We start from the raw sequence: 56,475 nt of genomic DNA on the forward strand, positions 1-56,475 counted from the left end.
CAGGCTGATGATGAAATAGGCCAGTGTGAGGGTTGCACCGCAGGTAATGCCAAGCGTGGGAGAGACCTTGATGGCGAGCAAAACCAGAAGTGATGTCACCATGGCGATGATGGTGATTACCATGCTCCAGGCCAGCAGTCGTAAACGCCCGATCCGGCCGCTGAACCCTGTTGGGTCTAGCACCGCGTACTGTTCTTGAGGTGTTTTGTTCAGGCTAAGCTCGGCCACAGTGGCTTCCTTGTCCGGAGAGGGTTAAAAAAACCCGCCGAGAATGGCGGGCTTGGTAATGTCAGTGTTGCGGCCAATGCTGGGCGAGCCTTGAAGTGAGGCTTTGCGCCTTGCGGTATTCCTCATCCAGGCGTGCGATCAATTGATCGGTTGTTGGCAGGTCGTGGATTTCTCCTACACCTTGGCCCGCAGACCAGACCGTTTTCCACGCTTTGGCTTCATCGGTCAGTGGTTTGAGTTTATTGCTTGCACCTGTTTCGTTTTTGCCTTGGAGTGCCGCGAGGTCGAAACCTGCATTTTCAAGACTCTGGCGCATAAAACTGGCGGGCACACCCGATACCGCCGGGGTGTGAATGATATCGGCGGCGCGGGATGCCAGCAGCATATCTTTGTAGGCGTCAGGTGCATGGCTTTCTTGGGTAGCGATAAAGCGTGTGCCAAGGTAGGCAAGGTCTGCCCCCAAAATCTGGGCTGCGAGAATCTCGTGCCCATGATTCATGCAACCTGCCAGCAGTACGGTCTTGTCGAAAAACTGTCGTATTTCGGCGAGCAATGCAAAAGGGCTCCAGGTACCAGCATGACCGCCAGCTCCTGCAGCGACGGCAATAAGGCCGTCGGCCCCGGCTTCAGCTGCTTTCTCAGCATGACGTCGGGTGGTGACATCGTGAAAAACCAAGCCACCGTAGCTGTGAACGGCATCAACGACCTCTTTGACTGCCCCCAAGCTCGTAATCACGATCGGCACTTTATGTTCGATGCAAATCGCCAGGTCCGCCTGCAGCCGTGGGTTGCTGTTATGCACAATCAGGTTCACGGCGTAGGGGGCAGGGTTATCCAATACGGCGAGTCCAGCTTCGATTTCTTCAAGCCAGGCCTTGAAACCACTGCTCTCGCGCTGGTTGAGTGCAGGAAAACTGCCTACCACTCCATTGCGGCAGCAGGCCAGGACAAGCTTGGGGTTGGAAATCAGAAACATGGGGGCTGCAACTACCGGCAGACGCAAGCGTTGTTCAAGCAGGGCGGGCAGTGACATGGATAACCTCGGATCGTTAAGAAGTGAGTTTAAAACGGTTTGACCACGGCCAGAATTACGATCGCCAGCAGAAACACGACCGGTACTTCGTTGAACCAGCGATAGAACACATGGCTGCGTTTGTTCTCGCCGCGGGCAAAGCGTTTTACCTGCGCACCACACATGTGGTGATAACCGATCAACAGGATTACCAGCGTCAGTTTGACGTGCATCCAGCCCTGGCTGAAATAGCCGCTTGGGTTGAGGCTGATCAACCAGCCGCCGAAAATCAGGGTCGCAATCATTGCCGGGCCCATGATGCCGCGATACAGCTTGCGTTCCATGATGCTGAATCGCTCTTTGCTAACGCAATCGTCGCTTTGTGCGTGGTAAACAAACAGGCGGGGCAGGTAAAAGAGGCCAGCAAACCAGCAGACGATGCTGATGATGTGAAAGGCTTTGAGCCATAGATAAAGCATTTTTAGTTATTCCCAGGTTCACGGTAGATCAAATAGTAGTAGTAGAGCGCCCGGGAGTCACCTTGGCGGTTGTCGCAGGGGCTCGGTATCCCTATTATCGAGGGCTTTCCAGTGGTTTCGTTGAGGGCAGGTTATGGTCAAGGTCGGTATTGTCGGCGGCACGGGTTACACCGGGGTCGAATTGCTGCGTTTGCTGGCACAGCACCCGCAGGCTGAAGTGGTTGTCATCACTTCTCGATCCGAGGCTGGCCTGCCAGTTGCCGATATGTATCCCAACCTGCGCGGTCATTACGACGGCTTGGCCTTCAGCGTGCCGGACACTCAAACACTGGCAGCGTGTGATGTTGTGTTTTTCGCAACGCCTCACGGTGTAGCCCATGCCTTGGCTGGCGAACTGCTGGCTGCAGGCACCAAGGTTATCGACCTCTCGGCGGACTTCCGCTTACAGGATGCTGATGAGTGGGCCAAGTGGTACGGCCAGCCTCACGGTGCTCCAGAACTGCTGGAAGAGGCGGTTTATGGTTTGCCGGAAGTGAATCGCGAACACATCAAGCAGGCACGACTGATTGCAGTGCCGGGATGCTATCCCACCGCAACTCAATTGGGGTTCATTCCTTTGCTGGAGGCGGGTCTGGCGGATACCGCGCAGTTGATCGCTGACTGCAAGTCGGGCGTGAGCGGCGCCGGTCGTGGCGCGAGTGTGGGTTCGCTGTACGCCGAAACGTCAGAAAGCATGAAAGCCTATGCAGTAAAAGGTCATCGTCATCTGCCGGAAATCCGCCAGGGTTTGCGTCGCGCAGCTGGGAAAGACGTAGGCCTTACCTTTGTACCGCACCTGACGCCGATGATTCGCGGTATCCACTCCACGCTGTACGCGACCGTAGTCGACCGCTCTGTTGATCTGCAGGCGCTGTTTGAAAAGCGTTACGCCAACGAACCGTTTGTTGATGTGATGCCTGCGGGAAGCCATCCGGAAACCCGGAGTGTGAGGGGCGCCAATGTATGCCGCATTGCCGTGCATCGGCCACAGGATGGCGATCTGGTCGTGGTGCTGTCTGTGATCGACAATCTGGTCAAGGGCGCTTCTGGTCAGGCCGTTCAGAACATGAACATTATGTTTGGCCTGGATGAGCGTCTGGGCTTGTCACACGCTGGCATGCTGCCTTAAGGCAGCAGGTTTTAAGCGTCAGGCAGTCATTAAGGGGGGGCGTTTTACGAGCCTCTTCCAGACAGCAGCCTGGCGTTGCTACTTATGAATAGTTGACCGCTTTTCTAGGAGAAGCGGATAATGCGCGTCATCACGCATTATGGCGGCATAGCGCCGGGAGATAGTCAGCATGAGCGTCGAATCCTTCACCCCCATGGCTTTGCAATTCACCGAAGGTGCTGCGCACAAGGTGAAGAGCCTGGTCGATGAAGAGGGTAATGATCGTTTGAAGTTGCGCGTTTTTGTTACGGGCGGCGGTTGTTCCGGTTTTCAATACGGTTTTACCTTCGATGAAGAAGTGGCCGATGACGACACCCTGGTTGAGCGCGAAGGCGTAAGCCTGGTGGTCGATCCAATGAGCTTCCAGTACCTGGCGGGTGCCGAGGTGGATTATCAGGAGGGTCTGGAAGGGTCGCGTTTTGTGATCAAGAACCCTAATGCCACCACAACCTGTGGTTGCGGATCATCGTTCTCGATTTAAATGTGTCGTACAGGCTTCACACTTAACGCCGCGTAGATTCGCGGCGTTTTGCTGTCTGCGCGTTGAGCTGAGTGTCAGGCGGGGTAGATGGCGCCCAATATACGCAGACCGCGTGCGCCAGTGACGCTGGGGCGGTTGGTAGGGATGCTTTCCAGGCAGCAGTGCGCCAGCCATGCAAAGGCCATTGCTTCGACCCAGTCGGGGTCTACCCCTTTGACCTGGGTGCTGTTCACTTGGGCGGGAGCCAGTAAGTCTGCCAGTCGGGCCATCAATGCAGCATTGTGTGCGCCGCCACCGCATACCAGCAGTTCGTCAGTGTTCGGCTGAGCGGCGCGCAGTGACTCTACGATGGTCTGTGCGGTGAGCTCCAGCAAGGTTGCCTGAACGTCTTCGGCCGGGAAGGTCGGAAGGTTGAACAGATGCTGTTTCAGCCATGCCAGGTTGAACACCTCGCGCCCGGTGCTTTTCGGGCCTTTGGTCTTGAAGAAGGGATCGCTGAGCAGGGCATTGAGCAACAGTGGCTCAACCTTGCCGCTGGCTGCCCATTGTCCGTTACGGTCATACAGTTCACCGCGCCGCTCTTGTATCCAGGCATCTAGCAGTACGTTTCCTGGGCCGCAGTCGAATCCTGCAACGGGAGCAGTAGGAGTTATCAGGCTTAGATTGCTGAATCCGCCTACGTTCAGTACTGCCCTGCTTCCGATGTCAGCCGTGAACAAGGCTTCGTGAAAGGCAGGCACCAAGGGTGCGCCCTGGCCTCCGGCCGCCACGTCACGACGACGAAAATCACCTACGACGCAGATGTTGGTCAATTCGGCCAGGAGTGCCGGATTGCCGATCTGTACGGTGAAGCCTTGGGCGGGCTCGTGCCGTATGGTCTGGCCATGACTGCCGATCGCCCGGATATCTGATGGGGAGAGTTGTTGCTGAGCAAGGAGCGCGTTGACACCCTGTGCGGCCAGTTCTACCCAGTGATTCTCGGCGATTGCGCAGCGGGCCACTTCGTCATGGCCGCTGGCGCACAACCCCAGGAGCTCGCTGCGCAGCGCTTCTGGCATCGGGATGTAATGGGTAGCGAGCAGAGTGATGCCAGGCTCGAGCTCTATAAGAGCGATGTCCATGCCGTCCAGGCTGGTACCGGACATCACACCTATATAGAGGGCCATTGCTTAGCGCTTGCTCGAGGCCAGGAGGGTGGCCTTTTCCTGGTTCATGCGGGCCATCAGTGGCTGGCTTTGCTGCAGGAAGCGGGTGCGTTCAGCTTTGGCAATCGGATCGGACATAGGCAGCTTCTGGCCCAGCGGATCAACGTGGACGCCATTGACCTGGAACTCGTAGTGCAGATGCGGACCGGTCGAAAGGCCGGTTGTGCCGATGTAACCAATCACTTGGCCCTGCTTGACCGAACCGCCGGTTTTGACGCCTTTGGCGAAGCCCTGCATGTGACCGTAAAGCGTGCGGTAGGTGTTGCCGTGTTGAATGATTACGGTGTTGCCGTAGCCGCCACGACGACCAGCCAGCAGTACTTTTCCATCGCCGGTAGCTTTGATTGGAGTGCCGCGGGGGGCTGCGTAATCCACGCCTTTGTGAGCACGGATCTTGTTCAGGATCGGATGCTTGCGACCTGAAGAAAAGCGCGAACTGATGCGGGCAAAGTCTACAGGGGTGCGGATGAATGCCTTGCGCATGCTGTTGCCGTCGGCGGTGTAGTAATTGCTGTTGCCTTGCTTGTTGGTGTAACGAACCGCGGTAAAGGTTTTGCCGCGATTGGTGAAGCGCGCAGAGAGAATGTTGCCAGTGCCTACGGTTTTGCCGTTGATCACTTTCTGCTCATAGATCACTTCGAACTGGTCGCCTGGTCGGATGTCCTGAGCGAAGTCGATGTCGTAGCCAAATACCTTGGCCATATCCATCGTGGTGCTGTGAGGCAAGCCTGCACGCTGGCCAGAGACCGAAAGCGAGCTGCTGATTACGCCATGGGCGTACGCAGTGCGCATGGTCGGTTGTGTGGTGACCCTGCGAAAGGTATAGCCCTTGGCGCTTTTATTGAGGGTAATGGTCTCAAGATCGCTGACCTGACTATGCAGTTTGTTCAGCTGCAAGCCGTCGGGACTCATCTCAAACTCGAGCTTTTGGCCATGCTTGAGCTGGCTGAATTGTTTGGCTTGCTTGTCGCTGGCCAGGACTTCATGCACAGAGGTAGGTGGCAGGCCAACCTTCTGGAACAAGGTTGAGAGCGTGTCGCCCTTGCTTACGATCACTTCGCGATGGGTAGGTGCGGCTGGTGCTTCAGGTTCGACTTTGGCAGTCGCAACCGGTGCGTTGTCCTGCTGTTCGATCTGTGCAAATGGCGATGGATTCGCTTCATTTGTGGCTTGAACGAGCTCGGCAGCGTCTTGATCTTGTGTCAGTTGTTCAGCAGGTGTTTCCAGCTCCAGATTTAGAGTTGTTCTTTTTGCTTCCACTTCGCTGGAGGGAAATACCAGCAAGGCCAAGCTTAAGAGAGCGGCGATACCACTTGCGGCGAGCAGGTGGGTCTTCGGATAAAGCGGTGGCGCTTTAGGCGGTTGACTGGTCATAGATGATTTTGACTTTGAGATAAAGGGTGAATTGGAAAAGATGACTGACACATTGAATATGAAATAACTGTATAAAATATAACCAAATCGCCCTTGAAGCAAGTCCGCGAGCTGTTCACGCGCGGATAGTCAGCCGTATGCCGGCCAGAACTTGTAATTAGTCCCTGATCTTGTATCGTTGGTTCCCTTTGAATTTGAGCCTTACGGGTCTGATATGAAGTCGGTTGAAGAGCAGCTAGCGCTAATAAAGCGGGGTGCCGAAGAGGTACTGGTCGAATCTGAATTGGTCGAGAAACTCAAGCGCGGTCAGCCGTTGCGTATCAAGGCCGGATTCGACCCGACCGCACCTGATCTGCACTTGGGTCATACCGTACTCATTAATAAGTTGCGCCAGTTCCAGGAGCTGGGTCATCAGGTGATCTTCCTTATAGGTGATTTCACTGGAATGATCGGTGACCCGAGTGGCAAGAGTGCTACGCGTCCACCGCTGACGCGTGAGCAGGTACTTGCGAACGCCGAGACCTACAAGACTCAGGTTTTCAAGATTCTTGATCCGGCTAAAACCGAGGTGGCATTCAACTCCACCTGGATGGATCAAATGGGGCCTGCAGACTTCATTCGTCTGACGTCTCAATACACCGTTGCTCGCATGCTTGAGCGCGATGATTTCGACAAGCGTTACACCACCAATCAACCCATCGCGATCCATGAGTTCCTTTACCCGCTAGTGCAAGGGTATGACTCGGTTGCATTGAAGGCGGACGTTGAGCTGGGCGGTACAGATCAGAAATTCAATTTGCTGATGGGGCGTGAGCTGCAGCGCGGCTATGGTCAGGAAGCGCAGTGTATTGTGACAATGCCTCTGCTTGAAGGCTTGGATGGCGTCAAGAAGATGTCCAAGTCCCTGGGTAACTATGTGGGTATCCAGGAAGCGCCGGGTGTGATGTATAGCAAGCTGGTGTCTATTCCTGATGCGTTGATGTGGCGCTACTTCGAATTGCTGAGCTTTCGCTCGATGGACGAAATCCATGCGTTCAAGGCTGATGTCGAGGCGGGGGCTAATCCGCGTGATATCAAGATCAAGCTGGCTGAAGAGATCGTGGCTCGATTCCATGGCGAAGAGGCTGCTGCCAATGCGCACCGTGGAGCGGGTAATCGAATGAAGGATGGTGAATTGCCAGATGATTTGCCTGAAGTGGAGTTGACCGCTGCTGAGGATATGCCGATTGCGGCTGTTCTTAATAAAGCTGGGCTTGTTAAGAACTCAGCGGTGGCCAGAGATCTGCTGGGTTCGGGTGGTGTGCGTATAGATGGTGAGGTGGTTGATCGCTCCTATATATATGCACTGGGTTCTACCCACGTTTGTCAGGCTGGGAAGAAGGCTTTTGCGCGAATTACGCTAAAAGCTGAATAAGTAGGAAATTAGTGCTGGACGGCGCATTTTATTAGCCTATAATGCGCCCACTTCCGGCGCAGTCGAAACGGAAAACTCCTTGAGTTTCAATGAGTTGGATTGGTTTTCGGCAGTGTCAGCTTCAAGTCATCGAAGCAGGAAATGAGGTGTTGACAGCAGCGTGTAACGCTGTAGAATTCGCCTCCCGCTAACGAGAGATCGAAAGCGCAAGTGGTTGATGTTACAGAGGAAACTTTGAAAGCATCTTAAAATAACCGCTTGACAGCAACAGAGGCTGCTGTAGAATGTGCGCCTCGGTTCAGCGAAAGCTAAACCAACCGCTCTTTAACAACTGAATCAAGCAATTCGTGTGGGTGCTTGTGGAGTCAGGCTGATAGTCAACAAGATTATCAGCATCACAAGTTACTCCGCGAGAAATCAAAGATGTAACCAACGATTGCTGAGCCAAGTTTAGGGTTTCTTAAAAACCCAAAGATGTTTGAACTGAAGAGTTTGATCATGGCTCAGATTGAACGCTGGCGGCAGGCCTAACACATGCAAGTCGAGCGGTAGAGAGAAGCTTGCTTCTCTTGAGAGCGGCGGACGGGTGAGTAATACCTAGGAATCTGCCTGATAGTGGGGGATAACGTTCGGAAACGGACGCTAATACCGCATACGTCCTACGGGAGAAAGCAGGGGACCTTCGGGCCTTGCGCTATCAGATGAGCCTAGGTCGGATTAGCTAGTTGGTGAGGTAATGGCTCACCAAGGCTACGATCCGTAACTGGTCTGAGAGGATGATCAGTCACACTGGAACTGAGACACGGTCCAGACTCCTACGGGAGGCAGCAGTGGGGAATATTGGACAATGGGCGAAAGCCTGATCCAGCCATGCCGCGTGTGTGAAGAAGGTCTTCGGATTGTAAAGCACTTTAAGTTGGGAGGAAGGGCATTAACCTAATACGTTAGTGTTTTGACGTTACCGACAGAATAAGCACCGGCTAACTCTGTGCCAGCAGCCGCGGTAATACAGAGGGTGCAAGCGTTAATCGGAATTACTGGGCGTAAAGCGCGCGTAGGTGGTTTGTTAAGTTGAATGTGAAATCCCCGGGCTCAACCTGGGAACTGCATCCAAAACTGGCAAGCTAGAGTATGGTAGAGGGTAGTGGAATTTCCTGTGTAGCGGTGAAATGCGTAGATATAGGAAGGAACACCAGTGGCGAAGGCGACTACCTGGACTGATACTGACACTGAGGTGCGAAAGCGTGGGGAGCAAACAGGATTAGATACCCTGGTAGTCCACGCCGTAAACGATGTCAACTAGCCGTTGGGAGTCTTGAACTCTTAGTGGCGCAGCTAACGCATTAAGTTGACCGCCTGGGGAGTACGGCCGCAAGGTTAAAACTCAAATGAATTGACGGGGGCCCGCACAAGCGGTGGAGCATGTGGTTTAATTCGAAGCAACGCGAAGAACCTTACCAGGCCTTGACATCCAATGAACTTTCTAGAGATAGATTGGTGCCTTCGGGAACATTGAGACAGGTGCTGCATGGCTGTCGTCAGCTCGTGTCGTGAGATGTTGGGTTAAGTCCCGTAACGAGCGCAACCCTTGTCCTTAGTTACCAGCACGTAATGGTGGGCACTCTAAGGAGACTGCCGGTGACAAACCGGAGGAAGGTGGGGATGACGTCAAGTCATCATGGCCCTTACGGCCTGGGCTACACACGTGCTACAATGGTCGGTACAAAGGGTTGCCAAGCCGCGAGGTGGAGCTAATCCCATAAAACCGATCGTAGTCCGGATCGCAGTCTGCAACTCGACTGCGTGAAGTCGGAATCGCTAGTAATCGTGAATCAGAATGTCACGGTGAATACGTTCCCGGGCCTTGTACACACCGCCCGTCACACCATGGGAGTGGGTTGCACCAGAAGTAGCTAGTCTAACCTTCGGGAGGACGGTTACCACGGTGTGATTCATGACTGGGGTGAAGTCGTAACAAGGTAGCCGTAGGGGAACCTGCGGCTGGATCACCTCCTTAATCGACGACATCAGCTGCTCCATAAGTTCCCACACGAATTGCTTGATTCATTGTAGAAGACGATAACTGCAGAGTCGCTCTGTGGTTTTTCTGTCGTAAAGCTTAGAAATGAGCATTCCATCAAATGATGGTGAATGTTGATTTCTGATCTTTTGATTAGATCGTTCTTTAAAAATTTGGGTATGTAATAGAAAGTTAGACTGGATAACACTTTCACTGGTGTTTATTCAGGCTAAGGTAAAATTTGTGAGTGTCTCTTAATTGAGCATGCGAATTTTCGGCGAATGTCGTCTTCATAGTATAACCAGATTGCTTGGGGTTATATGGTCAAGTGAAGAAGCGCATACGGTGGATGCCTTGGCAGTCAGAGGCGATGAAAGACGTGGTAGCCTGCGAAAAGCTTCGGGGAGTCGGCAAACAGACTTTGATCCGGAGATGTCTGAATGGGGGAACCCACCTAACATAAGTTAGGTATCTTAAGCTGAATACATAGGCTTAAGAAGCGAACCAGGGGAACTGAAACATCTAAGTACCCTGAGGAAAAGAAATCAACCGAGATTCCCTTAGTAGTGGCGAGCGAACGGGGACCAGCCCTTAAGCTGTATTGATGTTAGCGGAACGCTCTGGAAAGTGCGGCCATAGTGGGTGATAGCCCTGTACGCGAAAACATCTTTACAGTGAAATCGAGTAGGACGGAGCACGAGAAACTTTGTCTGAATATGGGGGGACCATCCTCCAAGGCTAAATACTACTGACTGACCGATAGTGAACTAGTACCGTGAGGGAAAGGCGAAAAGAACCCCGGAGAGGGGAGTGAAATAGATCCTGAAACCGTATGCGTACAAGCAGTGGGAGCCCACTTTGTTGGGTGACTGCGTACCTTTTGTATAATGGGTCAGCGACTTATTTTCAGTGGCAAGCTTAACCGAATAGGGGAGGCGTAGCGAAAGCGAGTCTTAATAGGGCGTCTAGTCGCTGGGAATAGACCCGAAACCGGGCGATCTATCCATGGGCAGGTTGAAGGTTGGGTAACACTAACTGGAGGACCGAACCGACTACCGTTGAAAAGTTAGCGGATGACCTGTGGATCGGAGTGAAAGGCTAATCAAGCTCGGAGATAGCTGGTTCTCCTCGAAAGCTATTTAGGTAGCGCCTCATGTATCACTGTAGGGGGTAGAGCACTGTTTCGGCTAGGGGGTCATCCCGACTTACCAAACCGATGCAAACTCCGAATACCTACAAGTGCCGAGCATGGGAGACACACGGCGGGTGCTAACGTCCGTCGTGAAAAGGGAAACAACCCAGACCGTCAGCTAAGGTCCCAAAGTTATGGTTAAGTGGGAAACGATGTGGGAAGGCTTAGACAGCTAGGAGGTTGGCTTAGAAGCAGCCACCCTTTAAAGAAAGCGTAATAGCTCACTAGTCGAGTCGGCCTGCGCGGAAGATTTAACGGGGCTCAAACCATACACCGAAGCTACGGGTATCACTTAGGTGATGCGGTAGAGGAGCGTTCTGTAAGCCTGTGAAGGTGAGTTGAGAAGCTTGCTGGAGGTATCAGAAGTGCGAATGCTGACATGAGTAACGATAATGGGTGTGAAAAACACCCACGCCGAAAGACCAAGGTTTCCTGCGCAACGTTAATCGACGCAGGGTTAGTCGGTCCCTAAGGCGAGGCTGAAAAGCGTAGTCGATGGAAAACAGGTTAATATTCCTGTACTTCTGGTTATTGCGATGGAGGGACGGAGAAGGCTAGGCCAGCTTGGCGTTGGTTGTCCAAGTTTAAGGTGGTAGGCTGGAATCTTAGGTAAATCCGGGATTCTAAGGCCGAGAGCTGATGACGAGTTGTCTTTTAGACAACGAAGTGGTTGATGCCATGCTTCCAAGAAAAGCTTCTAAGCTTCAGGTAACCAGGAACCGTACCCCAAACCGACACAGGTGGTTGGGTAGAGAATACCAAGGCGCTTGAGAGAACTCGGGTGAAGGAACTAGGCAAAATGGCACCGTAACTTCGGGAGAAGGTGCGCCGGTGAGGGTGAAGCATTTACTGCGTAAGCCCATGCCGGTCGAAGATACCAGGCCGCTGCGACTGTTTATTAAAAACACAGCACTCTGCAAACACGAAAGTGGACGTATAGGGTGTGACGCCTGCCCGGTGCCGGAAGGTTAATTGATGGGGTTAGCTAACGCGAAGCTCTTGATCGAAGCCCCGGTAAACGGCGGCCGTAACTATAACGGTCCTAAGGTAGCGAAATTCCTTGTCGGGTAAGTTCCGACCTGCACGAATGGCGTAACGATGGCGGCGCTGTCTCCACCCGAGACTCAGTGAAATTGAAATCGCTGTGAAGATGCAGTGTATCCGCGGCTAGACGGAAAGACCCCGTGAACCTTTACTATAGCTTTGCACTGGACTTTGAATTTGCTTGTGTAGGATAGGTGGGAGGCTTTGAAGTGTGGACGCCAGTCTGCATGGAGCCAATCTTGAAATACCACCCTGGCAACTTTGAGGTTCTAACTCAGGTCCGTTATCCGGATCGAGGACAGTGTATGGTGGGTAGTTTGACTGGGGCGGTCTCCTCCTAAAGAGTAACGGAGGAGTACGAAGGTGCGCTCAGACCGGTCGGAAATCGGTCGTAGAGTATAAAGGCAAAAGCGCGCTTGACTGCGAGACAGACACGTCGAGCAGGTACGAAAGTAGGTCTTAGTGATCCGGTGGTTCTGTATGGAAGGGCCATCGCTCAACGGATAAAAGGTACTCCGGGGATAACAGGCTGATACCGCCCAAGAGTTCATATCGACGGCGGTGTTTGGCACCTCGATGTCGGCTCATCACATCCTGGGGCTGAAGCCGGTCCCAAGGGTATGGCTGTTCGCCATTTAAAGTGGTACGCGAGCTGGGTTTAGAACGTCGTGAGACAGTTCGGTCCCTATCTGCCGTGGACGTTTGAGATTTGAGAGGGGCTGCTCCTAGTACGAGAGGACCGGAGTGGACGAACCTCTGGTGTTCCGGTTGTCACGCCAGTGGCATTGCCGGGTAGCTATGTTCGGGAAAGATAACCGCTGAAAGCATCTAAGCGGGAAACTTGCCTCAAGATGAGATCTCACTGGAACCTTGAGTTCCCTAAAGGGCCGTCGAAGACTACGACGTTGATAGGTTGGGTGTGTAAGCGCTGTGAGGCGTTGAGCTAACCAATACTAATTGCCCGTGAGGCTTGACCATATAACACCCAAGCAATTTGCGTCGAAGAGACCAGATTGCGGTGTGTGAAGACGATACAAACCGAAAGTTTGCGACTCACAAAACACCAACTATTACATACCCATTCGCTGGAGCGTAAACCGAAAGGTAAACGACCTGGCTACCGAATTTCTTGACGACCATAGAGCATTGGAACCACCTGATCCCATCCCGAACTCAGCAGTGAAACGATGCATCGCCGATGGTAGTGTGGGGTTTCCCCATGTGAGAGTAGGTCATCGTCAAGATTAAATTCCAAACCCCCTGTCTGCTAACGCAGACAGGGGGTTTGTTTTTGTGGCGAGAAAAGTTGTGCCTTACGGAGAGTTGCCCTTGTTAGCGCATCGCTTTGTATCTTCCCCCAGTTACTGTGCATCGCAGGGTTTCTATGCAATAGCTCTCCTCATGGCTATTATGCGTGCCTCATTGTGAGGCGATACTTGCATGCTGACGTTGTTGAAACTCCTTAAAGACGGTCGATTCCATTCTGGGCAAGCGCTCGGTGCAGCGCTCGGCGTTAGTCGCAGTGCTGTATGGAAACAGCTCCAGCATCTCGAGTCTGACTTGAATTTATCAATTCATAAGGTTCGTGGTCGTGGCTATCAGTTGGCTGCACCGTTAGAGCTCCTTGAGCAGGGTCAGTTGGACACCAGCCCTTGGCCTGTCTCGATTAATCATTCTTTAGATTCTACTAATGCTGAAGCACTTCGCGCGGTTGATCGTGGTGCAACGGCGCCATTTGTGGTGCTGGCTGAGCGACAGACCGCAGGGAGAGGGCGGCGGGGGCGACAGTGGGTCAGCCCTTTCGCCGAGAATATCTACTACAGCCTCGTGCTAAGGATGGACGGCGGGATGCGTCAGCTAGAAGGCCTTAGTCTTGTGGTTGGCCTTGCCGTGTTGAGTGCGCTCAGGGAAGTAGGTGTTTCGGACGTGGGGCTCAAATGGCCGAATGATGTGCTGGTGAACAACAAAAAAATCGCAGGTATTTTGCTTGAGTTGGTTGGAGATCCCGCCGATGTATGTCATGTAGTCCTTGGTATTGGCATCAACGTGAACATGAGAGTGGCGAGCGAGGTTGATCAGGCCTGGACTTCGGTATATCTGGAGTCTGGAGTGGCGATCAACCGAAATGTGTTGGTTTCAAAGCTCAACGATAGTTTACGCATTTATCTTAAGCGTCATGCCGAATCGGGTTTTTCGGCTATTCAGTCGGAGTGGGAACAAAATCATTTGTGGCAAGGACGTGAAGTCTCCTTGATTGCTGGGGTACACCAGGTGAACGGCACGGTCATGGGTATTGATCAGCAGGGTGCGCTACGCATGAATGTGAATGGTGAAGAGAAGGTGTTTAGTGGCGGCGAGCTAAGTTTGAGGTTGCGCCATGATTCTTGAGATGGACTGTGGAAACAGTTTCATAAAGTGGCGCGCTCTGGACGGTAAGGTCGTGGTGAGCGGCGGAGTCGTTGAGTCTGATGTTGGGCTTATGGCTGCGATTTTAGCTGTTCCAGCGCTATGTATTACGCATTGCAGGCTCGTGAGCGTGCGCAGTGATGATGAGACATCGAGTCTAGTGGCATCAATTGTGTCTACGTTTGATGTCGCAGTGGAGTGTGCGAAACCTGCGCGGGAAGTCGCAGGTGTTAGTAACGGATATGAGGATTTTGCCCGTTTGGGGCTGGACCGCTGGTTGGCCCTGGTTGGGGCGTTTGAGTTGGCAAAAAGTGCCTGCCTGGTTCTGGATTTCGGTACTGCGGTCACAGCGGACTTTGTTGCATCTGACGGCCAGCATCTGGGCGGGTTTATATGCCCTGGAATGCCCTTGATGCGGGACCAGCTGCGTACCCATACCCGGCGTATCAGATACGACAACTTTTCTGCAGAGCAGGCATTGCTCCGTCAAGCGCCGGGCCGTACAACGGCCGAAGCTGTAGAGCGTGGATGTTTGTTGATGTTGAGGGGCTTTGTTTTGACTCAACTCGAGTTGGCGCGTGAATATTGGGGGCAAGATTTTGAGGTGTTTCTCACAGGTGGCGACGCCAGCTTGGTGAAAGATATGGTGCCTGATGCGCGTGTGGTGCAAGACCTTGTATTTGTTGGCTTGGCGGTAGTTTGTCCCCTTCCTTGAGGTTCTTATGCGTTGGCTGTTTCTTTTGCTGGTTGTACTCAATATTTTTTATTACGTTTGGCATCAGCAAGAGGCGGCGCCCAGAGCGAAGGAGATCGTCTCCTTATCCTTGTACAAGGGGGATAAGCAGGATATACGCCTGCTCAGTGAGGCCCGACCCGGTGTTGTCTCTGCTGGAGTCCTGGGAGGTCGCGTAGAAAGCCAGGCGTGCCTGTATATAAGCGGCTTGTCCAGTGAGGATCAGTTACAAAGACTACAGCGCAGGCTTGCGGAAGTAGATATGCAGTCAATACCAGCGACTGTAAGTCGAGATGATTCGGGGGGATTCGTACTAAAAATCGTACCCCAAAACAGCACCGCAGCCAGCGAAATGGCGCTGACTAACCTTGCCAATGAATTCAATGGGTTAAAATACAAAAAAATGCGGTGTGAGGGCTTGCAGCCACCTGATAGTTTGAATAGAATGGCGCCCGCTCCACAGTGAACGCCAAACAGGTCGTTAGGTGTGAAGCGGGTCAAGTTGCTAACTTCCTGATTTAATTGAAGAAAGTGGTTGACACAAGGTTAGAATGATGTAGAATTCTGCCTAGCTCAGGAGGGGTTCCCGAGCGGCCAAAGGGATCAGACTGTAAATCTGACGTCTACGACTTCGAAGGTTCGAATCCTTCCCCCTCCACCATATTTAAGCTAGAGCAGCAAGATTTGCGGGTGTAGTTTAGTGGTAGAACCTCAGCCTTCCAAGCTGATGATGCGGGTTCGATTCCCGCCACCCGCTCCAGTCTCGCTGTTTTCGCAACATGTTTTGCTCTTGTAGCTCAGTTGGTAGAGCACACCCTTGGTAAGGGTGAGGTCAGCGGTTCAAATCCGCTCAAGAGCTCCATATAACAAGGCAGATATGAAAATATCTGCCTTTGTTTTAACAGGTGCATAGCCTGTCTGGGGTGTTTGCTGGTGGTGCCTTGTTGGTATTGCTGCCCTGGTTGGTTGTTACGGTTGTGGGTAGCTCGCATTCTGCTGCTCGCTGGCAATTTCCGCTTTGGTAGGGTTGATTGCAAAAGTAATTGCATAAGTTGTTGAAAAGTCTCTCTCGTGTCGGCATAATCGGCGGCTCGATAATGTTTTAGGTCAGTAGCTCAATTGGCAGAGCGACGGTCTCCAAAACCGTAGGTTGGGGGTTCGATTCCCTCCTGACCTGCCAGATTCGCTCATTGCGTCTGGCTTTCTTTTCACAGGATCCTCTTAGATGACTCCCAAGGCTGAAGTTCAAGGCTCTCGCTTCGATCTCCTCAAGTGGCTTGTAGTGGTTGCTCTTGTGGTGGTTGGCGTTGTTGGGAATCAGTATTATTCTGGTTCGCCGATCCTGTATCGCGTCATTGCACTTCTTGTTATTGCTGCTGTTGCTGCCTATGTAGGCTTGCAGACGGCGAAAGGCAAGTCGTTCTCTGTGTTGGTGAAGGAAGCTCGTACTGAGATTCGTAAAGTCGTATGGCCAACTCGCCAAGAAACTACGCAGACCACGTTGATCGTGGTGGCTGTTGTTCTTGTTATGGCGTTGCTGTTGTGGGGTTTAGATTCCCTGCTCGGTTGGCTCGTTTCCTTGATTGTTGGCTAAGGGTGTCCCGTGGCTAAGCGTTGGTACGTAGTGCATGCTTATTCGGGTTACGAAAAGCATGTTATGCGCTCTTTGATTGAGCGTATTAAGCTGGCAGGCATGGAAGAAGGCTTCGGCGAAATTCTGGTTCCCACTGAAGAAGTGGTTGAGATGCGTAATGGCCAGAAACGCAAAAGCGAGCGCAAGTTCTTCCCTGGCTATGTGCTGGTTCAAATGGATATGAGCGAAGGGACTTGGCACTTGGTCAAGGATACTCCGCGCGTAATGGGCTTCATTGGTGGTACTGCCGACAAACCGGCACCGATCACTGATAAAGAGGCGGAAGCAATTCTGCGTCGTGTTGCTGATGGTAGCGACAAGCCCAAGCCAAAAACACTATTCGAGCCGGGCGAAGTTGTCCGTGTTACCGACGGTCCATTTGCTGATTTCAATGGCACGGTCGAAGAAGTTAACTACGAAAAGAGCCGTATCCAAGTGGCTGTGCTCATTTTCGGTCGCTCTACTCCGGTAGAGCTAGAGTTTAGCCAGGTCGAAAAGGTCTAGTTAGACACGAATCCCAACCCCATGGTCTAGGCTGTGGGGTTTTGTCGTCACTGGGATAAACGCGCAAGTAACCGGGGAGCCTCTTTAGGCGCTTGAACCCGTAATTGGAGTGCCTCATGGCTAAGAAGATTACCGCTTACATCAAGCTGCAAGTGAAGGCCGCTCAGGCCAACCCAAGTCCACCCGTAGGCCCGGCTCTGGGTCAGCACGGCGTGAACATCATGGAATTCTGCAAAGCTTTCAACGCCCGTACTCAGGGTATTGAACCAGGCCTGCCGACTCCAGTGATCATCACTGTATACAGCGACCGTAGCTTCACGTTCGAAACCAAGTCGACCCCTGCTTCGGTTCTGCTGAAGAAGGCTGCTGGTCTGACTAGCGGTTCCGCTCGTCCAAACACCGTTAAGGTTGGCACTGTAACTCGTGCTCAGCTGGAAGAAATCGCGAAAACCAAAAACGCGGATCTGACTGCAGCTGATATGGAAGCAGCCGTGCGTACTATCGCCGGTTCTGCTCGTAGCATGGGCCTTAACGTGGAGGGTGTGTAATGGCTAAGCTGACTAAGCGTCAAAAGGCAATCGCCGGTAAAATTGAAGCTGGCAAGTCTTACAACTTTGTAGACGCTGCTGCTTTGCTGGCTGAGCTGTCGACTGTAAAATTCAGCGAGTCTTTCGACATCGCCGTTAACCTGGGCGTAGACCCACGTAAATCTGACCAGGTTGTTCGTAGCGCTACTGTGCTGCCACACGGCACTGGTAAGACTGTACGTGTAGCTGTGTTCACTCAGGGCCCAGCTGCTGAAGCTGCTCTGGCTGCCGGCGCTGATCGCGTTGGTATGGATGACCTGGCTGCTGAAATGAAAGGCGGCGACCTGAACTATGACGTAGTTATTGCATCCCCGGACGCAATGCGTGTTGTAGGTCAGTTGGGTCAGATCCTTGGTCCACGTGGTCTGATGCCTAACCCTAAGGTTGGTACTGTAACTCCAGACGTAGCTACCGCTGTTAAGAACGCGAAGGCTGGTCAGGTTCGTTATCGCACTGACAAAAACGGTATCATCCACACTTCCGTTGGCAAGATCGGTTTTGATGCCGTCAAGCTGAAGGAAAACGTTGAAGCCCTGATCGCTGATTTGAAGCGTATCAAGCCAGCTTCTTCGAAAGGTATTTATGTTAAGCGCGTTACCCTGAGCACCACTATGGGCCCAGGCTTGGTCATCGACCAAGGTTCTTTGGACGCGTAAGACAAATTGGCGTGCTTTTAGCTCGCCAATGAAAGATTGGGGTCCCTGCCTGGCGGGGGCTATCCAAGACCGTAGGCGGCGCAAGCCTTAAACCTCAAGCCTACGCAGATGGTGCTCCCGGTTCCTTACCGAATCAGACACCAAAACGACATCCGGCCTCGGTTGGATGAAACGGTAACATGCAGGAGTTAAACCCGTGGCAATTAAACTCGAAGACAAGAAGGCCATCGTCGCTGAAGTCAACGAGGCTGCCAAAGTTGCCCTGTCCGCTGTTGTGGCTGATGCCCGCGGTGTGACAGTAGGCGCTATGACCGGACTCCGTAAAGAGGCTCGTGAAGCTGGCGTTTACGTACGTGTTGTACGTAACACCCTGCTCAAGCGCGCTGTTGCTGACACTGAATACAGTGTCCTCAACGACGTGTTCACAGGCCCGACCTTGATCGCATTCTCGAACGAGCATCCAGGCGCTGCTGCCCGTTTGTTCAAAGAGTTCGCTAAAGGTCAGGATAAGTTCGAGATCAAGGCAGCTGCGTTCGAGGGCAAGTTCCTCGCAGCTAATCAGATCGACGTACTGGCAAGTCTGCCGACCCGTGACGAAGCAATTTCTCAGCTGATGAGCGTGATTCAAGGCGCTACCAGCAAATTGGCTCGTACTCTGGCGGCACTTCGCGACCAGAAAGAAGCAGCTGCAGCTTAAGGCTGAGCAACTCCTTTCAGCGTTTATTGTTTATTTCGATAGCCGCCTAGGCTGTCACCCCAATACAGGAATTTTTAGTCATGTCTCTGACTACTCAAGAAATCATCGACGCAATCGGTTCGAAATCCGTTCTGGAAATCGTTGAGCTGATCAAGGCAATGGAAGAAGCATTCGGCGTTTCCGCTGCTGCTGCTTCTGCTGGTCCTGCTGCTGCCGCTGCTGTTGTTGAAGAGCAAACTGAATTCAACGTCATGCTGCTGGAAGCTGGCGAGAAGAAAGTTAACGTGATCAAGGCTGTTCGTGAACTGACTGGTCTGGGCCTGAAAGAAGCCAAGGCAGTTGTAGACAGCGCTCCTAGCGTTGTTCTGGAAGCTGTTGCGAAAGACGCAGCTGACAAAGCCAAGGCAGCCTTGGAAGAAGCAGGCGCTAAAGTCGAGCTGAAGTAAGCATCGACCTTGCGTCTCCAGCCCAAGCGTTAAGCTGAGGCTGATGGCTGGTGGCTCTTGCCACCGGCCTTTTTCCGTTATTGGCAGTCGACTAGGTCGATGCCTTTAACGTGCTGTAACCACCCTGTGCGGTGGAGCAAACCAAGGGGTTTGCACGATTTTCTGGCTGCTCCCGTCGGGAGAGGCCAAACAAGCAGGTGACCAAGCTGGGGAACGCTGATGGCTTACTCATATACTGAGAAAAAACGTATCCGCAAGGACTTTAGCAAGTTGCCGGACGTCATGGATGTGCCGTATCTCTTGGCAATCCAGCTGGATTCGTATCGTGAATTCTTGCAGGCGGGAGCAACTAAAGATAAGTTCCGCGACGTGGGCCTGCATGCGGCCTTCAAATCCGTTTTCCCGATCATCAGCTACTCCGGCAATGCTGCGCTGGAGTACGTCGGTTATCGCTTGGGCGAGCCGGCATTTGATGTCAAAGAATGCGTGTTGCGTGGCGTAACGTACGCCGTACCTTTGCGGGTAAAAGTTCGTTTGATCATTTTCGACAAAGAATCGTCGAACAAAGCGATCAAGGACATCAAAGAGCAAGAAGTCTACATGGGTGAAATCCCCCTGATGACTGAAAACGGTACCTTCGTAATCAACGGTACCGAGCGTGTAATTGTTTCCCAGCTGCACCGTTCCCCGGGCGTGTTCTTTGACCACGACCGCGGCAAGACGCACAGCTCCGGTAAGCTGCTTTATTCTGCGCGTATCATTCCTTACCGTGGTTCGTGGTTGGACTTTGAGTTCGATCCGAAAGACTGCGTGTTCGTGCGTATTGACCGTCGTCGCAAGCTGCCTGCATCGGTATTGCTGCGTGCGCTGGGCTATACCACTGAACAAGTGCTGGACGCGTTCTACACCACTAACGTGTTCCACGTTCAGGGCGAAAGCATTAGCCTGGAATTGGTTCCGCACCGTCTGCGCGGTGAAATCGCGGCCATCGATATTACCGATGACAAAGGCAAGGTGATTGTTGAGCAGGGTCGTCGTATTACTGCTCGCCACATCAACCAGCTGGAAAAAGCCGGTATCAAAGAGCTCGTTATGCCTCTGGACTATGTCCTGGGTCGCACAACGGCCAAGGCTATCGTGCATCCGGCTACCGGCGAAATCATTGCTGAGTGCAACACCGAGCTGACCACTGAAATCCTGGCAAAAATTGCCAAGGGTCAGGTTGTTCGCATCGAGACGTTGTACACCAACGATATCGACTGCGGTCCGTTCGTTTCCGACACTCTGAAGATCGACTCCACCAGCAACCAATTGGAAGCGCTGGTCGAGATCTATCGCATGATGCGTCCAGGCGAGCCGCCAACCAAAGACGCTGCTGAGACTCTGTTCAACAACCTGTTCTTCAGCCCAGAGCGTTATGACCTGTCTGCGGTCGGCCGGATGAAGTTCAACCGTCGTATCGGTCGTACCGAGATCGAAGGTTCGGGCGTGTTGTGCAAAGAAGACATCGTTGCCGTGCTGAAGACTCTGGTCGACATCCGTAACGGTAAAGGCATCGTCGATGACATCGACCACCTGGGTAACCGTCGTGTTCGCTGTGTAGGCGAAATGGCCGAGAACCAGTTCCGCGTTGGCCTGGTACGTGTTGAGCGTGCGGTCAAAGAGCGTCTGTCGATGGCTGAAAGCGAAGGCCTGATGCCGCAAGACTTGATCAACGCCAAGCCAGTGGCTGCGGCGGTGAAAGAGTTCTTCGGTTCGAGCCAGCTTTCCCAGTTCATGGACCAGAACAACCCGTTGTCCGAGATCACCCACAAGCGCCGTGTTTCTGCACTGGGCCCGGGCGGTTTGACGCGTGAGCGCGCTGGCTTTGAAGTTCGTGACGTACACCCGACTCACTACGGCCGTGTTTGCCCGATTGAGACGCCGGAAGGTCCGAACATTGGTCTGATCAACTCCTTGGCTGCTTATGCGCGCACCAACCAGTACGGCTTCCTTGAGAGCCCGTACCGTGTAGTGAAAGACGCACTGGTAACTGACGAGATCGTTTTCCTGTCCGCCATCGAAGAAGCCGATCACGTGATCGCTCAGGCCTCGGCCACGATGAACGACAAGAAAGTCCTGATCGACGAGCTGGTAGCTGTTCGTCACTTGAACGAATTCACCGTTAAGGCGCCGGAAGACGTCACCTTGATGGACGTCTCTCCGAAGCAGGTTGTTTCGGTTGCAGCGTCGTTGATTCCGTTCCTTGAGCACGATGACGCCAACCGTGCGTTGATGGGTTCGAACATGCAGCGTCAAGCTGTACCCACTCTGCGCGCTGACAAGCCGCTGGTAGGTACCGGCATGGAGCGTAACGTAGCTCGTGACTCCGGCGTTTGCGTCGTGGCTCGTCGTGGCGGCGTGATCGACTCTGTTGATGCCAGCCGTATCGTGGTTCGTGTTGCTGATGATGAAGTTGAAACTGGCGAAGCCGGTGTCGACATCTACAACCTGACCAAATACACCCGCTCCAACCAGAACACTTGCATCAACCAGCGTCCGCTGGTTCGCAAGGGTGACCGTGTACAGCGCAGCGACATCATGGCTGACGGCCCGTCCACCGATATGGGTGAGCTGGCGTTGGGTCAGAACATGCGCATCGCGTTCATGGCCTGGAACGGTTACAACTTCGAAGACTCCATCTGCCTGTCGGAACGAGTTGTTCAAGAAGATCGCTTTACCACGATCCACATTCAGGAACTGACCTGTGTGGCACGTGACACCAAGCTTGGGCCTGAAGAGATCACTGCAGACATCCCGAACGTGGGTGAAGCTGCACTGAACAAACTGGACGAAGCCGGTATTGTTTACGTAGGTGCTGAAGTTGGCGCTGGCGACATTCTGGTAGGTAAGGTCACTCCGAAAGGCGAGACTCAACTGACCCCAGAAGAGAAGCTGTTGCGCGCTATCTTCGGTGAAAAAGCCAGCGACGTTAAAGACACTTCCCTGCGTGTACCTACCGGTACCAAAGGTACTGTTATCGACGTACAGGTCTTCACTCGTGACGGCGTTGAGCGTGATGCTCGTGCCCTGTCGATCGAGAAGACCCAGCTGGACGAGATCCGCAAGGATCTGAACGAAGAGTTCCGTATCGTTGAAGGCGCCACTTTCGAACGTCTGCGCTCTGCTCTGGTTGGCCGTATAGCCGAGGGCGGTGCCGGTCTGAAGAAAGGTCAGGAAATCACCAATGAAATCCTGGACGGTCTTGAGCATGGTCAGTGGTTCAAACTGCGCATGGCTGAAGATGCTCTGAACGAGCAGCTTGAAAAGGCTCAGGCTTACATCATCGATCGCCGTCGTCTGCTGGACGACAAGTTCGAAGACAAGAAGCGCAAACTGCAGCAGGGCGATGACCTGGCTCCAGGCGTGCTTAAAATCGTCAAGGTTTACCTGGCAATCCGTCGTCGCATCCAGCCGGGTGACAAGATGGCTGGTCGTCACGGTAACAAAGGTGTGGTCTCCGTGATCATGCCGGTTGAAGACATGCCGTACGATGCTAATGGCACCCCGGTTGATGTGGTTCTCAACCCGTTGGGCGTACCTTCGCGTATGAACGTTGGTCAGATTCTCGAAACTCACCTGGGCCTCGCGGCTAAAGGTTTGGGCGAGAAGATCAACCTCATGATTGAAGAACAACGCAAGGTCGCTGACCTGCGCAAGTTCCTGCATGAGATCTACAACGAAATTGGCGGTCGTCAAGAAAGCCTGGATGACTTCTCGGACCAGGAAATTCTGGATCTGGCGAAGAACCTTCGTGGCGGTGTGCCGATGGCTACCCCGGTGTTCGACGGTGCCAAAGAAAGCGAAATCAAGGCAATGCTACGTTTGGCTGATCTGCCAGACAGCGGCCAAATGGAGCTGACTGACGGTCGTACCGGCAACAAGTTCGAGCGTCCGGTAACCGTTGGCTACATGTACATGCTGAAGCTGAACCACTTGGTAGACGACAAGATGCATGCTCGTTCTACCGGTTCTTACAGCCTGGTTACCCAGCAGCCGCTGGGTGGTAAGGCACAGTTCGGTGGTCAGCGTTTCGGGGAGATGGAGGTCTGGGCGCTGGAAGCCTACGGCGCGGCATACACTCTGCAAGAAATGCTCACAGTGAAGTCGGACGATGTGAACGGTCGTACCAAGATGTACAAAAACATCGTGGACGGCGATCACCGTATGGAGCCGGGCATGCCCGAGTCCTTCAACGTGTTGATCAAAGAAATTCGTTCCCTCGGCATCGATATCGATCTGGAAACCGAATAACACGTGACGCGAATCGAGAGCGGGGCTGTTAGCCCGCTCTCTGCTCCGCCAGGAGGAAAGGCCTTGAAAGACCTACTGAATTTGCTGAAAAACCAGGGTCAAGTCGAAGAGTTCGACGCCATCCGTATTGGATTGGCATCGCCTGAGATGATCCGTTCGTGGTCGTTCGGTGAAGTTAAAAAGCCGGAAACCATCAACTACCGTACGTTCAAGCCTGAGCGTGACGGCCTGTTCTGCGCCAAGATCTTTGGCCCGGTAAAGGATTACGAGTGCCTGTGCGGTAAGTACAAGCGCTTGAAGCACCGCGGTGTGATCTGTGAGAAGTGTGGCGTTGAAGTCGCACTGGCCAAGGTCCGTCGCGAGCGCATGGCTCACATCGAACTGGCTTCGCCAGTTGCTCACATCTGGTTCCTGAAATCGCTGCCGTCCCGTATCGGCTTGCTGATGGACATGACCCTGCGTGATATCGAACGCGTTCTCTACTTTGAGAGCTATGTTGTTATCGATCCAGGCATGACCACTCTGGAAAAAGGTCAGCTGCTGAATGATGAGCAGTACTTCGAAGCGCTGGAAGAGTTCGGCGACGACTTCGATGCCCGCATGGGTGCTGAAGCTGTCCGTGAACTGCTGCACGCTATCGACCTGGAACACGAGATTGGCCGTCTGCGCGAAGAAATTCCGCAAACCAACTCCGAAACCAAGATCAAGAAGCTGTCCAAGCGCCTGAAGTTGATGGAAGCCTTCCTGGGCTCCGGCAACCTTCCTGAGTGGATGGTACTGACCGTTCTGCCGGTTCTGCCGCCAGATCTGCGTCCTTTGGTTCCGCTTGATGGTGGTCGTTTCGCGACTTCCGACCTCAACGATCTGTATCGTCGGGTAATTAACCGTAACAACCGCTTGAAGCGCCTGCTTGATCTGTCCGCTCCGGACATCATCGTGCGCAACGAAAAGCGTATGTTGCAAGAAGCGGTCGACGCATTGCTCGACAACGGCCGTCGTGGTCGCGCTATTACCGGTTCGAACAAGCGTCCTCTGAAATCCTTGGCTGACATGATCAAGGGTAAGCAGGGTCGTTTCCGTCAGAACTTGCTCGGTAAGCGTGTTGACTACTCGGGTCGTTCGGTAATTACCGTAGGCCCGACCCTGCGTCTGCACCAGTGCGGTCTGCCGAAAAAATGGCTCTCGAGCTGTTCAAGCCGTTCATTTTTGGCAAGCTGGAAATGCGTGGTCTTGCTACCACCATCAAAGCAGCCAAGAAAATGGTTGAGCGCGAGTTGCCGGAAGTTTGGGACGTTCTCGCTGAAGTTATCCGCGAACATCCGGTTCTTCTCAACCGTGCACCGACTCTTCACCGTCTGGGCATCCAGGCCTTTGAACCGGTTCTGATCGAAGGTAAAGCTATCCAGCTGCACCCGTTGGTCTGTGCTGCGTACAACGCCGACTTCGACGGCGACCAAATGGCCGTGCACGTACCGCTGACACTGGAAGCCCAGCTGGAAGCGCGTGCGTTGATGATGTCGACCAACAACATTCTGTCGCCAGCCAACGGTGAGCCAATCATCGTTCCGTCGCAGGACGTTGTATTGGGTCTGTACTACATGACGCGTGAAGCGATCAACGCCAAGGGCGAAGGTCGTGTGTTCGCTGACTTGCAAGAAGTTGACCGTGTATTCCGTGCTGGCGAAGCCGCACTGCATGCCAAGGTCAAGGTTCGCATCAGCGAAACCGTCAACGACCGTGATGGCGGCAGCGTGAGCAACACCCGTATCGTCGACACCACTGTCGGCCGTGCGCTGTTGTTCCAGGTTGTGCCAAAAGGTCTGTCGTACGACGTCGTCAACTTGCCGATGAAGAAAAAAGCGATCTCCAAGCTGATCAACCAGTGCTACCGCGTGGTTGGTTTGAAAGAGACTGTTATCTTCGCTGACCAGTTGATGTACACAGGTTTTGCTTACTCGACCATTTCCGGCGTTTCCATCGGTGTTAACGACTTCGTTATCCCTGATGAAAAAGCTCGCATCATCGCGGCTGCAACCGATGAAGTGAAAGAGATCGAAAGTCAGTACGCCTCCGGCCTGGTAACCCAGGGCGAGAAGTACAACAAGGTAATCGACCTTTGGTCGAAAGCTAACGACGAAGTTTCCAAGGCAATGATGTCCAACCTCTCGAAAGAGAAGGTTATCGACCGTCACGGCGTTGAGGTTGAGCAAGAGTCGTTCAACTCGATGTACATGATGGCCGACTCCGGCGCACGGGGTTCTGCAGCGCAGATCCGTCAGCTGGCCGGTATGCGTGGTCTGATGGCCAAGCCGGACGGTTCCATCATTGAAACGCCGATTACTGCGAACTTCCGTGAAGGCCTGAGCGTACTTCAGTACTTCATCTCTACTCACGGTGCTCGTAAGGGTCTGGCGGATACCGCCTTGAAGACAGCTAACTCCGGTTATCTGACTCGCCGTCTGGTAGACGTTGCGCAAGACTTGGTTGTGACTGAAGTTGACTGCGGTACCGAACACGGTCTGCTGATGACTCCGCACATCGAAGGCGGCGACGTTGTAGAGCCGTTGGGTGAGCGCGTGCTGGGTCGAGTAATCGCCCGTGACGTGTACAAGCCGGGTACCGAGGACATTATCGTTCCTGCGGGCACTCTGGTTGACGAGAAGTGGGTTGAATTCATCGAGCTGAACAGCATCGACGAAGTCATCGTGCGTTCGCCAATCAGCTGTGAAACTCGCTTCGGTATCTGTGCCAAGTGCTACGGTCGTGACTTGGCTCGTGGTCACCAGGTGAACATCGGTGAAGCTGTCGGCGTAATCGCTGCTCAGTCGATCGGTGAGCCGGGTACACAGCTGACGATGCGTACGTTCCACATCGGTGGTGCGGCAAGCCGGACCTCTGCTGCTGACAGTGTTCAGGTGAAGAATGGCGGTACTGTCCGTCTTCATAACCTCAAGCACGTTGAGCGTGTAGATGGCTGCCTGGTAGCTGTATCCCGTTCCGGTGAGCTGGCCATCGCTGATGACTTCGGTCGTGAGCGTGAGCGCTACAAGCTGCCGTACGGCGCCGTGATTTCGGTTAAAGAAGGTGACAAGGTTGACGCTGGCTCGATCGTAGCCAAGTGGGATCCGCACACTCACCCAATCGTTACCGAAATGAAAGGTACCGTGACCTACGTGGGCATGGAAGAAGGCATCACGATCAAGCGTCAGACTGACGAATTGACCGGTATGACCAACATTGAAGTCCTCGACGCCAAAGACCGTCCAGCTGCCGGCAAGGACATCCGTCCAGCCGTTAAGATGGTTGGTGTGGATGGCAAGGATCTGCTGTTGCCTGGTACCGACGTACCGGCTCAGTACTTCCTGCCAGCCAACGCCCTGGTCGGTGTAGCGGATGGTGCGGAAATCGCGATCGGTGACGTTATCGCTCGTATTCCGCAAGAGACTTCGAAAACTCGAGACATCACCGGTGGTCTGCCACGCGTTGCTGACTTGTTCGAAGCGCGTCGTCCGAAAGAAGCCTCGATTCTGGCTGAAGTCAGCGGCACCATCGCGTTCGGTAAAGAAACCAAAGGCAAGCGCCGTCTGGTTATTACCCCGAACGACGGTACTGATCCGTACGAAGAGCTGATTCCAAAGTGGCGTCACCTGAACGTCTTCGAAGGCGAGCAAGTGAACCGCGGCGAAGTTATCTCCGACGGTCCAAGCGATCCACACGACATCCTGCGTCTGCTGGGTGTAAGTGCGCTGGCCAAGTACATCGTTAACGAGATTCAGGACGTTTACCGTCTGCAAGGCGTAAAAATCAACGATAAGCACATCGAGACCATTCTGCGTCAGATGTTGCGTAAAGTTGAGATTGCCGAGTCTGGTGATTCCACCTTCATCAAGGGCGACCAGATGGAGTTGACCCAGGTGTTGACCGAAAACGAGCGTTTGGGTGGCGAAGATAAATTCGTTTCCAAGTTCACTCGTGTTCTGTTGGGTATCACCAAGGCGTCGTTGTCGACTGAGTCGTTCATCTCCGCGGCCTCTTTCCAAGAGACCACCCGCGTACTGACCGAAGCAGCGGTAACCGGCAAGCGCGATTACCTGCGCGGCCTGAAAGAAAACGTTGTCGTGGGTCGTTTGATCCCGGCTGGTACCGGTTTGGCATACCACAGCGAGCGTAAGCGCCGCCGTGAGGCTGACAAGCCGTTGCGCGTAAGCGCCAGTGAAGTGGAAGCTGCACTGACCGAAGCGCTGAACTCGAGCGGTAACTGAGTTCTGCGGTAAATGAAGGGTGGGCCTCGGCAGTTCCATTCATCGAATTGAGACATTTTGTCTGGGTTTGATGAGTGGAAGTGTCGGGGCCTTGCCTTGACTGGGGGCAAGATCCTCTTTAGACTCTTGTACCCCTAAATTTGGCGGGAATTCGTTCCTGCCATTTTGCTTTTCTTGCAAGACAATAGCGTCGCAAGACAACAGTGGAGCTAGTAGATGGCAACTATCAACCAGCTGGTACGTCAGCCGCGTAAGCGTATCGTCGAGAAATCCGACGTACCTGCGCTGCAAAACTGCCCGCAACGTCGTGGCGTATGCACCCGTGTGTATACAACTACGCCGAAAAAACCTAACTCGGCACTGCGTAAAGTATGCCGTGTGCGCCTGACCAACGGTTTCGAGGTTTCCTCGTACATCGGTGGTGAAGGTCACAACTTGCAAGAACACAGCGTGGTACTGATTCGTGGCGGTCGTGTAAAAGACTTGCCAGGTGTTCGTTATCACACCGTTCGCGGCTCTTTGGATACTTCCGGCGTTAAAGGTCGTAACCAAGGTCGTTCGAAGTACGGTACCAAGAAGCCGAAGTAGTATTCGGTTGCTGGTAAAAAATGCAGATTTCTTTTTTTCTGAGTCGATAAGAGTAAGGTCGGACGTGCATCTTTTGGATGTAATGGTTCCGAGCTAACCTGAAGACCGTTTGAGGGCTTATCCATGCCAAGAAGACGCGTAGCAGCCAAGCGCGATGTGCTTGACGATCCAAAATACGGAAGCCAAATCCTGGCCAAGTTCATGAACCACGTGATGGAAAGCGGCAAAAAAGCCGTTGCCGAGCGTATCGTTTATGGCGCGCTGGAAAAGGTTAAAGAACGCAAGAACAGCGATCCCCTGGAAATCTTCGAGAAAGCTCTCGACGCCATCGCTCCGCTGGTCGAAGTGAAGTCGCGCCGTGTAGGCGGTGCTACTTACCAGGTTCCGGTCGAAGTTCGCCCGTCCCGTCGTAACGCCCTGGCAATGCGCTGGTTGGTAGACTTCGCCCGTAAGCGCGGCGAGAAGTCTATGGCTCTGCGTTTGGCTGGCGAACTGTTGGACGCAGCTGAAGGTAAAGGTGCTGCTGTTAAGAAGCGTGAAGACGTGCACCGTATGGCCGAAGCTAACAAAGCTTTCTCGCACTACCGCTTCTAAATTCAGCTTCACTAATTTTGCGAGGGCTTTATGGCTCGTACTACTCCGATTAGTCGCTACCGTAACATCGGTATCGTCGCTCACGTGGATGCTGGTAAAACCACTACCACTGAGCGCGTACTGTTTTACACTGGCAAAAGTCACAAAATGGGCGAGGTGCATGATGGCGCCGCGACCACAGACTGGATGGTTCAGGAGCAGGAGCGTGGTATTACCATTACTTCTGCTGCTATCACCGCCTTCTGGAAAGGTTCTGCCAAGCAGTACAAGGACGAGCATCGCTTCAATGTAATCGATACCCCGGGCCACGTAGACTTCACTATTGAAGTTGAGCGTTCCCTGCGCGTACTCGACGGCGCTGTCGTTGTGTTCTGTGGTACCTCGGGCGTTGAGCCTCAGTCGGAAACCGTATGGCGTCAAGCCAACAAATACGGCGTTCCACGTCTTGTTTACGTAAACAAGATGGACCGTGCTGGCGCCAACTTCCTGCGCGTTATTGAGCAGATCAAGAAGCGTCTGGGCCACACTCCGGTTCCAATCCAGCTGGCTATCGGTTCTGAAGACAACTTCCAGGGTCAGATTGATCTGATCAACATGGAAGCTGTGTACTGGAACGATGCTGACAAGGGTATGGTTCCTGTTCGCAAAGAAATTCCAGCTGAGCTGAAAGATCTTGCTGACGAATGGCGCGACAACATGGTTCAGGCTGCGGCCGAAGCCAATGAAGAGCTGATGAACAAGTACCTCGAGGGTGAAGAATTCACCATCGCGGAAATCAAGGCTGCTCTGCGTCAGCGTACTATCGCTGGTGAGATCGTCTTGGCTGTTTGCGGTTCTTCCTTCAAGAACAAGGGTGTTCCCCTGGTTCTCGACGCCGTTATCGACTTCCTGCCTGCTCCGACTGATATTCCTGCCATCAAGGGTACTGACCCTGATGACGAGAGCATCGAGCTGGAGCGTCATGCTGACGACAGCGAGCCGTTCTCGGCTCTGGCGTTCAAGATCGCTACCGACCCATTCGTAGGTACCTTGACCTTCGTCCGTGTTTACTCGGGCGTGTTGAACTCCGGCGACGGCGTGATCAACTCGGTTAAAGGCAAGAAAGAGCGTGTGGGTCGTATGGTGCAAATGCACGCAAACGCCCGTGAAGAAATCAAGGAAGTACGCGCTGGTGACATCGCGGCCTTGATCGGCATGAAGGACGTCACCACTGGTGAGACTTTGTGCAACGCTGACAAGCCAATCATTCTGGTTCGCATGGACTTCCCGGAGCCGGTTATTTCGGTTGCCGTAGAGCCTAAGACCAAGGATGACCAGGAAAAAATGGGTGTTGCACTGGGCAAGCTTGCTCAGGAAGATCCATCTTTCCGCGTTAAAACTGATGAAGAGACTGGTCAGACGATCATCTCGGGCATGGGCGAGCTGCACTTGGACATCCTGGTTGACCGGATGCGCCGTGAGTTCAACGTCGAAGCCAACATCGGTAAGCCTCAGGTTTCGTATCGTGAGCGCATCACGAAGAACTGTGAGATCGAAGGCAAGTTCGTTCGTCAGTCCGGCGGTCGTGGCCAGTTTGGTCACTGCTGGATCCGTTTTGCACCTGCTGACGAAGGTCAGGAAGGTCTGCAGTTCGTGAACGAAGTGGTAGGTGGTGTGGTTCCTAAGGAATACATCCCGGCTATCCAGAAGGGCATCGAAGAGCAGATGAAGAACGGTGTTGTTGCCGGCTATCCGCTGATCGGCCTGAAGGCTACCGTGTTTGATGGTTCTTACCACGACGTCGACTCCAACGAGATGGCGTTTAAGGTGGCTGCTTCCATGGCGACCAAGCAACTGGCTACCAAAGGTGGCGGTGAGCTGCTTGAGCCGATCATGGCGGTAGAGGTTGTTACACCTGAAGACTATATGGGTGACGTGATGGGCGACTTGAATCGTCGTCGCGGCATGATCCAGGGTATGGAAGATACGGTTTCCGGCAAAGTTATTCGTGCTGAGGTTCCGTTGGGTGAAATGTTCGGTTATGCGACCGACGTTCGTTCCATGTCTCAGGGTCGCGCAAGCTACTCTATGGAATTCAAAAAATACGATACAGCTCCGGCGCACATCGTCGAAACTGTTACTAAAAAACAAGGCTGATTTAGTTCAGTCCTTTAGGCAAGGAGTTAATTGTCGTGGCTAAAGAAAAATTTGATCGTTCCCTACCGCACGTCAACGTTGGCACTATCGGTCACGTTGACCATGGTAAAACCACGCTGACTGCAGCTCTGACTCGTGTTTGCTCCGAGATTTTCGGTTCGGCTATCGTTGACTTCGATAAAATCGACAGCGCGCCAGAAGAAAAAGCTCGTGGTATCACCATCAACACTGCGCACGTTGAATACAACTCGCTGATCCGTCACTACGCTCACGTTGACTGCCCAGGTCACGCTGACTATGTGAAGAACATGATCACCGGTGCTGCTCAGATGGACGGCGCTATTCTGGTTTGTTCGGCCGCTGATGGTCCGATGCCACAAACCCGTGAGCACATCCTGCTGTCCCGTCAGGTTGGCGTTCCGTACATCGTGGTTTTCCTGAACAAGGCTGACCTGGTAGACGACGCTGAGCTGTTGGAACTGGTTGAGATGGAAGTTCGTGACCTGCTGTCGACTTACGACTTCCCAGGCGACGACACTCCGATCATCATCGGTTCTGCTCGTATGGCTCTGGAAGGCAAAGACGACAACGAAATGGGCACCACTGCCGTTCGTAAACTGGTTGAAACTCTGGATACTTACATTCCGGACCCAGTTCGTGTTATCGACAAGCCGTTCCTGATGCCAATCGAAGACGTATTCTCGATCTCCGGTCGCGGTACTGTTGTAACTGGTCGTATCGAGCGCGGTATCGTTCGCGTTCAAGATCCGCTGGAAATCGTTGGTCTGCGTGACACTACTGTTACCACCTGCACCGGCGTTGAAATGTTCCGTAAGCTGCTTGACGAAGGTCGTGCTGGCGAGAACTGCGGCGTGCTGCTGCGCGGCACCAAGCGTGACGACGTAGAGCGTGGCCAGGTTCTGGTTAAGCCGGGTTCGGTTAAGCCACACACTACCTTCGAAGCTGAAGTGTACGTGTTGAGCAAAGAAGAAGGCGGCCGTCATACTCCGTTCTTCAAAGGCTACCGTCCACAGTTCTACTTCCGGACCACTGACGTGACCGGTAACTGCGAACTGCCGGAAGGCGTTGAAATGGTAATGCCAGGCGACAACATCAAAATGGTTGTCACCCTGATCAAAACCATCGCAATGGAAGACGGTCTGCGTTTCGCAATCCGTGAAGGCGGTCGTACCGTCGGCGCTGGCGTAGTAGCCAAAATCATTGCTTAAGCTTTGATTGCCTGAAAAAGCCCCCGCTCAGCGGGGGCTTTTTTTATTGAGTTGACACCCAGTTGGGCCATCTATAGAATTGCGCCTCCTTTAAACGGGCGTATTGCGCTCGGTGGGAATAGCAATCGGAGTCTGAAATCCAATGCAAAATCAGCAAATCCGTATCAGGTTGAAGGCTTTTGACCATCGCCTGATCGACCAATCAACCCAGGAAATCGTGGAAACCGCGAAACGTACTGGTGCTCAAGTGCGTGGTCCAATTCCACTGCCTACCCGTAAAGAGCGGTTCACCGTTCTGGTCTCCCCGCACGTCAACAAAGACGCGCGTGACCAGTACGAGATCCGTACTCATAAGCGCGTTCTGGACATCGTCCAGCCAACGGATAAAACCGTTGATGCACTTATGAAGCTTGATCTTGCGGCCGGTGTGGAAGTGCAGATCAGCCTCGGCTAAGACTTGGGTCTTAGTCGTGTAACGCTCTGAAATGGGCGGCCATAGCGGGTGAAAGCCCCGTACACTCATGAGGTTTACAACATGACTATTGGTGTAGTCGGTCGTAAATGCGGTATGACCCGTATTTTCACCGAAGAAGGTGTCTCCATTCCGGTTACGGTCATTGAGATCGAGCCGAATCGCGTCACCCAGTTCAAAACTGAAGAAACCGATGGCTATCGTGCAGTGCAAGTCACTGTCGGCGAGCGTCGCGCTTCGCGTGTAACTGCTGCTCAAGCGGGTCACTTCGCTAAAGCAAACGTTGCAGCTGGTCGTACCGTAATGGAATTCCGTCTTGAAGAAGGCGAGTACCAAGCAGGCGATCTGATCAACGCTGAAATCTTCACCGCAGGTCAGATGGTCGATGTGACCGGTCAGTCCAAAGGTAAAGGCTTCCAGGGTACGATCAAGCGTTGGAATTTCCGTGGCCAAGATAACACTCACGGTAACTCCGTTTCCCACCGCGTCCCGGGCTCTATTGGCCAGTGCCAGACTCCTGGTCGTGTATTCAAGGGCAAAAAAATGTCCGGTCATATGGGCGCTGAGCGCGTGACCGTGCAGTCCCTCGAAGTAGTGCGCGTCGACGCTGAACGCAATCTGTTGTTGGTCAAGGGTGCTGTTCCTGGCGCTACTGGCGGCAACCTGGTTGTACGTCCGGCGGCCAAGGCTCGCGGTTAAGGGGAAGCTGACATGCAATTAAATGTAAATGATGCTCAAGCGATCGAAGTTTCCGAACTGACGTTTGGCGGCGAGTTCAACGAGACGCTGGTTCACCAGGCAGTCGTGGCCTACATGGCTGGCGGTCGTCAAGGTAGCAAGCAGCAAAAGACCCGTTCCGACGTTCGTGGTGGCGGTAAGCGCCCTTGGCGTCAGAAAGGTACTGGCCGTGCTCGTGCCGGTACTATCCGTAGCCCAATCTGGCGCGGCGGTGGTACTACTTTCGCAGCTCGTCCACAAGATCACTCTCAGAAGCTCAACAAGAAGATGTATCGCGCAGCAATGCGTTCCATCCTTGCTGAACTGGTTCGTACTGATCGTCTGATCGTGGTTCAGGACTTCGCAGTTGAAGCGCCGAAAACCAAAGATCTGCTGAACAAACTGAATGGCATGGGTCTGACAGACGTCCTGATCGTGTCTGAAGTTGTTGATCAGAACCTGTACCTGGCTGCTCGCAACCTGCCACACGTTGATGTACGTGACGTGCAAGGTTCCGACCCAGTTAGTCTGATCGCATACGACAAGGTGTTGATCACCGTGTCGGCCGTGAAGAAATTCGAGGAGCTGCTGGGATGAACCAGGAACGCGTATTTAAAGTTCTGCTTGGCCCGCACGTTTCCGAGAAGGCTACGGTTCTGGCAGACAAGAAAGGCCAGTTCGTTTTCAAGGTTGCTACTGATGCAACCAAGCTGGAAATCAAGAAGGCCGTCGAAAGCCTGTTCAGCGTGAAAGTTGAGCGTGTTACTACCCTGAATGTTCTGGGTAAGAGCAAGCGCACCGCTCGCGGCGTGGGCAAGCGTAATGACTGGAAGAAGGCAGTAATCTCCCTTCAGCCAGGCCAAGATCTCGATTTCAGCAGCAGTGCTGAGTAAGGAAGGGGTGCATCATGGCAATCGTTAAATGCAAACCGACTTCCCCTGGCCGCCGTCATGTGGTCAAGGTGGTCAACCAGGAGCTGCATAAAGGCGCTCCTCACGCACCGCTGCTCGAGAAGAAATCGAAGACTGGTGGTCGTAACAACAATGGCCGTATTACCACGCGTCACATCGGTGGTGGTCATAAGCAGCATTATCGTTTGGTCGACTTCCGTCGCAACGACAAAGATGGCATTCCAGCCACTGTTGAGCGTATTGAATACGATCCAAACCGTACTGCTCACATTGCTCTTATGTTGTACGCAGACGGCGAACGCCGTTACATCATCGCCCCTAAAGGCGTGAGCGCTGGCGACCAGCTGATTTCGGGTGCTTTGGCTCCGATCAAGCCAGGCAACCAGTTGCAACTGCGCAGCATTCCAGTTGGTAGCACCGTACACGGCATCGAATTGAAGCCGGGCAAAGGCGCACAAATCGCTCGTTCCGCTGGTGCTTCGGCTCAGTTGGTCGCTCGTGATGGTGTCTACGTGACCCTGCGTCTGCGTTCCGGTGAAATGCGTAAAGTATTGGCTGAATGCCGTGCAACGCTTGGCGAAGTCTCGAACTCCGAGCACAGCCTGCGTTCGCTGGGTAAAGCTGGTGCCAAACGCTGGCGTGGCGTTCGCCCAACCGTTCGTGGTGTTGCCATGAACCCGGTTGACCACCCACATGGTGGTGGTGAAGGTCGTACCTCTGGTGGTCGTCATCCGGTATCGCCATGGGGCTTCCCGACTAAGGGCGCGAAGACTCGTGGTAATAAGCGTACCGACAAAATGATCGTCCGTCGTCGCAAGTAAATAGAGGGATACGACAGTGCCACGTTCTCTGAAAAAAGGTCCTTTTATTGATCTTCACCTACTGAAGAAGATCGAAGTGGCGGCGGAAAAGAACGATCGCAAACCGGTGAAAACCTGGTCGCGTCGTTCGATGATCCTGCCACAAATGGTCGGTTTGACCATCGCTGTGCATAACGGTCGTCTTCATGTCCCAGTTCTTGTGAACGAAGACATGGTTGGCCATAAACTAGGCGAGTTTGCCGGTACCCGCACTTATCGTGGGCACGTGGCAGACAAGAAAGCCAAGCGTTAAGGGGTAAGGAACGATGGAAGTAGCCGCTAAGTTGTCGGGCGCTCGAATCTCCGCCCAGAAAGCCCGCTTGGTCGCCGACCAGATCCGCGGGAAGAAGGTGGGCGAAGCGCTCAACCTGTTGGCTTTCAGCAACAAGAAAGCCGCCGAGATCATCAAGAAAGTGCTGGAGTCGGCCGTAGCCAACGCCGAGCATAACGAAGGCGCGGACGTTGACGACCTCAAAGTCGCCACCGTTTTCGTCAACGAAGGGCGTTCGCTGAAGCGCATCATGCCGCGTGCCAAAGGCCGCGCTGATCGCATCGTCAAGCGGTCTTGCCATATCACTGTCAAGGTTGCTGACAAGTAACGGAGTCGAAGAGATGGGTCAGAAAGTACATCCCATTGGCATTCGCCTGGGAATCGTCAAGGAGCACACCTCCGTCTGGTACGCAGACGGTCGGACTTATGCGGACTATTTGTTCGCTGATCTGAAGGTGCGTGAATACCTCCAAGACAAACTAAAAAGCGCGTCCGTAAGCCGTATCGATATCCATCGTCCGGCCCAAACTGCACGTATCACCATCCACACCGCTCGTCCAGGTATCGTTATCGGGAAGAAAGGTGAAGATGTTGAGAAACTGCGTCAGGACCTGACCAAGCAAATGGGTGTGCCTGTGCACATCAATATCGAAGAGATCCGCAAGCCGGAGCTCGACGGTATGCTGGTTGCGCAGAGCGTAGCTCAGCAGCTGGAGCGTCGTGTAATGTTCCGTCGCGCGATGAAACGCGCTGTACAGAACGCTATGCGCATTGGTGCCAAAGGCATCAAAATCCAAGTGAGCGGTCGTCTCGGCGGTGCTGAAATCGCACGTACTGAATGGTATCGCGAAGGTCGTGTGCCATTGCACACCCTGCGTGCCGACATCGACTATGCCAACTACGAAGCTCACACCACTTACGGTGTGATCGGTGTAAAGGTTTGGATCTTCAAAGGCGAAGTAATTGGTGGTCGCCAAGAAGAGCTGAAGCCACAAGCACCAGCGCCTCGTAAAAAAGCTGCTAAGTAAGGGGTACGCCAAATGTTACAACCTAAGCGTACGAAGTTCCGCAAGCAAATGACTGGCCACAACCGTGGCTTGGCATTGCGCGGTAGCAAAGTCAGCTTCGGCGAATATGCGCTGAAGTCTGTTGCTCGTGGTCGTCTCACCGCTCGTCAGATCGAATCAGCGCGTCGTGCACTGACCCGTCACGTTAAGCGTGGCGGTAAGATCTGGATCCGTGTATTCCCGGACAAGCCTATTTCCAAAAAGCCCCTCGAAGTTCGTATGGGTAAAGGTAAGGGTAACGTGGAATATTGGGTTGCCCAGATTCAGCCAGGCAAAGTCCTGTATGAAATCGAGGGTGTTACTGAAGAGCTGGCGCGTGAGGCTTTCGCCCTGGCTGCTGCAAAGCTGCCGCTCGCCACCTCCTTTGTTAAACGGACGGTGATGTGATGAAAGCGAATGAACTTCGTGAAAAATCCGCACAGCAGCTGAACGAGCAACTGCTCGGCTTGCTGCGCGACCAGTTCAATCTGCGTATGCAGAAAGCAACTGGCCAGTTGGGGCAGTCGCATCTGCTCTCGCAAGTTAAGCGTGACATCGCTCGCGTGAAGACTGTGCTCAAACAGCAGGCAGGTAAGTAATCATGGCTGAAGCCGAAAAGACTGTCCGTACGCTGACTGGCCGTGTTGTCAGCGACAAGATGGACAAAACCATCACCGTTTTGATCGAGCGTCGCGTTAAGCACCCGATCTACGGTAAATACGTTAAGCGTTCGACTAAGCTGCACGCGCACGACGAAACCAATCAGTGCCACATCGGCGACAAAGTCACTATTCGTGAAACTCGTCCGATGGCCAAGACTAAGTCTTGGGCATTGGTTGATGTTCTCGAACGCGCTGTGGAAGTCTAAGGACTAGGGGTCGGAGAAATTATATGATTCAGACTCAATCCATGCTCGATGTGGCCGATAACAGCGGCGCACGCCGCGTTATGTGCATCAAGGTGCTGGGTGGCTCCCATCGTCGTTACGCTGGTATCGGTGACATCATCAAAGTTACCGTGAAGGAAGCAATTCCTCGCGGTAAAGTGAAAAAAGGCCAAGTGATGACTGCTGTTGTAGTCCGCACTCGTCACGGCGTACGTCGTGCTGATGGCTCCATTATCCGCTTTGATGGCAACGCTGCTGTTCTTCTGAACAACAAGCAAGAGCCGATCGGCACCCGTATCTTTGGGCCAGTGACCCGTGAACTTCGTACTGAGAAGTTCATGAAGATCGTCTCGCTCGCCCCAGAAGTGCTGTAAGGAGATCCGACATGCAAAAGATTCGTCGTGACGACGAGATCATCGTGATCGCCGGCAAAGACAAAGGTAAGCGCGGTAAGGTGCTTAAGGTTCTCGCTAACAACCGTTTGGTTATTGGCGGTCTGAACCTGGTTAAGCGTCATACCAAGCCTAACCCGATGTCGGGCGTACAAGGCGGTATCGTCGAAAAAGAAGCTCCACTGGACGCTTCTAACGTCGCCATCTTCAACGGCGAAACCAACAAGGCTGACCGCGTTGGTTTCAAAGTAGAAGAAGGCAAGAAAATTCGTGTCTTCAAGTCGACCCAAAAAGCGGTTGATGCTTGAACACTGCTAGGTAGATAAGACCATGGCACGACTAAAAGAGATTTACCGGAAGGAAATCGCTCCGAAACTTAAGGAAGAACTTAAGCTTTCGAACGTGATGGAAGTTCCGCGCGTTACCAAAATCACCCTGAACATGGGTTTGGGCGAAGCGATCGGTGATAAGAAAATCATCGAGCACGCTGTAGCTGATTTGGAAAAAATCACGGGTCAAAAATGTGTAGTGACCTACGCTCGCAAGTCCATCGCAGGCTTTAAAGTTCGCGAAGGCTGGCCGATCGGCGTTAAGGTTACTCTGCGCCGTGAGCGTATGTACGAATTCCTGGATCGTCTGCTGTCGATCTCCCTGCCTCGGGTTCGCGACTTCCGCGGCCTGAATGCCAAGTCCTTCGATGGTCGTGGTAACTACAGCATGGGCGTTAAAGAGCAGATCATCTTCCCGGAAATCGACTACGACAAAATCGATGCCCTCCGCGGTCTGGACATTACCCTGACCACCACTGCTCGAACGGATGATGAAGGTCGCGCATTGCTGCGTGCATTCAAATTCCCGTTCCGCAACTGATTGGAGTAGGACCATGGCTAAGATGAGCATGAAAAACCGCGAGCTGAAACGTCAGCTCACGGTTGCCAAGTTCGCCAAGAAGCGTGCTGAGCTGAAAGCTATCATCGTGGATCTGAACGCAAGTCCAGAAGCACGTTGGGAAGCTCAAGTTGCTCTGCAGAAGCAGCCACGTGACGCAAGCGCTGCGCGCATGCGTAACCGCTGCCGCCTCACTGGTCGTCCGCATGGTGTTTACCGCAAGTTCGGCCTTGGCCGTAACAAATTGCGTGAAGCAGCAATGCGCGGCGACGTACCAGGTCTGGTTAAAGCCAGCTGGTAAGGCGCACAGGCAAAGTTACCCATGTCAGGGTCGTAAGATCCTGACAGCCGGTGACCTTGAATATGAATCAAGCCCCTATTGGGGCTTGATTCATTTCTGGCGTGTGTCTAGAATGACCGGCTCGCCTGAGCCCGTGCTTTTTAAGCATTGAGTCACTCGGCGACAGTTGTAGCCGCAAGGCTAATTCTTTTTGTATCAGGAGCGTCTAGCCCATGAGTATGCAGGACCCGTTAGCGGACATGCTAACTCGAATCCGTAATGCCCAGATGGCTGAAAAGTCCGTCGTAAGCATGCCATCTTCCACGTTGAAGGTAGCTGTAGCCAAAGTTCTCAAAGACGAAGGTTACATCGCGGATTATCAGATCAGCAGCGAAATCAAACCACTGCTGTCTATCGAGCTGAAATACTTCGAAGGCCGTTCGGTTATCGAAGAAGTTAAGCGCGTTAGCCGTCCAGGCCTGCGTCAGTACAAGTCCTCCGAAGATCTGCCGAAAGTTCGTGGCGGTCTTGGTGTGTCTATCGTCTCCACCAGCAAAGGTGTGATGACGGATCGTGCTGCGCGCGCTGCCGGTGTCGGCGGCGAAGTTCTTTGCACTGTGTTCTAAGGGGGGATAAGCATGTCACGCGTCGCTAAGAACCCCGTTAAGCTGCCAGCTGGTGTCGAAGTAAAATTCGCCGGCCAACAGCTTTCGGTGAAGGGTGCCAAGGGCACTCTAGAACTGAACATCCATTCGTCCGTTGAGATTGTTGAAGAAGCTGGTGAGCTGCGTTTCGCTGCTCGCAATGGCGATCAACAAACTCGCGCAATGGCTGGTACCACTCGTGCGTTGGTAAACAACATGGTCCAAGGCGTAAGCCAAGGCTTCGAGCGTAAGCTCCAGCTGGTCGGTGTTGGTTACAAAGCGCAAGCAAAAGGCACAGTGCTGAACCTGGCTCTTGGCTTCTCGCACCCAGTGGATTACGAATTGCCGGAAGGCATCACCGCTGAGACTCCTAGCCAAACCGATATCCTGATCCGGGGTATTGATAAGCAGCTGGTAGGTCAGGTGGCCGCTGAGATCCGCGGTTTCCGTCCGCCAGAGCCTTATAAAGGCAAGGGTGTACGTTACGCGGACGAAGTCGTCCGTCGTAAAGAAGCCAAGAAGAAGTAGGGCATAGCAAATGACCGACAAAAAAGTTACTCGCCTGCGTCGCGCTCGCAAAGCACGTCTGAAAATGCACGAACTAGAAGTCGTGCGTCTCTGCGTGTTCCGCTCGTCGCAGCATATATACGCCCAGGTCATCTCGGCCGACGGCAGCAAAGTCCTGGCAAGCGCCTCGACTTTGGACAAAGAACTGCGTGATGCTGCCACTGGCAACATCGACGCGGCCACAAAGGTTGGCCAGCTGGTCGCTACGCGTGCAAAAGCCGCTGGCGTCTCGCAGGTGGCTTTCGACCGCTCTGGCTTCAAGTACCACGGCCGCGTGAAAGCGCTGGCTGAGGCTGCTCGTGAAGCTGGGCTGGAGTTCTAAGTTATGTCAAATAACGACCAAAAGCGCGACGAAGGCTACATTGAGAAGCTGGTTCAAGTTAACCGCGTAGCCAAAACCGTTAAAGGCGGCCGTATCTTCACTTTCACCGCGTTGACCGTGGTTGGTGATGGTAAAGGGCGTGTTGGCTTCGGCCGTGGCAAGTCACGTGAAGTGCCTGCTGCGATCCAGAAGGCAATGGAAGCTGCTCGCCGCAACATGATTCAAGTGGACCTGAACGGCACCACTCTGCAGTACGCCATGAAATCCGCCCACGGCGCTTCCAAGGTTTACATGCAGCCTGCTTCTGAAGGTACCGGTATCATCGCTGGCGGCGCTATGCGTGCTGTCCTCGAAGTTGCTGGCGTTCAGAACGTACTGGCCAAGTGCTACGGCTCGACTAACCCGGTAAACGTGGTTCACGCCACTTTTAAAGGTTTGAAAGCTATGCAATCTCCTGAATCTATTGCCGCCAAGCGTGGCAAAAGCGTCAAGGAGATCTTCTGATCATGGCTACCGTTAAAGTAACGCTGATCAAAAGCATGACCGGCCGCATCCCTAATCACAAACTGTGCATTAAGGGTCTGGGTCTGCGTCGCATCGGTCACACTGTAGAAGTACTTGATACTCCCGAGAATCGCGGGATGATCAACAAGGCTTACTACATGCTGCGTGTAGAGGGTTAATCGATGAAACTCAATGATCTGAGTCCAGCGCCGGGTTCCCGTCGCGAAAAGCATCGTCCGGGCCGTGGTATCGGTAGCGGTTTGGGCAAGACTGGTGGCCGTGGTCACAAAGGTCAGTCCTCCCGTTCCGGTGGCACAATTGCTCCAGGCTTTGAAGGCGGTCAACAGCCGTTGCATCGCCGTCTGCCTAAGTTCGGTTTCGTTTCCCTGAAAGCTATGGATCGCGCAGAAGTGCGTTTGTCCGAGCTGGCTAAAGTGGAAGGCGACATCGTTACTGTGCAGACCCTGAAAGATGCCAACGTGATCAACGTCAACGTACTGCGTGTGAAAATCATGCTGTCCGGTGAAGTTACTCGCGCTGTCACAATCGGCAAGGGAATCGGCGCCACCAAAGGTGCGCGTTCGGCTATCGAAGCAGCTGGCGGCAAGTTCGAGGAATAAATGGCTAAGCAAGGTGCTCTCTCAGCGCTCAGCAAAGGCGGGTTATCCGAGCTCTGGGCTCGACTGCGTTTTCTATTCCTGGCGATTATCGTCTACCGAATAGGCGCACACATCCCAGTTCCAGGCATCAACCCGGACCGGCTGGCGGACCTGTTTCGACAGAATGAGGGGACCATACTTAGCTTGTTCAACATGTTTTCCGGCGGCGCGCTGGAGCGGATGAGTATTTTTGCGCTGGGGATCATGCCGTACATTTCGGCATCGATCATCATGCAGCTTATGTCCGCTGTTAGCCCGCAGCTGGAGCAGTTGAAGAAGGAAGGTGAAGCTGGACGTCGCAAGATAAGCCAGTACACCCGCTACCTCACTGTCGTTCTTGCTCTCGTTCAGGCTATTGGCATGTCCATTGGTCTGGCGGGGCAAGGCGTAGCGTTCACTGGTGACCTAGGCTTCCATTTCGTTGCAATAACCACTTTTGTGGCGGGTGCAATGTTCATGATGTGGCTGGGTGAGCAGATTACTGAGCGTGGTGTTGGCAACGGTATCTCGATGTTGATTTTTTCGGGTATCGTCGCCGGTCTTCCGAGAGCAATAGGGCAGTCTTTCGAGTCTGCACGTCAGGGCGATATCAATATTTTCGCTTTGGTTGCTATCGGTTTGCTGGCAGTAGCGATTATCGGTTTTGTGGTGTTCATTGAGCGTGGTCAGCGTCGTATTGCTGTTCACTACGCCAAGCGTCAGCAGGGCCGCAAGGTTTTTGCTGCGCAGACTAGCCACTTACCGCTGAAAGTGAATATGGCCGGCGTTATCCCGGCTATTTTTGCGAGCAGCATTTTGCTGTTCCCGGCTTCGCTGGGTGCCTGGTTTGGTCAGTCTGAAGGTATGGGCTGGTTGCAGGACATCTCGCAGTCGATCGCTCCTGGTCAGCCGTTGAATATTCTGCTGTTTAGTGCAGGGATTATTTTCTTCTGCTTCTTCTATACGGCGTTGATGTTCAATCCGAAAGACGTAGCGGAAAACCTGAAGAAGTCCGGTGCCTTTATTCCGGGTATCCGTCCAGGTGAGCAGTCGGCACGCTATATTGATGGCGTTTTGACTCGTTTGACTCTGTTCGGTGCTCTTTATATGACGGCCGTGTGTCTGTTGCCCCAGTTCCTGGTGGTTGCGGCAAACGTTCCGTTCTACCTTGGCGGGACCTCGTTGCTGATCGTTGTTGTGGTTGTTATGGACTTCATGTCCCAAGTACAATCGCACCTCGTTTCGCACCAGTACGAATCCCTGATGAAGAAAGCCAACCTGAAGGGCTACGGCAGCGGCATGCTTCGCTGAAGTACTACCCCGTAAGGTGAGAGGAGTTGGTGATGAAAGTTCGTGCATCGGTGAAAAAGCTGTGCCGTAACTGCAAGATTATTCGCCGCGAAGGTGTTGTTCGGGTAATTTGCAGCGCGGAACCACGTCACAAACAGCGCCAAGGCTGAGTGTGATCTGTTTGAAGCCCAGCAGCTAGTGCGCTGCTGGGTTGATTATTTGTTATTACAGCGATATTATCTCGCGCCCTATTTCTTGGCTTCCGGGGCGTAGGTAGCTGTCAATTGGAGTCCCACTGAATGGCCCGTATTGCAGGCGTTAACATTCCAGATAACAAGCACACTGTTATCTCGCTGACCTACATCTATGGTGTTGGTCGCACTACCTCACAGAAAATCTGTGCGGATGCTGGTGTAAACCCAGCCGCTAAGATCAAGGATCTGAGCGACGAGCAGATTGAGTTGCTGCGTGGCGAAGTGGCGAAGTTCACCACTGAAGGTGACCTGCGTCGTGAAGTCAACATGAAAATCAAACGCTTGATGGACTTGGGCTGCTACCGCGGTCTGCGCCATCGTCGTGGTCTTCCAGTACGCGGTCAGCGTACCAAGACCAACGCGCGTACTCGCAAAGGTCCGCGTAAGCCGATCCGCAAGTAATCGCACCAGCGAATCGACAGGAATTTAGTCATGGCAAAACCTGCTGCTCGTCCTCGTAAGAAAATTAAAAAGACAGTGGTTGATGGCATCGCCCACATCCACGCGTCTTTCAACAACACAATCGTGACCATCACCGACCGTCAGGGTAATGCGCTTTCTTGGGCTACCTCCGGTGGTTCGGGTTTCCGCGGTTCTCGCAAGTCCACCCCGTTCGCTGCTCAAGTAGCTGCTGAACGTGCTGGTCAAGCTGCGCTGGAATATGGCCTGAAAAACCTTGACGTTAACGTCAAGGGCCCAGGTCCAGGTCGTGAGTCCGCTGTCCGTGCTTTGAACGGCTGTGGCTATAAGATCGCCAGCATCACCGACGTGACGCCAATCCCGCACAACGGGTGCCGTCCGCCGAAGAAGCGCCGCGTGTAATCCAGGAGACTGTAAAGAATGGCTCGTTACATTGGTCCAAAATGCAAACTGGCACGTCGTGAAGGCACCGATCTCTTCCTGAAGAGTGGTGTGCGCGCTATCGAATCGAAGTGCAATATTGAAGCTGCTCCAGGCATCCACGGCCAACGCCGCGGTCGCCAATCCGACTACGGTACCCAACTGCGTGAAAAGCAGAAGGTCCGTCGTATCTACGGCGTTCTCGAGCGTCAGTTCAGCGGCTACTACAAACAAGCTGCTGGCAAGAAAGGTGCAACTGGCGAAAACCTGTTGCAACTGCTCGAATGCCGCCTGGATAACGTCGTATACCGTATGGGTTTCGGTTCTACTCGTGCCGAATCTCGTCAGTTGGTATCGCACAAGTCGATCAGCGTTAACGGTCAGACCGTAAACGTTCCGTCGTACCAGGTTCGTGCTGGTGACGTGGTCGCTATCCGCGAGAAAGCAAAGAACCAGCTTCGCATTGTCCAAGCTCTCGATCTGTGTGCCCAACGTGGCCGCGTAGAATGGGTAGAAGTAGACACTGAGAAGAAGTCGGGCGTTTTCAAGAACGTTCCTGCTCGCAGTGATCTGTCCGCCGACATCAACGAAAGCCTGATTGTCGAGCTCTACTCCAAGTAAGGGCTAGAAAATAGGTGCATCCATGCAGATTTCGGTAAATGAGTTCCTGACACCTCGCCATATTGATGTGCAAGTTGTCAGTCCAACCCGCGCTAAAATCACACTCGAGCCTCTCGAGCGTGGTTTTGGCCACACCCTGGGCAACGCGCTGCGCCGCATCCTGTTGTCCTCAATGCCAGGCTGTGCAGTAGTCGAGGCCGAGATTGACGGTGTGCTCCACGAGTACAGCGCCATCGAAGGTGTACAGGAAGACGTAATTGAAATCCTGTTGAACCTTAAAGGTCTGGCTATCAAGCTGCACGGCCGTGACGAAGTTACGCTGACCTTGTCGAAGAAGGGTTCGGGGGTGGTTACCGCTGCCGATATTCAGCTGGATCATGATGTCGAGATCGTTAATCCCGATCACGTAATCGCCAACCTGGCGTCTAACGGCGCCTTGAACATGAAGCTCACCGTAGCTCGTGGTCGTGGTTATGAACCAGCAGATTCGCGTCAGAGCGATGAAGATGAAAGCCGCAGCATTGGTCGCTTGCAGCTTGACTCTTCGTTCAGCCCGGTTCGCCGTATCGCATACGTGGTGGAAAACGCCCGTGTCGAGCAGCGTACTAACCTGGACAAGCTGGTTATTGATCTGGAAACCAACGGTACACTGGATCCTGAAGAGGCCATTCGTCGTGCTGCAACCATTCTGCAACAGCAGTTGGCTGCATTCGTCGACCTCAAAGGTGACAGCGAGCCAGTGGTAATCGAACAGGAAGACGAGATCGATCCGATCCTGCTTCGTCCGGTTGACGATCTGGAACTGACCGTGCGTTCGGCCAACTGCCTTAAGGCGGAGAACATTTACTACATCGGTGACCTGATTCAGCGCACCGAAGTAGAACTGTTGAAGACTCCGAACCTGGGCAAGAAATCCTTGACTGAAATCAAGGACGTTCTGGCCTCCCGTGGTCTGTCCCTCGGCATGCGCCTCGACAACTGGCCGCCTGCAAGTCTTAAGAAGGACGACAAGGCGACTGCCTGATCGTCGTAATCACCGAACGTTGTGTTTGGTAAGGAATGAACCATGCGTCATCGTAAAAGTGGTCGTCACCTGAGCCGCACTAGCTCCCACCGCAAGGCTATGTTTCAAAACATGGCAGTGTCGTTGTTTGAGCACGAGCTGATCAAAACGACTCTGCCGAAAGCCAAAGAATTGCGTCGCGTTGCTGAGCCGCTGATTACTCTGGCCAAGAATGATTGTCTGGCTAACCGCCGTCTGGCCTTCGACCGTACGCGTTCGAAAGCCATCGTTGGTAAGCTGTTCAACGATCTGGGCAAGCGTTATGCAACTCGTGAGGGTGGCTACCTGCGCATCCTCAAGTGCGGTTTCCGCGCTGGCGACAACGCGCCTATGGCGTACGTCGAGTTGGTTGATCGTCCAGTTGGCGGTGAAGCTGTATCCGCTGAGTAAGACGTCAGTCTCTACAAAGAACCGGGCCTAGTGCCCGGTTTTTTGTGTCTGTACGATTATGTTTTTCTATTGATTCTTATCATTTAATGCATTTGCCCGTGCGCAGATCATGGTCAATACTCTTCCTCAGCCGATTAGCCGGCAGTACAAAGACTGACTGAGGAAGCAAACGCATGAGCCAGACCAAAACGCTTACAACCGCCAGCGGCGCTCCAGTTGCTGATAACCAGAATTCTCGTTCTGCCGGTCCTCGTGGCCCTTTGCTACTCGACGATTTTCATCTGATCGAGAAGCTCGCCCACTTCAACCGTGAAAACATTCCGGAACGACGTGTGCACGCGAAGGGTTCAGGTGCACACGGTACCTTCACGCTGACCCGTGACATGGCTCAGTACAGCAGTGCCAAGCTGTTCGACACCATTGGCAAGCAAACACCAACGTTTCTGCGCTTTTCAACCGTAGGTGGCGAACGTGGCTCGGCCGACACCGAGCGTGATCCACGAGGTTTTGCACTCAAGTTTTATACCGAAGAAGGTAACTGGGACATCGTGGGCAACAACACGCCCGTGTTCTTCATTCGTGACCCTCTTAAGTTTCCCGACTTTATCCACACCCAAAAACGTTTGCCGCAAAGCAATCTGAAAAGTGCGCAGATGATGTGGGATTTCTGGTCACACTCGCCTGAAGCATTGCACCAGGTCACTATCCTGTTCTCTGATCGTGGGATTCCTGATGGCTACCGTCACATGCACGGTTTTGGCAGCCATACCTACAGCCTGATCAATGCGGCCGGTGTGCGTCACTGGGTCAAATGGCACTACAAGACCAAGCAAGGTATCAAAAACCTGCCGCCTGCCGAGGCAGCGCGTCTTGCAGGTACTGACCCTGACTATGCACAACGGGATTTGTTTGATGCCATTGAGCGCGGTGATTTCCCTAAATGGCGTGTCTGCATGCAGATCATGACCGAGGCGCAAGCAGCCGCTCACTACGAAAACCCATTCGACGTGACCAAAACCTGGTCACAGAAAGAGTTTCCGTTGATTGAAATCGGTGAACTTGAGTTGAACCGTAATCCACTCAACTACTTCGCCGAAGTCGAGCAAGCTGCGTTTGGCCCCAGCAACATGGTGCCCGGTGTCGGTTTGTCTCCAGACCGTATGCTCCAAGGTCGTGTGTTCGCTTATGCTGATGCGCATCGCTACCGTATAGGTACTAACCACCAGCACCTGCCTATCAACTCGGCGCGTGTGCCTGTGCATAACTATCAGCGCGATGGTGCCATGGCCTATGGCAACAACGGGGGAGCTGCGCCGAACTACGAACCCAACAGCTACGCGGATGCGCCAAAACAAGCCCCGCAGTTCGCTGAGCCGCCTCTGGCCCTGAGTGGCGCAGCTGATCGTTACGATCATCGCGTTGATAGCGATTACTACAGCCACGCGGGCGCGCTGTTCCGTCTGATGAATGACGAGCAGAAAGCCCTGCTGATCAATAACATCGCAGGGGCAATGGGCGGGGTTTCAGACGATGTGGTGGAGCGTCAGCTGCAACATTTCTACAATGCCGATCAGGCTTACGGTGACGGTGTTGCCAAAGCACTGGGCGTAAAGGCTAAGTAAGTCTAAGTGAGAAGCAGAACCGCCCTCAATAGGGCGGTTTTTGCGTTATTTAGGCCTGTTTTCTCTACAAATGCAGGATTTTATAGCGATTGAGTCGTGACCTCTTAGTCTGCATGGTTCAAACTACAGCCTTTCAAGCAGGGAGATGTGCGGCGATGCAAGGGCACCCGGACGTAATCGATTACCTCAACACGTTGCTCACCGGCGAGCTGGCTGCACGTGACCAATATTTTGTCCATTCCCGTATGTACGAGGATTGGGGTTTTACCAAGCTCTACGAGCGTATCAACCACGAAATGGAAGAAGAGGCACAACACGCTGATGCGTTGATGCGCCGGATTCTGATGCTTGAAGGCACTCCGCGCATGCGCCCGGATGATTTGGATGTCGGCACAACAGTGCCTGAAATGTTCGCTGCTGACCTGCGCCTTGAGTACAAGGTCCGCGCTGCACTGTGCAAAGGTATTGCTTTGTGTGAGCTGCACAAGGACTACGTAAGCCGTGACATGTTGCGCATTCAGCTGGCAGACACCGAAGAAGATCACACTTACTGGCTGGAAAAACAGCTGGGCTTGATCAAGACGATAGGTCTTCAGAACTACCTGCAATCGCAGTTCTGATTTCAGTCGGGTAAGAGAACGCAACCCTATTGTGGGAGCGTGCTTTGCTCGCAATACAGAATGCGCTAACAAAAAGCCCCTGCCATCTGTTGATGGCAGGGGCTTTTTTTATGCGCCGTTTTTAATCCCGGTCGCGGATCAGCAACGGTTTCAGATAGAAGCCCGTATGAGATTGCGACATCTCGGCTACTTCTTCCGGAGTACCGGTTGCGATGATCTGACCACCCTTGGAACCGCCTTCAGGTCCCAGGTCAACCAGCCAGTCAGCAGTCTTGATCACATCCAGGTTGTGCTCGATCACCACCACGGTATTGCCGTGATCGCGTAGACGATGCAGCACATCCAGTAATTGCTGGATATCGGCAAAGTGCAAACCTGTTGTAGGTTCATCGAGGATATAAAGCGTTTTGCCAGTATCGCGCTTGGACAGCTCGCGGGACAGTTTCACCCGTTGTGCTTCACCGCCTGACAGCGTTGTGGCGGACTGCCCCAGCTTGATGTACGACAAACCTACATCCATCAACGTTTGCAGCTTACGCGCCAAGGCCGGCACGGCATCAAAGAACACACGGGCTTCTTCGATGGTCATCTCCAGCACTTCGTGGATGCTTTTGCCCTTGTACTTGATCTCAAGGGTCTCACGGTTATAACGCTTGCTCTTGCACACATCGCAAGGCACGTAGATATCAGGCAGAAAGTGCATTTCTACCTTGATCAAGCCATCACCCTGACAGGCCTCGCAGCGTCCGCCCTTCACGTTAAAGGAGAAGCGCCCCGGGCCATAGCCGCGCGAGCGCGACTCAGGTACGCCCGAGAACAACTCGCGTATCGGCGTGAACAGCCCGGTATAGGTCGCAGGGTTGGAGCGGGGTGTACGGCCAATCGGGCTCTGGTCGATATCTACGACCTTGTCCAGATGCTCAAGGCCTTTGATGCTGTCGTGAGCCGCGGCTTCAAGCGTGGTTGCGCCATTGAGTGCTGTGGCGCTGAGCGGGTAAAGCGTGTTGTTGATTAGTGTCGACTTGCCCGAGCCCGATACACCGGTCACACAGGTCAACAGCCCAATTGGGATTTCCAGATCCACGTTGCGCAAGTTGTTGCCGCGAGCGCCTTTTAGCGAAAGCGTCAGCTTCTTGTTGCGTGGTGTGCGCTTGGCGGGCACGGCGATCTTCACCCGGCCCGACAAGTACTTACCGGTCAGTGAGTCCGGGTGTGCCATGACCTCGGCCGGGGTACCCTGCGCGACGATGTGCCCGCCATGCACACCCGCGCCCGGGCCGATATCCACCACATAGTCCGCCAGACGAATCGCGTCCTCGTCATGCTCCACCACAATCACCGTGTTACCGATGTCGCGCAGATGCTTGAGGGTGCCCAGCAATCGGTCGTTATCACGCTGATGCAGGCCGATGGAGGGTTCGTCGAGGATATACAGCACCCCGACCAGGCCTGCGCCGATCTGGCTGGCCAGACGAATACGCTGGGCTTCACCGCCGGACAGCGTATCGGCACTGCGATCCAGTGACAGATAGTCGAGCCCCACATTCACCAAAAACTGCAGGCGCTCGCGAATTTCCTTGAGGATCTTGTCGGCAATTTCGCCGCGACGTCCGGTCAGGCTCAGGGTGCTGAAGTATTCGGTCGCATCACCAATAGGCATATTGGTCACGGCCGGGAGGGTTTTTTCACCGACCCACACGTGGCGGGCTTCGCGCCGCAGACGGGTGCCGCGGCAATCCGGGCAAGCTTGGGTGCTAAGGAACTTGGCGAGCTCTTCACGCACGGTAGACGACTCGGTCTCGCGGTAGCGACGCTCAAGGTTTGGCACGATGCCTTCAAACGGATGCGCGCGCTTAACGATGTCACCGCGATCATTCAGGTAGCGGAAATCTACATTTTGCGTGCCACTGCCGTACAGGATGACCTTTTGCTTATCAGCCGCCAGCTCGCTGAACGGCACTTCAAGACTGAAGTCATAATGCTTGGCCAGCGCTCCCAGCATCTGGAAGTAATAAACGTTGCGCCTGTCCCAGCCGCGTATCGCGCCTTCAGCCAGGGTCAGCTCGCCATTGACCAGCCGCTTGATGTCAAAAAATTGCTTGACCCCCAGCCCGTCACACGTGGGGCAGGCGCCAGCCGGGTTGTTGAAGGAAAACAGCTTGGGCTCCAGCTCACTGATCGCGTGGCCACAGATTGGGCAGGCGAAGCGCGCGGAGAAAATCATCTCTTCACCCGGCTCGTCGTCCATCGGTGCTACCAAGGCAATGCCATCGGCAAGCTTCAGCGCGGTCTCGAATGATTCGGCCAAGCGCTGTTGCAGATCTGCACGCACTTTAAAGCGGTCGACCACCACGTCGATGGTGTGCTTCTTCTGCTTGTCTAGCTTAGGCAGCTCATCCAGCTCGCAGAGCTTGCCGTTGACGCGTGCCCGCACGAAGCCCTGGGCGCGCAGCTCTTCGAATACAGAAAGGTGCTCACCCTTGCGCTCGCGAATCACCGGAGCCAGCAACATCAGCTTGCTGCCTTCAGGCTGCGCCAGCACCAGATCGACCATTTGGCTGACGGTCTGGGCTTCAAGGGGGATGTCGTGGTCCGGGCAGCGGGGGATACCTACGCGGGCGTACAGCAAGCGCAGGTAATCGTAAATTTCGGTGATGGTGCCAACCGTGGAGCGCGGGTTGTGCGATGTCGATTTTTGCTCGATGGATATCGCTGGCGACAGACCTTCGATGGTATCGACGTCGGGCTTTTCCATCATCGACAGGAACTGCCGCGCATAGGCTGACAGCGACTCGACATAACGTCGCTGGCCTTCGGCGTACAAAGTGTCAAACGCCAGGGATGATTTGCCGGAGCCAGACAGTCCGGTGATGACGATCAGTTTGTCCCTGGGCAGGGTCAGGTCGATGTTCTTCAGGTTGTGGGTTCGTGCCCCACGTATCAGGATCTTGTCCACTGCGGCCTCGCTTGGCGGGCATAACGTAAACGAATGAGTATACGGATCTGTATGAAAGCTGTGCAGGCCTTGATGACACGATGTCATTCAAGCAGCCTTTATAACTTTTGCGTGACAAAGCGTCGCGGCTCTCTCGCGTATGTGCTGTTACTCGATGGGACTGATAGAATCGCCGCCGGTTCACATGAGGTTTTTCCATGCACGATCCCCACAGCGAACGCATGAGTAGCGGCGAGACCCGAGCAGCAAGCGGTCTGGCCCTGGTGTTCGCCTTCCGTATGCTAGGCATGTTTATGGTGTTGCCGGTTTTGGCGACCTATGGGATGGACCTTGCCGGCGCGACGCCCGCCCTGATTGGCCTCGCGATTGGCGCTTATGGCCTGACTCAAGCCATTTTTCAGATCCCGTTTGGTGTTATTTCCGACCGTATTGGGCGGCGCCCGGTCATTTATCTGGGGCTGATTGTCTTCGCTTTGGGTAGCGTGTTGGCGGCTAATTCAGATTCGATTTGGGGTGTCATTGCGGGACGTATCCTGCAGGGAGCGGGTGCAATTTCTGCTGCTGTCATGGCATTGCTGTCAGACCTCACCCGTGAGCAGCATCGCACCAAGGCGATGGCCATGATCGGCATGACCATCGGTTTATCATTTGCTGTCGCAATGGTCGTGGGGCCGCTGCTCACTCGTGCCTTCGGGCTGTCCGGGCTGTTTCTGGCCACAGGTGCGATGGCGCTGCTGGGGATCGTGATCGTCATGTTCATGGTGCCGCGCTCGACCGGGACCTTGCAGCACCGCGAGTCCGGGGTGGCCAGGCAGGCATTGCTACCCACCTTGCGTCATCCAGATCTGCTGCGTCTTGATCTCGGCATTTTTGTGTTGCACGCCATGTTGATGTCGAGCTTTATCGCGTTGCCGCTGGCGCTGGTCGAAAAGGCCGGACTGCCCAAGGAGCAGCACTGGTGGGTGTACTTGACTGCCTTGCTGATTTCTTTCTTCGCCATGATTCCGTTCATCATCTACGGCGAAAAGAAACGCAAAATGAAACGAGTTTTACTCGGCGCCGTCGCGACGTTGATGCTCACTGAGCTATTCTTCTGGCAGTTTGGCGACAGCTTGCGTGCATTGGTGATTGGTACTGTAGTGTTCTTTACTGCGTTCAACCTGCTTGAGGCTTCATTGCCTTCGCTGATCAGCAAAGTGTCACCGGCGGGTGGCAAGGGCACGGCGATGGGGGTTTATTCCACCAGCCAATTCCTGGGTTCGGCACTGGGGGGCATACTCGGCGGCTGGTTATTCCAGCATGGCGGTTTGTCGGTTGTGTTCCTTGGAGGCGCAGGTCTGGCTGCACTCTGGCTGGCCTTTGCTGTTACCATGCGTGAACCACCATATGTAACCAGCCTGCGCTTGCCGTTATCACCTGATGCGCTTCGCGAAGCAGGTTTGACCGAGCGTTTGAAAGCAGTTGCTGGCGTTACAGATGCAGTGATCGTGGCTGAAGAAGCTGCGATTTATATCAAATTGGACACCGAACTATTGGATCGCGCGACACTCGAGCAGTTGGTTAACCCAGCGCCGACGTGCGAAGCCTAGGAGAACGTTATGGCCCGTGGGGTTAACAAAGTTATATTGGTCGGCACATGCGGCCAGGATCCCGAAGTTCGCTACTTGCCTAACGGTAATGCCGTGACCAACCTGAGTCTGGCAACCAGCGAACAGTGGACTGACAAGCAAACTGGCCAAAAAGTCGAAAAGACTGAATGGCACCGTGTATCGATGTTCGGAAAAGTTGCCGAGATCGCTGGCGAATACCTGCGCAAGGGTTCGCAGGTATACATCGAAGGCAAGCTGCAAACCCGTGAGTGGGAAAAAGACGGTATCAAGCGTTACACCACCGAAATCGTGGTCGACATGCAAGGCACCATGCAGCTTCTGGGTGGCCGTCCACAGGGCGACCAACAAAACCAGGGTGGTGGTAACAACTACCAGCAACAGCAGTCCGCTCCGCGTCAGCAGGCTCAACGCCCTGCGCCGCAGCAGCAGCCTCAGCAGCAGTCGCGTCCAGCGCCGCAACAGCAGGCACCACAACCTGCTCCGGACTTCGACAGCTTTGATGACGATATTCCGTTCTGATTTGTAGCTTTCGAGCTTCATCGCAGTACTAAAAAAGCCCGTCGCTGATTCAGCGACGGGCTTTTTTTGTGCCGCACTTTTTGCAGGGAAGGGCATGGTTGATCCGGGACAGGACTCGCTTGTGCTGCATATGAGAGAGTTTTCTCACGAAGGTGCTGGGTTAATCCGTGGATTGACTACGCTGTACCGGGAAGCGCGCGTCGAGTCGCCGGCCGATTTTCTCGGTTCGTTGCGATCTGCTCGCCAGACTTGTCCAGGAGGATTTCCGGGTTTGCTCACATTCAAGACAGCGATTTTGTTCCTCATCCTGTTGTTATCAGGCAACGGTGTTGTTCAGGCAGCGCCTACGCTGGCCTCCATCATGAAAGCCGAAGAGTCCGACGGTAAGCCACCCGTATTGGTCGATGGCGGTTTGCTGGGCGCCTTGGGTGCCGGTATGGATGAGGTCCAGAGCCAGCTGGGCTCCAGCGTGCATCAGTTAGGTGCCTGGAGTTTGCGTATCAAACGGGCGGCACAAGAAGTCGAGGAGCTGGGGGTTCAGGCATCGACTCATCCTTCGTGGAACGGGGTGGGGGATTTTTTCCTGTTATCCGTGATCTGGGTATGCGCCTTCATCGGATTAATGCTGGCAGGACGTTGGCTTGCGAGTTATTTGGGCAAGAGTCGTCGAATTAACAGCAGGCCGCGGATCCAAGCGCTTATCGGCTACGGGTTACCTTATTTGGTGCCTGCGCTGCTCAGCTTATTACTGACGTTGTATGTCAGTCGTTTCCTGAACGACTCCCTTGGCCGTTCGCTGGCGCTTAGCCTGTCATATGCCAGCAGCGGAGGGGTGTTCTGCTCGGCACTGGTGCTGTCACTGAATACGATGTTTGATGTGGAACACAAACGACGTGCAGTTCAGATCATTCGCGACTACGCCATGCGCCCGCTATTTTGGACCGGTTTTTTGGCTGCTTTGAGTGATGCCATGAACAGCCCGCAAATTACGCTGGAAATTGGCGGCAACATTGCGACCTGTCTCTCGGTGTTTTCAGGGTTGATGGCGTGCGCCATTTTAGCCTTTTTGGCAGTCCGGCTTCGTCGTCCGGTTGCTCACTTGATGCGTAATCGGGCCTTGGCTCAGCGTCTGGGGCAGCCGGCATTGCAAGAGTCATTACGCATTTTTTCGGTGCTCTGGTATTGGCCCCTATTGCTAATGCTGCTGGCAACGGCACTCAACTTGCTGGGTGTGGGCGAGGGTAGCGAGCGCGCTTTGCGCAATGCGCTGCTGACATCCGGCTTGCTGATCGGCACTGTATTTCTGAGTACGATCCTGCATCACTCATTTCGTACGAAAGTTCAAAGCTCCGGAGCCTATAAAGATCGCTTTATGAATGTGGTTTACGCCTTGCTGCGTATTGCCCTGGCGGTGAGCTTTATTGAGCTATTGGCTAATATCTGGGGTTTCTCATTGCTGGCCTTTGCTTCAGACAGCAATACCGGCCGGGTTATAAGCGACTCACTGGGGCACATCCTGCTGATTTTTCTGGTGACCTGGTTGTCGTGGGTCGTGCTCGACACAGCTATTCAGCAAGCGCTGGAGCCCACGACCAACCGACGTGGCACCCGCGAACCCAGCACGCGGATCAAAACCATCCTGCCGTTGACGCGCAATGCGATCAAAGTGGTGTTGGTGGTGATCTGTACCATCACCACCATGGCCAATCTGGGAGTTAACGTGGCTCCCTTCCTGGCGGGCGCCGGGGTTATCGGCCTGGCGATCGGCTTCGGCTCTCAGCAGCTGGTTCAAGATGTGATCACCGGATTGTTCATCATCATTGAAGACACCATTTCGGTCGGCGATTGGGTCGTGATCGACTCTTCCCACGCGGGTACGGTCGAGGGGTTGACCATTCGGACCTTGCGGCTGCGGGACTCCCGTGGCTTTGTCCACTCGGTGCCGTTTGGTCAGATCAAGGCGGTGATCAACCACTCTCGGCAGTTTGCCTATGCATTTTTTTCAGTACAGTTCACTTACGACACTGACATGGACAAGGCGACAGCCCTGATACGGGAGGCGGGGAATAAAATCAGTGACGATCCTTTGCTGAGCCTCAGCTTGCAGGGCTCGTTGACCATTTTTGGTGTCGACAGCATGAACCTGGACGGTGTGACGATTACTGCGCAGTTCCGCACCCTGTCGGGGGCGCAGAACACCGTTAGCCGGGCATTCAATGACCGGCTTAAAAAGCTTGTGGATAAGTCGCCTGAAGTGCATTTTGCGCAACATTATCCACAGGGGTTCCTGATGCCTGTTCGTGAGCCGGAACAATCATCGCAAACAGACTCCTCGGCGCAACGGTCTACAGTGCTGCTGTCAGACATCCCGCCGCGATCACAGTGAGGGCCAGCTACATGGGGGCAGTTTGTCAGTGACGAGTGAGGCAGAAACCCGCAAAATGAGGCTATCTTGATCATGGTCAGCAGCTTTCACGGCTGGTTTTCTGGTATACATCACCGTTCTGAATAGACTGAGTCTGCATACTTTATGCGAATGCGCCTTATGTTATTGGGCGGCGGAAATGCCCTCGGGCAGGCGCTGATTCGTCTGGGTGCCGAGGAAGACATTAATTTCCTTGCCCCGCGTCCACCGCAAGACGGTTGGGACGCCGCGAGCCTCACGCAACTGCTCGACGACACCCGCCCGGATGCTGTCATCAACCTTGCGTACTACTTCGACTGGTTTCAGGCGCAGTCAGTGAGTGAGACCCGCCTTGCCGCTCAAGAGCGTGCTGTCGAGCGTCTGGCTGAGTTGTGCCAGCACCACAGCATTACCTTACTGCAACCTTCCAGCTATCGAGTTTTCGATGGGTCGCGAGCCACGGCCTAC

General features: G+C 53.8%; 57 protein-coding genes, 4 tRNA genes, 3 rRNA genes and 1 pseudogene (2 of these 65 running past the window's edge). 59 read left to right on the forward strand and 6 right to left on the reverse strand.

The window, feature by feature from the left end; all coding sequences use genetic code 11:
• From RGV06_RS16890 to hemJ, 3 genes are all read right to left on the reverse strand, one after another.
• Positions 1-228: the 5' end (the start) of a DUF805 domain-containing protein gene (locus RGV06_RS16890; protein WP_019823140.1), read on the reverse strand. 288 nt of this gene lie to the left of the window's left edge; 228 of the gene's 516 nt are visible here — the first part of the coding sequence; it begins with the start codon at positions 226-228; the stop codon falls past the left edge of the window.
• A 61-nt stretch (positions 229-289) separates the two neighbouring features.
• Positions 290-1,261 carry an NAD(P)H-dependent flavin oxidoreductase gene (locus RGV06_RS16895; protein ID WP_198821686.1) on the reverse strand — a complete coding sequence of 324 codons (972 nt, stop codon included), beginning with the start codon at positions 1,259-1,261 and terminating at the stop codon, positions 290-292.
• A gap of 29 nt (positions 1,262-1,290) precedes the next feature.
• Positions 1,291-1,719 (reverse strand): protoporphyrinogen oxidase HemJ, encoded by a 429-nt coding sequence (hemJ, locus tag RGV06_RS16900; protein WP_019823142.1) that lies wholly within the window; start codon positions 1,717-1,719, stop codon positions 1,291-1,293.
• A gap of 133 nt (positions 1,720-1,852) precedes the next feature.
• Between hemJ and argC the strand changes: the two genes are divergently transcribed.
• The gene (gene argC, locus RGV06_RS16905; protein ID WP_019823143.1) at positions 1,853-2,887 is read left to right on the forward strand and encodes an N-acetyl-gamma-glutamyl-phosphate reductase; all 1,035 of its coding nucleotides are present in this window, start codon (positions 1,853-1,855) and stop codon (positions 2,885-2,887) included.
• A 169-nt stretch (positions 2,888-3,056) separates the two neighbouring features.
• Positions 3,057-3,407, forward strand: coding sequence for an iron-sulfur cluster insertion protein ErpA (gene erpA / locus RGV06_RS16910; RefSeq protein ID WP_016782396.1), 351 nt, complete (start codon positions 3,057-3,059; stop codon positions 3,405-3,407).
• 74 nt (positions 3,408-3,481) lie between these two features.
• On the opposite strand, the gene RGV06_RS16915 is transcribed toward erpA, so the two are convergent.
• Positions 3,482-4,573, reverse strand: coding sequence for an anhydro-N-acetylmuramic acid kinase (locus tag RGV06_RS16915; RefSeq protein WP_046808572.1), 1,092 nt, complete (start codon positions 4,571-4,573; stop codon positions 3,482-3,484).
• A 3-nt stretch (positions 4,574-4,576) separates the two neighbouring features.
• Complete coding sequence (locus tag RGV06_RS16920) at positions 4,577-5,986, reverse strand: peptidoglycan DD-metalloendopeptidase family protein (protein WP_019823149.1); 1,410 nt, start codon at positions 5,984-5,986, stop codon at positions 4,577-4,579.
• A 214-nt stretch (positions 5,987-6,200) separates the two neighbouring features.
• On the opposite strand from RGV06_RS16920, the gene tyrS reads away from it, so the two are divergent.
• The 53 genes and pseudogenes from tyrS (at position 6,201) to bfr (ending at position 48,518) form a co-directional block, all read left to right on the forward strand.
• Positions 6,201-7,400: a tyrosine--tRNA ligase gene (gene tyrS, locus RGV06_RS16925; RefSeq protein WP_019823151.1), complete on the forward strand. Its 1,200-nt coding sequence runs from the start codon at positions 6,201-6,203 to the stop codon at positions 7,398-7,400.
• 480 nt (positions 7,401-7,880) lie between these two features.
• A 16S ribosomal RNA gene (locus RGV06_RS16930) occupies positions 7,881-9,417 on the forward strand.
• Between the two features lie 325 nt (positions 9,418-9,742).
• Positions 9,743-12,634, forward strand: a 23S ribosomal RNA gene (locus RGV06_RS16935).
• 150 nt (positions 12,635-12,784) lie between these two features.
• Positions 12,785-12,900: ribosomal RNA gene (rrf, locus tag RGV06_RS16940) — 5S ribosomal RNA — on the forward strand.
• The 16S, 23S and 5S rRNA genes sit together here, the layout of an rRNA operon.
• A gap of 196 nt (positions 12,901-13,096) precedes the next feature.
• Entirely contained in the window at positions 13,097-14,044 is a 948-nt protein-coding gene (gene birA, locus RGV06_RS16945; RefSeq protein ID WP_019824382.1) for a bifunctional biotin--[acetyl-CoA-carboxylase] ligase/biotin operon repressor BirA, read from the forward strand.
• A complete protein-coding gene (locus tag RGV06_RS16950; RefSeq protein WP_322150605.1) occupies positions 14,034-14,777 on the forward strand; it encodes a pantothenate kinase in 744 nt (247 codons plus the stop codon). The genes birA and RGV06_RS16950 overlap by 11 nt, the downstream gene beginning before the upstream one ends.
• 7 nt (positions 14,778-14,784) lie before the next feature.
• Positions 14,785-15,261 carry a hypothetical protein gene (locus tag RGV06_RS16955; RefSeq protein WP_019824379.1) on the forward strand — a complete coding sequence of 159 codons (477 nt, stop codon included), beginning with the start codon at positions 14,785-14,787 and terminating at the stop codon, positions 15,259-15,261.
• Between the two features lie 110 nt (positions 15,262-15,371).
• Positions 15,372-15,456 (forward strand) — tRNA-Tyr (locus RGV06_RS16960).
• A 25-nt stretch (positions 15,457-15,481) separates the two neighbouring features.
• A tRNA-Gly gene (locus tag RGV06_RS16965) sits at positions 15,482-15,555 on the forward strand.
• Between the two features lie 26 nt (positions 15,556-15,581).
• Positions 15,582-15,657 (forward strand) — tRNA-Thr (locus tag RGV06_RS16970).
• 242 nt (positions 15,658-15,899) lie between these two features.
• Positions 15,900-15,975, forward strand: a tRNA-Trp gene (locus tag RGV06_RS16975).
• Positions 15,976-16,020: 45 nt separating this feature from the next.
• A complete protein-coding gene (gene secE / locus RGV06_RS16980) occupies positions 16,021-16,389 on the forward strand; it encodes a preprotein translocase subunit SecE (protein WP_003444399.1) in 369 nt (122 codons plus the stop codon).
• 9 nt (positions 16,390-16,398) lie between these two features.
• A complete protein-coding gene (nusG, locus tag RGV06_RS16985; RefSeq protein ID WP_003444397.1) occupies positions 16,399-16,932 on the forward strand; it encodes a transcription termination/antitermination protein NusG in 534 nt (177 codons plus the stop codon).
• A gap of 116 nt (positions 16,933-17,048) precedes the next feature.
• Positions 17,049-17,480, forward strand: a complete 432-nt coding sequence (rplK, locus tag RGV06_RS16990) for a 50S ribosomal protein L11 (protein ID WP_008008888.1) — start codon at positions 17,049-17,051, stop codon at positions 17,478-17,480.
• A complete protein-coding gene (gene rplA, locus RGV06_RS16995) occupies positions 17,480-18,175 on the forward strand; it encodes a 50S ribosomal protein L1 (protein WP_003444394.1) in 696 nt (231 codons plus the stop codon). Before rplK ends, rplA begins: the two co-directional genes overlap by 1 nt.
• 196 nt (positions 18,176-18,371) lie before the next feature.
• Positions 18,372-18,872, forward strand: a complete 501-nt coding sequence (rplJ, locus tag RGV06_RS17000) for a 50S ribosomal protein L10 (RefSeq protein WP_003444392.1) — start codon at positions 18,372-18,374, stop codon at positions 18,870-18,872.
• Between the two features lie 80 nt (positions 18,873-18,952).
• Positions 18,953-19,318, forward strand: coding sequence for a 50S ribosomal protein L7/L12 (gene rplL, locus RGV06_RS17005; RefSeq protein WP_003444390.1), 366 nt, complete (start codon positions 18,953-18,955; stop codon positions 19,316-19,318).
• A gap of 219 nt (positions 19,319-19,537) precedes the next feature.
• Entirely contained in the window at positions 19,538-23,611 is a 4,074-nt protein-coding gene (rpoB, locus tag RGV06_RS17010; RefSeq protein WP_046810346.1) for a DNA-directed RNA polymerase subunit beta, read from the forward strand.
• A 63-nt stretch (positions 23,612-23,674) separates the two neighbouring features.
• A pseudogene (rpoC, locus tag RGV06_RS17015) lies at positions 23,675-27,873 on the forward strand (DNA-directed RNA polymerase subunit beta').
• Between the two features lie 216 nt (positions 27,874-28,089).
• Entirely contained in the window at positions 28,090-28,461 is a 372-nt protein-coding gene (rpsL, locus tag RGV06_RS17020) for a 30S ribosomal protein S12 (protein ID WP_002555494.1), read from the forward strand.
• Positions 28,462-28,584: 123 nt separating this feature from the next.
• The gene (gene rpsG / locus RGV06_RS17025; RefSeq protein WP_019824369.1) at positions 28,585-29,055 is read left to right on the forward strand and encodes a 30S ribosomal protein S7; all 471 of its coding nucleotides are present in this window, start codon (positions 28,585-28,587) and stop codon (positions 29,053-29,055) included.
• A 30-nt stretch (positions 29,056-29,085) separates the two neighbouring features.
• The gene (gene fusA / locus RGV06_RS17030) at positions 29,086-31,191 is read left to right on the forward strand and encodes an elongation factor G (protein ID WP_019824367.1); all 2,106 of its coding nucleotides are present in this window, start codon (positions 29,086-29,088) and stop codon (positions 31,189-31,191) included.
• A 35-nt stretch (positions 31,192-31,226) separates the two neighbouring features.
• A complete protein-coding gene (gene tuf, locus RGV06_RS17035; protein WP_003444379.1) occupies positions 31,227-32,420 on the forward strand; it encodes an elongation factor Tu in 1,194 nt (397 codons plus the stop codon).
• A 142-nt stretch (positions 32,421-32,562) separates the two neighbouring features.
• Positions 32,563-32,874: a 30S ribosomal protein S10 gene (gene rpsJ, locus RGV06_RS17040; RefSeq protein ID WP_003186070.1), complete on the forward strand. Its 312-nt coding sequence runs from the start codon at positions 32,563-32,565 to the stop codon at positions 32,872-32,874.
• An 81-nt stretch (positions 32,875-32,955) separates the two neighbouring features.
• The gene (gene rplC, locus RGV06_RS17045) at positions 32,956-33,591 is read left to right on the forward strand and encodes a 50S ribosomal protein L3 (RefSeq protein ID WP_003444377.1); all 636 of its coding nucleotides are present in this window, start codon (positions 32,956-32,958) and stop codon (positions 33,589-33,591) included.
• Between the two features lie 12 nt (positions 33,592-33,603).
• Positions 33,604-34,206 (forward strand): 50S ribosomal protein L4, encoded by a 603-nt coding sequence (rplD, locus tag RGV06_RS17050; protein ID WP_003444376.1) that lies wholly within the window; start codon positions 33,604-33,606, stop codon positions 34,204-34,206.
• Complete coding sequence (rplW, locus tag RGV06_RS17055; RefSeq protein WP_003444375.1) at positions 34,203-34,502, forward strand: 50S ribosomal protein L23; 300 nt, start codon at positions 34,203-34,205, stop codon at positions 34,500-34,502. The genes rplD and rplW overlap by 4 nt, the downstream gene beginning before the upstream one ends.
• A 14-nt stretch (positions 34,503-34,516) precedes the next feature.
• On the forward strand, positions 34,517-35,341 hold the full coding sequence (gene rplB, locus RGV06_RS17060; RefSeq protein ID WP_019824364.1) for a 50S ribosomal protein L2: 825 nt from the start codon (positions 34,517-34,519) through the stop codon (positions 35,339-35,341).
• 16 nt (positions 35,342-35,357) lie between these two features.
• Positions 35,358-35,633, forward strand: a complete 276-nt coding sequence (rpsS, locus tag RGV06_RS17065; protein WP_003232420.1) for a 30S ribosomal protein S19 — start codon at positions 35,358-35,360, stop codon at positions 35,631-35,633.
• Between the two features lie 13 nt (positions 35,634-35,646).
• On the forward strand, positions 35,647-35,979 hold the full coding sequence (gene rplV / locus RGV06_RS17070) for a 50S ribosomal protein L22 (RefSeq protein ID WP_003444373.1): 333 nt from the start codon (positions 35,647-35,649) through the stop codon (positions 35,977-35,979).
• 13 nt (positions 35,980-35,992) lie between these two features.
• On the forward strand, positions 35,993-36,679 hold the full coding sequence (gene rpsC / locus RGV06_RS17075; RefSeq protein ID WP_003176422.1) for a 30S ribosomal protein S3: 687 nt from the start codon (positions 35,993-35,995) through the stop codon (positions 36,677-36,679).
• 12 nt (positions 36,680-36,691) lie between these two features.
• Complete coding sequence (rplP, locus tag RGV06_RS17080; protein ID WP_016779178.1) at positions 36,692-37,105, forward strand: 50S ribosomal protein L16; 414 nt, start codon at positions 36,692-36,694, stop codon at positions 37,103-37,105.
• Positions 37,105-37,296: a 50S ribosomal protein L29 gene (gene rpmC, locus RGV06_RS17085; protein WP_003444371.1), complete on the forward strand. Its 192-nt coding sequence runs from the start codon at positions 37,105-37,107 to the stop codon at positions 37,294-37,296. Before rplP ends, rpmC begins: the two co-directional genes overlap by 1 nt.
• Before the next feature lie 2 nt (positions 37,297-37,298).
• Complete coding sequence (gene rpsQ / locus RGV06_RS17090) at positions 37,299-37,565, forward strand: 30S ribosomal protein S17 (protein WP_003194644.1); 267 nt, start codon at positions 37,299-37,301, stop codon at positions 37,563-37,565.
• Positions 37,566-37,588: 23 nt separating this feature from the next.
• Positions 37,589-37,957: a 50S ribosomal protein L14 gene (gene rplN, locus RGV06_RS17095; protein WP_002555479.1), complete on the forward strand. Its 369-nt coding sequence runs from the start codon at positions 37,589-37,591 to the stop codon at positions 37,955-37,957.
• An 11-nt stretch (positions 37,958-37,968) separates the two neighbouring features.
• Positions 37,969-38,283 (forward strand): 50S ribosomal protein L24, encoded by a 315-nt coding sequence (gene rplX / locus RGV06_RS17100; RefSeq protein WP_003444369.1) that lies wholly within the window; start codon positions 37,969-37,971, stop codon positions 38,281-38,283.
• 22 nt (positions 38,284-38,305) lie between these two features.
• Positions 38,306-38,845: a 50S ribosomal protein L5 gene (gene rplE, locus RGV06_RS17105; protein WP_003444368.1), complete on the forward strand. Its 540-nt coding sequence runs from the start codon at positions 38,306-38,308 to the stop codon at positions 38,843-38,845.
• Between the two features lie 13 nt (positions 38,846-38,858).
• Positions 38,859-39,164, forward strand: coding sequence for a 30S ribosomal protein S14 (gene rpsN / locus RGV06_RS17110; RefSeq protein WP_019409906.1), 306 nt, complete (start codon positions 38,859-38,861; stop codon positions 39,162-39,164).
• 212 nt (positions 39,165-39,376) lie between these two features.
• The gene (rpsH, locus tag RGV06_RS17115) at positions 39,377-39,769 is read left to right on the forward strand and encodes a 30S ribosomal protein S8 (protein WP_003444366.1); all 393 of its coding nucleotides are present in this window, start codon (positions 39,377-39,379) and stop codon (positions 39,767-39,769) included.
• Between the two features lie 12 nt (positions 39,770-39,781).
• Positions 39,782-40,315 carry a 50S ribosomal protein L6 gene (rplF, locus tag RGV06_RS17120; protein WP_003444365.1) on the forward strand — a complete coding sequence of 178 codons (534 nt, stop codon included), beginning with the start codon at positions 39,782-39,784 and terminating at the stop codon, positions 40,313-40,315.
• A 10-nt stretch (positions 40,316-40,325) separates the two neighbouring features.
• A complete protein-coding gene (gene rplR, locus RGV06_RS17125; protein WP_003444364.1) occupies positions 40,326-40,676 on the forward strand; it encodes a 50S ribosomal protein L18 in 351 nt (116 codons plus the stop codon).
• A 3-nt stretch (positions 40,677-40,679) separates the two neighbouring features.
• Positions 40,680-41,180: a 30S ribosomal protein S5 gene (gene rpsE, locus RGV06_RS17130; protein WP_003186035.1), complete on the forward strand. Its 501-nt coding sequence runs from the start codon at positions 40,680-40,682 to the stop codon at positions 41,178-41,180.
• A gap of 2 nt (positions 41,181-41,182) precedes the next feature.
• Positions 41,183-41,359 carry a 50S ribosomal protein L30 gene (rpmD, locus tag RGV06_RS17135; protein WP_003444363.1) on the forward strand — a complete coding sequence of 59 codons (177 nt, stop codon included), beginning with the start codon at positions 41,183-41,185 and terminating at the stop codon, positions 41,357-41,359.
• A gap of 3 nt (positions 41,360-41,362) precedes the next feature.
• The gene (gene rplO / locus RGV06_RS17140; RefSeq protein ID WP_003444362.1) at positions 41,363-41,800 is read left to right on the forward strand and encodes a 50S ribosomal protein L15; all 438 of its coding nucleotides are present in this window, start codon (positions 41,363-41,365) and stop codon (positions 41,798-41,800) included.
• On the forward strand, positions 41,801-43,129 hold the full coding sequence (gene secY, locus RGV06_RS17145; RefSeq protein WP_019409908.1) for a preprotein translocase subunit SecY: 1,329 nt from the start codon (positions 41,801-41,803) through the stop codon (positions 43,127-43,129).
• Between the two features lie 32 nt (positions 43,130-43,161).
• Positions 43,162-43,278 (forward strand): 50S ribosomal protein L36, encoded by a 117-nt coding sequence (rpmJ, locus tag RGV06_RS17150; protein WP_002555468.1) that lies wholly within the window; start codon positions 43,162-43,164, stop codon positions 43,276-43,278.
• 129 nt (positions 43,279-43,407) lie between these two features.
• Positions 43,408-43,764 carry a 30S ribosomal protein S13 gene (gene rpsM / locus RGV06_RS17155; protein WP_016779184.1) on the forward strand — a complete coding sequence of 119 codons (357 nt, stop codon included), beginning with the start codon at positions 43,408-43,410 and terminating at the stop codon, positions 43,762-43,764.
• Positions 43,765-43,794: 30 nt separating this feature from the next.
• Positions 43,795-44,184: a 30S ribosomal protein S11 gene (rpsK, locus tag RGV06_RS17160; protein ID WP_007924177.1), complete on the forward strand. Its 390-nt coding sequence runs from the start codon at positions 43,795-43,797 to the stop codon at positions 44,182-44,184.
• Between the two features lie 18 nt (positions 44,185-44,202).
• A complete protein-coding gene (gene rpsD / locus RGV06_RS17165) occupies positions 44,203-44,823 on the forward strand; it encodes a 30S ribosomal protein S4 (RefSeq protein WP_003444359.1) in 621 nt (206 codons plus the stop codon).
• 22 nt (positions 44,824-44,845) lie between these two features.
• The gene (locus RGV06_RS17170; protein ID WP_003176403.1) at positions 44,846-45,847 is read left to right on the forward strand and encodes a DNA-directed RNA polymerase subunit alpha; all 1,002 of its coding nucleotides are present in this window, start codon (positions 44,846-44,848) and stop codon (positions 45,845-45,847) included.
• A 42-nt stretch (positions 45,848-45,889) separates the two neighbouring features.
• Positions 45,890-46,276 carry a 50S ribosomal protein L17 gene (gene rplQ / locus RGV06_RS17175; RefSeq protein ID WP_003444357.1) on the forward strand — a complete coding sequence of 129 codons (387 nt, stop codon included), beginning with the start codon at positions 45,890-45,892 and terminating at the stop codon, positions 46,274-46,276.
• A 173-nt stretch (positions 46,277-46,449) separates the two neighbouring features.
• Positions 46,450-47,898 carry a catalase gene (locus RGV06_RS17180; protein ID WP_322150657.1) on the forward strand — a complete coding sequence of 483 codons (1,449 nt, stop codon included), beginning with the start codon at positions 46,450-46,452 and terminating at the stop codon, positions 47,896-47,898.
• A gap of 155 nt (positions 47,899-48,053) precedes the next feature.
• Entirely contained in the window at positions 48,054-48,518 is a 465-nt protein-coding gene (bfr, locus tag RGV06_RS17185) for a bacterioferritin (RefSeq protein WP_046810342.1), read from the forward strand.
• Positions 48,519-48,639: 121 nt separating this feature from the next.
• Here bfr and uvrA read toward each other — a convergent pair whose 3' ends face one another.
• Positions 48,640-51,474 carry an excinuclease ABC subunit UvrA gene (gene uvrA, locus RGV06_RS17190; protein ID WP_019824343.1) on the reverse strand — a complete coding sequence of 945 codons (2,835 nt, stop codon included), beginning with the start codon at positions 51,472-51,474 and terminating at the stop codon, positions 48,640-48,642.
• 197 nt (positions 51,475-51,671) lie between these two features.
• Here uvrA and RGV06_RS17195 point away from each other — a divergent pair, with 197 nt between their 5' ends.
• The 4 genes from RGV06_RS17195 to RGV06_RS17210 all read left to right on the forward strand — a co-directional run.
• Positions 51,672-53,063 carry an MFS transporter gene (locus tag RGV06_RS17195; RefSeq protein ID WP_322150660.1) on the forward strand — a complete coding sequence of 464 codons (1,392 nt, stop codon included), beginning with the start codon at positions 51,672-51,674 and terminating at the stop codon, positions 53,061-53,063.
• A gap of 9 nt (positions 53,064-53,072) precedes the next feature.
• Positions 53,073-53,603: a single-stranded DNA-binding protein gene (locus RGV06_RS17200; protein WP_046810341.1), complete on the forward strand. Its 531-nt coding sequence runs from the start codon at positions 53,073-53,075 to the stop codon at positions 53,601-53,603.
• Positions 53,604-53,874: 271 nt separating this feature from the next.
• Positions 53,875-55,989, forward strand: coding sequence for a mechanosensitive ion channel family protein (locus RGV06_RS17205; protein ID WP_048351231.1), 2,115 nt, complete (start codon positions 53,875-53,877; stop codon positions 55,987-55,989).
• 144 nt (positions 55,990-56,133) lie between these two features.
• Positions 56,134-56,475 carry the 5' portion of a sugar nucleotide-binding protein gene (locus RGV06_RS17210; RefSeq protein ID WP_037031999.1) on the forward strand. 543 nt of this gene lie beyond the right edge of the window, so the window shows 342 of its 885 coding nt (coding positions 1-342); its start codon is at positions 56,134-56,136; the stop codon falls past the right edge of the window.

It is taken from the genome of Pseudomonas sp. CCI3.1 (assembly GCF_034313985.1).
Classification (GTDB): domain Bacteria; phylum Pseudomonadota; class Gammaproteobacteria; order Pseudomonadales; family Pseudomonadaceae; genus Aquipseudomonas; species Aquipseudomonas psychrophila.

Excerpts from the sequence above, each read along its gene's own strand:
- RGV06_RS16895 (WP_198821686.1), bottom strand. The coding sequence starts at position 1,261 with ATGTCACTGCCCGCCCTGCTTGAACAACGCTTGCGTCTGCCGGTAGTT.
- hemJ (WP_019823142.1), bottom strand. The coding sequence starts at position 1,719 with ATGCTTTATCTATGGCTCAAAGCCTTTCACATCATCAGCATCGTCTGC.
- argC (WP_019823143.1), top strand. The coding sequence starts at position 1,853 with ATGGTCAAGGTCGGTATTGTCGGCGGCACGGGTTACACCGGGGTCGAA.
- erpA (WP_016782396.1), top strand. The coding sequence starts at position 3,057 with ATGAGCGTCGAATCCTTCACCCCCATGGCTTTGCAATTCACCGAAGGT.
- RGV06_RS16915 (WP_046808572.1), bottom strand. The coding sequence starts at position 4,573 with ATGGCCCTCTATATAGGTGTGATGTCCGGTACCAGCCTGGACGGCATG.
- RGV06_RS16920 (WP_019823149.1), bottom strand. The coding sequence starts at position 5,986 with ATGACCAGTCAACCGCCTAAAGCGCCACCGCTTTATCCGAAGACCCAC.
- tyrS (WP_019823151.1), top strand. The coding sequence starts at position 6,201 with ATGAAGTCGGTTGAAGAGCAGCTAGCGCTAATAAAGCGGGGTGCCGAA.
- birA (WP_019824382.1), top strand. The coding sequence starts at position 13,097 with ATGCTGACGTTGTTGAAACTCCTTAAAGACGGTCGATTCCATTCTGGG.
- RGV06_RS16950 (WP_322150605.1), top strand. The coding sequence starts at position 14,034 with ATGATTCTTGAGATGGACTGTGGAAACAGTTTCATAAAGTGGCGCGCT.
- RGV06_RS16955 (WP_019824379.1), top strand. The coding sequence starts at position 14,785 with ATGCGTTGGCTGTTTCTTTTGCTGGTTGTACTCAATATTTTTTATTAC.
- secE (WP_003444399.1), top strand. The coding sequence starts at position 16,021 with ATGACTCCCAAGGCTGAAGTTCAAGGCTCTCGCTTCGATCTCCTCAAG.
- rplK (WP_008008888.1), top strand. The coding sequence starts at position 17,049 with ATGGCTAAGAAGATTACCGCTTACATCAAGCTGCAAGTGAAGGCCGCT.
- rplA (WP_003444394.1), top strand. The coding sequence starts at position 17,480 with ATGGCTAAGCTGACTAAGCGTCAAAAGGCAATCGCCGGTAAAATTGAA.
- rplL (WP_003444390.1), top strand. The coding sequence starts at position 18,953 with ATGTCTCTGACTACTCAAGAAATCATCGACGCAATCGGTTCGAAATCC.
- rpoB (WP_046810346.1), top strand. The coding sequence starts at position 19,538 with ATGGCTTACTCATATACTGAGAAAAAACGTATCCGCAAGGACTTTAGC.
- rpsL (WP_002555494.1), top strand. The coding sequence starts at position 28,090 with ATGGCAACTATCAACCAGCTGGTACGTCAGCCGCGTAAGCGTATCGTC.
- rpsG (WP_019824369.1), top strand. The coding sequence starts at position 28,585 with ATGCCAAGAAGACGCGTAGCAGCCAAGCGCGATGTGCTTGACGATCCA.
- fusA (WP_019824367.1), top strand. The coding sequence starts at position 29,086 with ATGGCTCGTACTACTCCGATTAGTCGCTACCGTAACATCGGTATCGTC.
- rpsJ (WP_003186070.1), top strand. The coding sequence starts at position 32,563 with ATGCAAAATCAGCAAATCCGTATCAGGTTGAAGGCTTTTGACCATCGC.
- rplC (WP_003444377.1), top strand. The coding sequence starts at position 32,956 with ATGACTATTGGTGTAGTCGGTCGTAAATGCGGTATGACCCGTATTTTC.
- rplD (WP_003444376.1), top strand. The coding sequence starts at position 33,604 with ATGCAATTAAATGTAAATGATGCTCAAGCGATCGAAGTTTCCGAACTG.
- rplW (WP_003444375.1), top strand. The coding sequence starts at position 34,203 with ATGAACCAGGAACGCGTATTTAAAGTTCTGCTTGGCCCGCACGTTTCC.
- rplB (WP_019824364.1), top strand. The coding sequence starts at position 34,517 with ATGGCAATCGTTAAATGCAAACCGACTTCCCCTGGCCGCCGTCATGTG.
- rplV (WP_003444373.1), top strand. The coding sequence starts at position 35,647 with ATGGAAGTAGCCGCTAAGTTGTCGGGCGCTCGAATCTCCGCCCAGAAA.
- rpsC (WP_003176422.1), top strand. The coding sequence starts at position 35,993 with ATGGGTCAGAAAGTACATCCCATTGGCATTCGCCTGGGAATCGTCAAG.
- rplP (WP_016779178.1), top strand. The coding sequence starts at position 36,692 with ATGTTACAACCTAAGCGTACGAAGTTCCGCAAGCAAATGACTGGCCAC.
- rpmC (WP_003444371.1), top strand. The coding sequence starts at position 37,105 with ATGAAAGCGAATGAACTTCGTGAAAAATCCGCACAGCAGCTGAACGAG.
- rpsQ (WP_003194644.1), top strand. The coding sequence starts at position 37,299 with ATGGCTGAAGCCGAAAAGACTGTCCGTACGCTGACTGGCCGTGTTGTC.
- rplN (WP_002555479.1), top strand. The coding sequence starts at position 37,589 with ATGATTCAGACTCAATCCATGCTCGATGTGGCCGATAACAGCGGCGCA.
- rplX (WP_003444369.1), top strand. The coding sequence starts at position 37,969 with ATGCAAAAGATTCGTCGTGACGACGAGATCATCGTGATCGCCGGCAAA.
- rplE (WP_003444368.1), top strand. The coding sequence starts at position 38,306 with ATGGCACGACTAAAAGAGATTTACCGGAAGGAAATCGCTCCGAAACTT.
- rpsN (WP_019409906.1), top strand. The coding sequence starts at position 38,859 with ATGGCTAAGATGAGCATGAAAAACCGCGAGCTGAAACGTCAGCTCACG.
- rpsH (WP_003444366.1), top strand. The coding sequence starts at position 39,377 with ATGAGTATGCAGGACCCGTTAGCGGACATGCTAACTCGAATCCGTAAT.
- rplF (WP_003444365.1), top strand. The coding sequence starts at position 39,782 with ATGTCACGCGTCGCTAAGAACCCCGTTAAGCTGCCAGCTGGTGTCGAA.
- rplR (WP_003444364.1), top strand. The coding sequence starts at position 40,326 with ATGACCGACAAAAAAGTTACTCGCCTGCGTCGCGCTCGCAAAGCACGT.
- rpsE (WP_003186035.1), top strand. The coding sequence starts at position 40,680 with ATGTCAAATAACGACCAAAAGCGCGACGAAGGCTACATTGAGAAGCTG.
- rpmD (WP_003444363.1), top strand. The coding sequence starts at position 41,183 with ATGGCTACCGTTAAAGTAACGCTGATCAAAAGCATGACCGGCCGCATC.
- rplO (WP_003444362.1), top strand. The coding sequence starts at position 41,363 with ATGAAACTCAATGATCTGAGTCCAGCGCCGGGTTCCCGTCGCGAAAAG.
- secY (WP_019409908.1), top strand. The coding sequence starts at position 41,801 with ATGGCTAAGCAAGGTGCTCTCTCAGCGCTCAGCAAAGGCGGGTTATCC.
- rpmJ (WP_002555468.1), top strand. The coding sequence starts at position 43,162 with ATGAAAGTTCGTGCATCGGTGAAAAAGCTGTGCCGTAACTGCAAGATT.
- rpsM (WP_016779184.1), top strand. The coding sequence starts at position 43,408 with ATGGCCCGTATTGCAGGCGTTAACATTCCAGATAACAAGCACACTGTT.
- rpsK (WP_007924177.1), top strand. The coding sequence starts at position 43,795 with ATGGCAAAACCTGCTGCTCGTCCTCGTAAGAAAATTAAAAAGACAGTG.
- rpsD (WP_003444359.1), top strand. The coding sequence starts at position 44,203 with ATGGCTCGTTACATTGGTCCAAAATGCAAACTGGCACGTCGTGAAGGC.
- RGV06_RS17170 (WP_003176403.1), top strand. The coding sequence starts at position 44,846 with ATGCAGATTTCGGTAAATGAGTTCCTGACACCTCGCCATATTGATGTG.
- rplQ (WP_003444357.1), top strand. The coding sequence starts at position 45,890 with ATGCGTCATCGTAAAAGTGGTCGTCACCTGAGCCGCACTAGCTCCCAC.
- RGV06_RS17180 (WP_322150657.1), top strand. The coding sequence starts at position 46,450 with ATGAGCCAGACCAAAACGCTTACAACCGCCAGCGGCGCTCCAGTTGCT.
- bfr (WP_046810342.1), top strand. The coding sequence starts at position 48,054 with ATGCAAGGGCACCCGGACGTAATCGATTACCTCAACACGTTGCTCACC.
- RGV06_RS17195 (WP_322150660.1), top strand. The coding sequence starts at position 51,672 with ATGCACGATCCCCACAGCGAACGCATGAGTAGCGGCGAGACCCGAGCA.
- RGV06_RS17200 (WP_046810341.1), top strand. The coding sequence starts at position 53,073 with ATGGCCCGTGGGGTTAACAAAGTTATATTGGTCGGCACATGCGGCCAG.